This window comes from Nocardioides sp. LHD-245 (assembly GCF_030929495.1).
In the GTDB taxonomy this organism is placed as follows: domain Bacteria; phylum Actinomycetota; class Actinomycetes; order Propionibacteriales; family Nocardioidaceae; genus Nocardioides.
Window position 1 is genome coordinate 54,512 of record NZ_JAVFWN010000015.1, and the last position, 56,174, is coordinate 110,685.

General features: G+C 72.7%; 55 protein-coding genes (3 of these 55 only partly in view). 28 read left to right on the forward strand and 27 right to left on the reverse strand.

All coding sequences use genetic code 11. From position 1 onward, the window contains the following. Positions 1–10 carry the end of a DUF4184 family protein gene (locus tag RB608_RS21240; RefSeq protein ID WP_308090056.1) on the forward strand. The gene continues 743 nt to the left of window position 1, outside the view, so the window shows 10 of its 753 coding nt (coding positions 744–753); the start codon falls outside the window, past its left edge; the stop codon is at positions 8–10. On the opposite strand, the gene RB608_RS21245 is transcribed toward RB608_RS21240, so the two are convergent. Next, positions 1–461, reverse strand: partial view of a thioesterase family protein gene (locus RB608_RS21245; protein ID WP_308090057.1) — the 5' portion only. The gene continues 13 nt to the left of window position 1, outside the view; the window shows 461 of its 474 coding nt (coding positions 1–461); its start codon is at positions 459–461; its stop codon lies off the left edge, out of view. The genes RB608_RS21240 and RB608_RS21245 overlap by 23 nt on opposite strands. A 120-nt stretch (positions 462–581) precedes the next feature. On the opposite strand from RB608_RS21245, the gene RB608_RS21250 reads away from it, so the two are divergent. The 7 genes from RB608_RS21250 (at position 582) to RB608_RS21280 (ending at position 8,717) form a co-directional block, all read left to right on the forward strand. Further along, entirely contained in the window at positions 582–671 is a 90-nt protein-coding gene (locus RB608_RS21250) for a potassium-transporting ATPase subunit F (RefSeq protein WP_308090058.1), read from the forward strand. Next, positions 671–2,329: a potassium-transporting ATPase subunit KdpA gene (kdpA, locus tag RB608_RS21255; RefSeq protein WP_308090059.1), complete on the forward strand. Its 1,659-nt coding sequence runs from the start codon at positions 671–673 to the stop codon at positions 2,327–2,329. The genes RB608_RS21250 and kdpA overlap by 1 nt, the downstream gene beginning before the upstream one ends. 86 nt (positions 2,330–2,415) lie before the next feature. Continuing rightward, complete coding sequence (gene kdpB / locus RB608_RS21260) at positions 2,416–4,434, forward strand: potassium-transporting ATPase subunit KdpB (RefSeq protein ID WP_308090180.1); 2,019 nt, start codon at positions 2,416–2,418, stop codon at positions 4,432–4,434. A gap of 15 nt (positions 4,435–4,449) precedes the next feature. Further along, a complete protein-coding gene (gene kdpC / locus RB608_RS21265) occupies positions 4,450–5,037 on the forward strand; it encodes a potassium-transporting ATPase subunit KdpC (protein WP_308090060.1) in 588 nt (195 codons plus the stop codon). A 43-nt stretch (positions 5,038–5,080) separates the two neighbouring features. Continuing rightward, on the forward strand, positions 5,081–7,639 hold the full coding sequence (locus tag RB608_RS21270) for a DUF4118 domain-containing protein (protein WP_308090061.1): 2,559 nt from the start codon (positions 5,081–5,083) through the stop codon (positions 7,637–7,639). Then, positions 7,636–8,319 (forward strand): response regulator transcription factor, encoded by a 684-nt coding sequence (locus tag RB608_RS21275; protein ID WP_308090062.1) that lies wholly within the window; start codon positions 7,636–7,638, stop codon positions 8,317–8,319. Before RB608_RS21270 ends, RB608_RS21275 begins: the two co-directional genes overlap by 4 nt. Positions 8,320–8,381: 62 nt before the next feature. Continuing rightward, positions 8,382–8,717 carry a 4a-hydroxytetrahydrobiopterin dehydratase gene (locus RB608_RS21280; RefSeq protein WP_308090063.1) on the forward strand — a complete coding sequence of 112 codons (336 nt, stop codon included), beginning with the start codon at positions 8,382–8,384 and terminating at the stop codon, positions 8,715–8,717. An 83-nt stretch (positions 8,718–8,800) separates the two neighbouring features. On the opposite strand, the gene RB608_RS21285 is transcribed toward RB608_RS21280, so the two are convergent. The 5 genes from RB608_RS21285 to RB608_RS21305 all read right to left on the reverse strand — a co-directional run bounded on the left by RB608_RS21285 (position 8,801) and on the right by RB608_RS21305 (position 13,615). Then, positions 8,801–9,736, reverse strand: a complete 936-nt coding sequence (locus RB608_RS21285; protein WP_308090064.1) for a hypothetical protein — start codon at positions 9,734–9,736, stop codon at positions 8,801–8,803. Between the two features lie 79 nt (positions 9,737–9,815). Further along, the gene (locus RB608_RS21290) at positions 9,816–10,127 is read right to left on the reverse strand and encodes a hypothetical protein (protein WP_308090065.1); all 312 of its coding nucleotides are present in this window, start codon (positions 10,125–10,127) and stop codon (positions 9,816–9,818) included. Beyond that, a complete protein-coding gene (locus RB608_RS21295; RefSeq protein ID WP_308090066.1) occupies positions 10,124–10,453 on the reverse strand; it encodes an AbrB/MazE/SpoVT family DNA-binding domain-containing protein in 330 nt (109 codons plus the stop codon). The genes RB608_RS21290 and RB608_RS21295 overlap by 4 nt, the downstream gene beginning before the upstream one ends. Before the next feature lie 64 nt (positions 10,454–10,517). Then, positions 10,518–12,902 (reverse strand): excinuclease ABC subunit UvrA, encoded by a 2,385-nt coding sequence (locus RB608_RS21300; RefSeq protein ID WP_308090067.1) that lies wholly within the window; start codon positions 12,900–12,902, stop codon positions 10,518–10,520. 71 nt (positions 12,903–12,973) lie between these two features. Beyond that, entirely contained in the window at positions 12,974–13,615 is a 642-nt protein-coding gene (locus tag RB608_RS21305) for a hypothetical protein (RefSeq protein WP_308090068.1), read from the reverse strand. 148 nt (positions 13,616–13,763) lie between these two features. On the opposite strand from RB608_RS21305, the gene RB608_RS21310 reads away from it, so the two are divergent. Then, on the forward strand, positions 13,764–14,372 hold the full coding sequence (locus RB608_RS21310) for a hypothetical protein (RefSeq protein WP_308090069.1): 609 nt from the start codon (positions 13,764–13,766) through the stop codon (positions 14,370–14,372). A 115-nt stretch (positions 14,373–14,487) separates the two neighbouring features. Here the strand turns inward: RB608_RS21310 and RB608_RS21315 are convergent, their stop codons facing one another. Continuing rightward, positions 14,488–15,441, reverse strand: a complete 954-nt coding sequence (locus tag RB608_RS21315; protein WP_308090070.1) for an oxygenase MpaB family protein — start codon at positions 15,439–15,441, stop codon at positions 14,488–14,490. A gap of 83 nt (positions 15,442–15,524) precedes the next feature. Here RB608_RS21315 and RB608_RS21320 point away from each other — a divergent pair, with 83 nt between their 5' ends. Further along, positions 15,525–16,169 carry a TetR/AcrR family transcriptional regulator gene (locus tag RB608_RS21320; protein WP_308090071.1) on the forward strand — a complete coding sequence of 215 codons (645 nt, stop codon included), beginning with the start codon at positions 15,525–15,527 and terminating at the stop codon, positions 16,167–16,169. On the opposite strand, the gene RB608_RS21325 is transcribed toward RB608_RS21320, so the two are convergent. Genes RB608_RS21325 through RB608_RS21335 form a run of 3 tightly spaced genes read right to left on the reverse strand, consistent with a single transcriptional unit; the run spans position 16,159 to position 18,349 of the window. Next, complete coding sequence (locus RB608_RS21325) at positions 16,159–17,232, reverse strand: LLM class flavin-dependent oxidoreductase (RefSeq protein ID WP_308090072.1); 1,074 nt, start codon at positions 17,230–17,232, stop codon at positions 16,159–16,161. The genes RB608_RS21320 and RB608_RS21325 overlap by 11 nt on opposite strands. Continuing rightward, positions 17,225–17,578 (reverse strand): thioredoxin, encoded by a 354-nt coding sequence (gene trxA, locus RB608_RS21330; protein WP_308090073.1) that lies wholly within the window; start codon positions 17,576–17,578, stop codon positions 17,225–17,227. Before trxA ends, RB608_RS21325 begins: the two co-directional genes overlap by 8 nt. Positions 17,579–17,584: 6 nt before the next feature. Further along, positions 17,585–18,349, reverse strand: coding sequence for a GH25 family lysozyme (locus RB608_RS21335; RefSeq protein WP_308090074.1), 765 nt, complete (start codon positions 18,347–18,349; stop codon positions 17,585–17,587). 140 nt (positions 18,350–18,489) lie between these two features. On the opposite strand from RB608_RS21335, the gene RB608_RS21340 reads away from it, so the two are divergent. From RB608_RS21340 to RB608_RS21350, 3 genes are all read left to right on the forward strand, one after another. Further along, a complete protein-coding gene (locus RB608_RS21340) occupies positions 18,490–19,047 on the forward strand; it encodes an NYN domain-containing protein (protein WP_308090075.1) in 558 nt (185 codons plus the stop codon). 296 nt (positions 19,048–19,343) lie between these two features. Beyond that, positions 19,344–20,327, forward strand: coding sequence for an NAD-dependent epimerase/dehydratase family protein (locus RB608_RS21345; protein WP_308090076.1), 984 nt, complete (start codon positions 19,344–19,346; stop codon positions 20,325–20,327). 10 nt (positions 20,328–20,337) lie between these two features. Next, complete coding sequence (locus RB608_RS21350) at positions 20,338–21,219, forward strand: exodeoxyribonuclease III (protein WP_308090077.1); 882 nt, start codon at positions 20,338–20,340, stop codon at positions 21,217–21,219. On the opposite strand, the gene RB608_RS21355 is transcribed toward RB608_RS21350, so the two are convergent. Beyond that, the gene (locus RB608_RS21355) at positions 21,212–22,456 is read right to left on the reverse strand and encodes an MFS transporter (RefSeq protein ID WP_308090078.1); all 1,245 of its coding nucleotides are present in this window, start codon (positions 22,454–22,456) and stop codon (positions 21,212–21,214) included. The genes RB608_RS21350 and RB608_RS21355 overlap by 8 nt on opposite strands. Before the next feature lie 45 nt (positions 22,457–22,501). Then, positions 22,502–23,611, reverse strand: coding sequence for a hypothetical protein (locus RB608_RS21360; RefSeq protein ID WP_308090079.1), 1,110 nt, complete (start codon positions 23,609–23,611; stop codon positions 22,502–22,504). A gap of 444 nt (positions 23,612–24,055) precedes the next feature. On the opposite strand from RB608_RS21360, the gene RB608_RS21365 reads away from it, so the two are divergent. The 3 genes from RB608_RS21365 to RB608_RS21375 all read left to right on the forward strand — a co-directional run bounded on the left by RB608_RS21365 (position 24,056) and on the right by RB608_RS21375 (position 27,077). Continuing rightward, positions 24,056–25,000: a hypothetical protein gene (locus tag RB608_RS21365; RefSeq protein WP_308090080.1), complete on the forward strand. Its 945-nt coding sequence runs from the start codon at positions 24,056–24,058 to the stop codon at positions 24,998–25,000. A 78-nt stretch (positions 25,001–25,078) separates the two neighbouring features. After that, on the forward strand, positions 25,079–26,347 hold the full coding sequence (locus RB608_RS21370) for a HAMP domain-containing sensor histidine kinase (protein WP_308090081.1): 1,269 nt from the start codon (positions 25,079–25,081) through the stop codon (positions 26,345–26,347). Positions 26,348–26,393: 46 nt separating this feature from the next. Further along, on the forward strand, positions 26,394–27,077 hold the full coding sequence (locus RB608_RS21375; RefSeq protein ID WP_308090082.1) for a response regulator transcription factor: 684 nt from the start codon (positions 26,394–26,396) through the stop codon (positions 27,075–27,077). A gap of 91 nt (positions 27,078–27,168) precedes the next feature. Here RB608_RS21375 and RB608_RS21380 read toward each other — a convergent pair whose 3' ends face one another. Beyond that, entirely contained in the window at positions 27,169–29,685 is a 2,517-nt protein-coding gene (locus RB608_RS21380; protein ID WP_308090083.1) for a glycosyl hydrolase family 65 protein, read from the reverse strand. A 128-nt stretch (positions 29,686–29,813) separates the two neighbouring features. Continuing rightward, a complete protein-coding gene (locus RB608_RS21385) occupies positions 29,814–30,557 on the reverse strand; it encodes an HAD-IA family hydrolase (protein ID WP_308090084.1) in 744 nt (247 codons plus the stop codon). Between the two features lie 97 nt (positions 30,558–30,654). Between RB608_RS21385 and RB608_RS21390 the strand changes: the two genes are divergently transcribed. Together RB608_RS21390 and RB608_RS21395 are read left to right on the forward strand one after the other, a co-directional pair. Next, positions 30,655–32,001, forward strand: coding sequence for a cytochrome P450 (locus tag RB608_RS21390; RefSeq protein ID WP_308090085.1), 1,347 nt, complete (start codon positions 30,655–30,657; stop codon positions 31,999–32,001). 197 nt (positions 32,002–32,198) lie between these two features. Beyond that, a complete protein-coding gene (locus RB608_RS21395; RefSeq protein WP_308090086.1) occupies positions 32,199–33,602 on the forward strand; it encodes an FAD-dependent oxidoreductase in 1,404 nt (467 codons plus the stop codon). 76 nt (positions 33,603–33,678) lie between these two features. On the opposite strand, the gene RB608_RS21400 is transcribed toward RB608_RS21395, so the two are convergent. Both RB608_RS21400 and RB608_RS21405 read right to left on the reverse strand, forming a co-directional pair. Continuing rightward, positions 33,679–34,470: an ABC transporter permease gene (locus RB608_RS21400; protein WP_257423006.1), complete on the reverse strand. Its 792-nt coding sequence runs from the start codon at positions 34,468–34,470 to the stop codon at positions 33,679–33,681. Positions 34,471–34,475: 5 nt separating this feature from the next. Next, positions 34,476–35,447: an ATP-binding cassette domain-containing protein gene (locus RB608_RS21405; protein WP_308090087.1), complete on the reverse strand. Its 972-nt coding sequence runs from the start codon at positions 35,445–35,447 to the stop codon at positions 34,476–34,478. A 150-nt stretch (positions 35,448–35,597) separates the two neighbouring features. Here RB608_RS21405 and RB608_RS21410 point away from each other — a divergent pair, with 150 nt between their 5' ends. The 5 genes from RB608_RS21410 to RB608_RS21430 all read left to right on the forward strand — a co-directional run bounded on the left by RB608_RS21410 (position 35,598) and on the right by RB608_RS21430 (position 41,276). Further along, on the forward strand, positions 35,598–36,542 hold the full coding sequence (locus tag RB608_RS21410; RefSeq protein WP_308090088.1) for a CAP domain-containing protein: 945 nt from the start codon (positions 35,598–35,600) through the stop codon (positions 36,540–36,542). Between the two features lie 266 nt (positions 36,543–36,808). After that, complete coding sequence (locus tag RB608_RS21415) at positions 36,809–37,342, forward strand: DNA starvation/stationary phase protection protein (protein WP_308090089.1); 534 nt, start codon at positions 36,809–36,811, stop codon at positions 37,340–37,342. A 136-nt stretch (positions 37,343–37,478) separates the two neighbouring features. Beyond that, complete coding sequence (locus RB608_RS21420) at positions 37,479–38,681, forward strand: cytochrome P450 (protein ID WP_308090090.1); 1,203 nt, start codon at positions 37,479–37,481, stop codon at positions 38,679–38,681. Continuing rightward, the gene (locus RB608_RS21425) at positions 38,678–39,229 is read left to right on the forward strand and encodes a TetR/AcrR family transcriptional regulator (protein WP_308090091.1); all 552 of its coding nucleotides are present in this window, start codon (positions 38,678–38,680) and stop codon (positions 39,227–39,229) included. Before RB608_RS21420 ends, RB608_RS21425 begins: the two co-directional genes overlap by 4 nt. Positions 39,230–39,314: 85 nt before the next feature. Beyond that, a complete protein-coding gene (locus RB608_RS21430) occupies positions 39,315–41,276 on the forward strand; it encodes an AarF/UbiB family protein (protein WP_308090092.1) in 1,962 nt (653 codons plus the stop codon). Between the two features lie 18 nt (positions 41,277–41,294). Here the strand turns inward: RB608_RS21430 and RB608_RS21435 are convergent, their stop codons facing one another. Next, positions 41,295–41,936 (reverse strand): LysE family translocator, encoded by a 642-nt coding sequence (locus RB608_RS21435; protein ID WP_308090093.1) that lies wholly within the window; start codon positions 41,934–41,936, stop codon positions 41,295–41,297. A 112-nt stretch (positions 41,937–42,048) separates the two neighbouring features. Here RB608_RS21435 and RB608_RS21440 point away from each other — a divergent pair, with 112 nt between their 5' ends. Both RB608_RS21440 and RB608_RS21445 read left to right on the forward strand, forming a co-directional pair. Then, positions 42,049–42,276 (forward strand): ribbon-helix-helix protein, CopG family, encoded by a 228-nt coding sequence (locus tag RB608_RS21440; RefSeq protein ID WP_308090094.1) that lies wholly within the window; start codon positions 42,049–42,051, stop codon positions 42,274–42,276. Then, positions 42,273–42,683, forward strand: coding sequence for a PIN domain nuclease (locus tag RB608_RS21445; RefSeq protein WP_308090095.1), 411 nt, complete (start codon positions 42,273–42,275; stop codon positions 42,681–42,683). Before RB608_RS21440 ends, RB608_RS21445 begins: the two co-directional genes overlap by 4 nt. On the opposite strand, the gene RB608_RS21450 is transcribed toward RB608_RS21445, so the two are convergent. From RB608_RS21450 to RB608_RS21480, 7 genes are all read right to left on the reverse strand, one after another. Next, on the reverse strand, positions 42,673–45,012 hold the full coding sequence (locus RB608_RS21450) for an arylsulfatase (RefSeq protein WP_308090096.1): 2,340 nt from the start codon (positions 45,010–45,012) through the stop codon (positions 42,673–42,675). The two genes, RB608_RS21445 and RB608_RS21450, sit on opposite strands and share 11 nt — an antisense overlap. Positions 45,013–45,089: 77 nt before the next feature. After that, entirely contained in the window at positions 45,090–46,058 is a 969-nt protein-coding gene (locus tag RB608_RS21455) for a formylglycine-generating enzyme family protein (RefSeq protein WP_392391032.1), read from the reverse strand. Between the two features lie 65 nt (positions 46,059–46,123). Next, positions 46,124–47,794 carry an ABC transporter ATP-binding protein gene (locus tag RB608_RS21460; protein WP_308090097.1) on the reverse strand — a complete coding sequence of 557 codons (1,671 nt, stop codon included), beginning with the start codon at positions 47,792–47,794 and terminating at the stop codon, positions 46,124–46,126. Beyond that, positions 47,787–48,686 (reverse strand): ABC transporter permease, encoded by a 900-nt coding sequence (locus RB608_RS21465; RefSeq protein ID WP_308090098.1) that lies wholly within the window; start codon positions 48,684–48,686, stop codon positions 47,787–47,789. The genes RB608_RS21460 and RB608_RS21465 overlap by 8 nt, the downstream gene beginning before the upstream one ends. Further along, positions 48,686–49,657, reverse strand: a complete 972-nt coding sequence (locus RB608_RS21470) for an ABC transporter permease (protein WP_308090099.1) — start codon at positions 49,655–49,657, stop codon at positions 48,686–48,688. The genes RB608_RS21465 and RB608_RS21470 overlap by 1 nt, the downstream gene beginning before the upstream one ends. 7 nt (positions 49,658–49,664) lie before the next feature. Then, positions 49,665–51,290, reverse strand: a complete 1,626-nt coding sequence (locus RB608_RS21475) for an ABC transporter substrate-binding protein (protein WP_308090100.1) — start codon at positions 51,288–51,290, stop codon at positions 49,665–49,667. A 47-nt stretch (positions 51,291–51,337) separates the two neighbouring features. Continuing rightward, positions 51,338–52,495: a helix-turn-helix domain-containing protein gene (locus RB608_RS21480; protein ID WP_308090101.1), complete on the reverse strand. Its 1,158-nt coding sequence runs from the start codon at positions 52,493–52,495 to the stop codon at positions 51,338–51,340. A 216-nt stretch (positions 52,496–52,711) separates the two neighbouring features. Between RB608_RS21480 and RB608_RS21485 the strand changes: the two genes are divergently transcribed. Next, the gene (locus RB608_RS21485; protein WP_308090102.1) at positions 52,712–53,665 is read left to right on the forward strand and encodes a TauD/TfdA family dioxygenase; all 954 of its coding nucleotides are present in this window, start codon (positions 52,712–52,714) and stop codon (positions 53,663–53,665) included. A 37-nt stretch (positions 53,666–53,702) separates the two neighbouring features. Continuing rightward, positions 53,703–54,203 (forward strand): DUF664 domain-containing protein, encoded by a 501-nt coding sequence (locus RB608_RS21490; RefSeq protein ID WP_308090103.1) that lies wholly within the window; start codon positions 53,703–53,705, stop codon positions 54,201–54,203. On the opposite strand, the gene RB608_RS21495 is transcribed toward RB608_RS21490, so the two are convergent. Then, positions 54,196–54,615, reverse strand: coding sequence for a MarR family transcriptional regulator (locus tag RB608_RS21495; protein WP_308090104.1), 420 nt, complete (start codon positions 54,613–54,615; stop codon positions 54,196–54,198). The genes RB608_RS21490 and RB608_RS21495 overlap by 8 nt on opposite strands. Before the next feature lie 75 nt (positions 54,616–54,690). Here RB608_RS21495 and RB608_RS21500 point away from each other — a divergent pair, with 75 nt between their 5' ends. After that, the gene (locus tag RB608_RS21500) at positions 54,691–55,101 is read left to right on the forward strand and encodes a MarR family transcriptional regulator (RefSeq protein ID WP_308090105.1); all 411 of its coding nucleotides are present in this window, start codon (positions 54,691–54,693) and stop codon (positions 55,099–55,101) included. Positions 55,102–55,110: 9 nt separating this feature from the next. Here the strand turns inward: RB608_RS21500 and RB608_RS21505 are convergent, their stop codons facing one another. Beyond that, the gene (locus tag RB608_RS21505; protein ID WP_308090106.1) at positions 55,111–56,139 is read right to left on the reverse strand and encodes a nitronate monooxygenase; all 1,029 of its coding nucleotides are present in this window, start codon (positions 56,137–56,139) and stop codon (positions 55,111–55,113) included. 14 nt (positions 56,140–56,153) lie between these two features. After that, positions 56,154–56,174: the 3' end of an MFS transporter gene (locus RB608_RS21510; RefSeq protein ID WP_308090107.1), read on the reverse strand. It continues 1,263 nt past the right edge of the window; only the last 21 of its 1,284 coding nucleotides appear in the window; its start codon lies beyond the right edge, outside the window; the stop codon is at positions 56,154–56,156.

Here is a 56,174-nt window from a genome sequence, read left to right on the forward strand (position 1 = left end):
CGCTCCCTGAGCGTGACCGGCGGGCCGGCGTACGACGCGAGGGTGGCGCGCACCGCGTCGGAGACGGGCCATGCGGCGCCGGTCGCGGTGTCCCAGAACACGGTGGAGGTCTCGGCCACGATGGCCGGTGCGTGGTCGGGCGCGACCCGCAGCTCGAGGGAGACCGAGAACGAGGACCGTCCGATGTGGCTGACCCAGGTCCGCACCAGGAAGGGCTGGAAGGCCACGAAGCGCATCTCGGCGTGATAGTCGACCCGCTGCGCGCCGACCAGCTCGGTCACGCCGGACGGGAGGTCGCGGAGCAGGCCGCGACGCTCGTCGCCGGCGCTCAGCCGCGCGTGCCGGAAGAACAGCAGCCGGGCCTCGTCGAGCACGCGGAGCGCCTCGACGCTGTCGACGTGGCCGCCGAGGTTGATGTCGCGCATCCGCGCCTGGATCTCGCAGTCGAAGACCTCACTCACGGCCGCATCCTCCCAGCCGCGCCCGGAGGTGTCGCCGGAGCCTGGCAAATGCGCGTCAAGCCGCGTCAAGAACGCGTCAACACGGCGGATCCCCACGGTCGGGAGCACTTTGCTGGAGGCATGAACATGGAAGCCGGCCTCCTGATCGCAGGGGTGATCGCCGTCGCGATCTACCTGCTCGTGGCCTTGATCCTCCCGGAGCGTTTCTAGTGTCCGACACCGCCGGCGGCCTGCTGTCGATCGCCGCCCTCATCGCCCTGCTCGCGATCGTGTACGTGCCCCTGGGCGACTACATGGCGCGGGTCTTCACCAGCGGCAGACACCTGCGCGTCGAGCGTGGGGTCTACCGCCTGACCGGCGTCAACCCCGATGCCGAGCAGAGCCCCAAGGCCTATGCCCTCAGCGTCGTGGGGTTCTCGTTGGTCAGCATCGCGCTGCTGATGGGCATCTTGACCGCCCAGGCCCAGCTGCCGATGAGCCGAGATCTCGGTGGCATGCCGTTCTGGATGTCCTTCAACACGGCGATCTCGTTCGTCACCAACACCAACTGGCAGTCGTACGCCGGGGAGTCGACCCTGGGCTTCACGGCCCAGATGGCCGGTCTGGCGGTGCAGAACTTCCTGTCCGCGGCGGTCGGCATCGCCGTCGCGGTGGCGCTCATCCGCGGGTTCGCGCGGACGCGCAGCGGGGCGCTGGGCAACTTCTGGGTCGACCTGACCCGCGGCACCCTGCGGATCCTGCTGCCGATCGCCTTCGTGGGTGCGGTCCTCCTGCTCCTCGGCGGCGTCATCCAGAACTTCCACGACAGCACCATGACCACACTGTCGGGTCAGAGCCAGATCCTCCCGGGCGGGCCCGTGGCCAGTCAGGAGGTCATCAAGAACCTGGGCAACAACGGCGGCGGCTTCTTCAACGCGAACGCCGCCCATCCCTTCGAGAACCCGAGCGGCTTCACGAACCTCCTCGAGGTCTTCCTGATCCTGGTGCTGCCGATCTCGTTGACCCGCACCCTCGGGACGATGGTGGGCAACCGCCGGCAGGGACTGGCCGTCCTCGGCGCGATGGGCGCGCTCATGACCGTCGCCGTCACCCTGGCGACCTGGGCCGAGGTCGGCGCGCAGTCGCCCACCGCGCAGGCGGCCGGCGCCGCGATGGAGGGCAAGGAGACCCGCTTCGGTGAGTGGGCGTCGGCCTTGTTCGCGGTCGCGACCACCGGCACGTCCACCGGCGCGGTCAACTCCGCCCACGACTCGATGACGCCGGTCGGCGGCGGCACGGTGCTGCTGAACATGATGCTCGGCGAGATCGCCCCGGGCGGTGTCGGCGCGGGGATCTACGGCATCTTGATCATGGCGATCCTCGCCGTGTTCATCTGCGGCCTGATGGTCGGCCGCACGCCCGAGCTGCTCGGCAAGAAGATCAGCGCCCGGCAGATGACCTATGTCGCCCTCTACACGCTGACCACGCCGGCGCTGGTGCTGGTCGGCACCGGCGTCGCGATCTCCCGCGGGTCGACCGCCGACGCGGTGGGCAATCCGGGGGGCCACGGCTTCAGCGAGGTCCTCTACGCCTACACCTCGGCGGCCAACAACAACGGCAGCGCCTTCGGCGGCATCACGGTGACATCGGACTTCTTCCAGATCACGCTCGGGCTCGCGATGCTGCTCGGCCGGCTGATCCCCATCGTGTTCGTCCTGCTCCTGGCCGGCTCGCTGGCCGAGCAGGGCAAGGTCCCGGTCACGGCCGGCACCCTGCCCACCCACCAACCGCTCTTCGTCGGGATGCTGGTCGGGGTCATCGTGATCATGACCGGCCTCACCTATTTCCCGGCGCTCGCCCTCGGACCGATCGCGGAGGCCCTCGCATGACAACCGACCAGACGACCACCCCTGTCGACGGACCCGAGCTGGCCGGGCACCCCACCCCGGACCCGGTACGACGGCCGGCCGCGGGCATGAGCCTGCGGGTGCTGCTCGGCCAGGCGCTGCAGCAGCTCCCCGAGGCCCTGCGCAAGCTCGACCCGCGGCACCTGTGGCGCTCGCCGGTGATGTTCCTGGTCTGGCTCGGCTCGGTCGGCACCACCGTCGCCGCGCTGGCCGACCCGAGCCTGTTCGCGATCTCCCTCGCGGTCTGGCTGTGGCTGACCGTGCTCTTCGGCAACCTCGCCGAAGCCGTGGCCGAGGGCCGCGGCAAGGCGCAGGCGGCGTCGCTGCGGGCCACGCGCTCCGGCACCGTCGCCCGGCTGCTGGACGCGTCCGGTGCCGAGAGCCGGGTCCCGGGGACCCAGCTGCAGGTCGGCGACCGGGTCGTCGTGGAGGCGGGCGAGGTGATCCCGGGCGACGGCGACATCGTCGAGGGCATCGCGTCGGTGGACGAGTCCGCGATCACGGGGGAGTCCGCGCCGGTCATCCGGGAGGCCGGCGGCGACCGCAGCGCCGTGACCGGCGGCACCCGAGTGCTCTCGGACCGCATCGTCGTGCGGATCACGGCCGCGGCCGGCGAGACCTTCCTGGACAAGATGATCGCGCTGGTCGAGGGCACCTCGCGCCGCAAGACGCCGAACGAGGTCGCGCTGTCGATCCTGCTGGCCAGCCTGAGCCTGGTCTTCCTCGCCGCCGTCGCGACCCTCGCCCCGATGGCCGAGTACGCCGGGGCGCCGCAGGACCTGGTGGTCCTCGTCGCCCTGCTGGTCTGCCTGATCCCGACGACCATCGGGGCGCTCCTCTCGGCGATCGGCATCGCCGGCATGGACCGCCTGGTCCGGGTGAACGTCCTGGCCATGTCCGGCCGCGCGGTGGAGGCCGCCGGTGATGTCAGCACGCTGCTGCTCGACAAGACCGGCACGATCACCTACGGCAACCGTCAGGCGGCCCGGTTCGTCCCCGCCGCCGGGGTCAGCGAGGAGCGGTTGCGCGACGTGGCGCGGCTGTCGAGCCTCGCCGACCAGACGCCGGAAGGTCGCTCCATCGTCGAGCTCGCCCTCACGCAGGGGGCCGACGACCGGGACCTCCCCGCGGGCGCCACGTTCGTCGAGTTCACCGCGCAGACCCGGATGTCCGGCGTCGACCTCGCCGACGGGACGCAGGTCCGCAAGGGCGCCGGCTCCGCCGTCGCCACCTGGCTGGGCACGAACCCCTCGGCCGACGTGACCGACGTCGTCGACGAGATCGCCCGCTCCGGCGGCACGCCGCTCGTCATCGGCTGCATCGACGCCGGCGCGACGCAGGGCCACGTGCTCGGTGTCGTCCACCTCAAGGACGTCGTCAAGCAGGGCATGACCGAGCGGTTCGCCGAGTTGCGCGCGATGGGCATCCGGACCGTGATGATCACGGGCGACAACGCACTGACCGCCCGGGCGATCGCGGAGGAGGCGGGTGTGGACGACTTCCTCGCCGAGGCCACCCCCGAGGACAAGCTGGCCTACATCCGCAAGGAGCAGGAGGGCGGCCGCCTGGTCGCGATGACCGGCGACGGCACCAACGACGCCCCCGCGCTGGCCGCCGCCGATGTCGGCGTCGCGATGAACAGCGGTACGGCGGCCGCGAAGGAGGCCGGCAACATGGTCGACCTCGACTCGGACCCCACGAAGCTCATCGACGTCGTCGAGATCGGCAAGCAGCTCCTCATCACCCGCGGCGCGCTGACGACCTTCTCGATCGCCAACGACGTGGCGAAGTACTTCGCGATCATCCCGGCGATGTTCGTGGCGGCCTACCCGTCGCTCGACCGGCTCAACGTGATGGGCCTGGCCACGCCGGAGTCGGCGATCCTGTCGGCGGTCATCTTCAACGCGCTCATCATCGTGGCGCTGATCCCGCTCGCGCTGCGGGGCGTCCGGTTCAAGGCTGCGTCGGCGACCTCGATCCTGCGGCGCAACATCTACATCTTCGGACTCGGCGGCATCGTCGTCCCGTTCGTCGGCATCAAGCTCATCGACCTGCTCGTCTCCACCGTCCCCGGCCTGGGCCGCTAGAAGGACCTGATCACCATGGTTTCCTCCACCTTGTCCGACCTGGCCCGCCAGTCCCTGGCTGCCCTCCGACTCCTCGTCGTGTTCACCGTGATCCTCGGCGTCGGCTATCCCGTGGCCGTCTGGGCCGTGGGCCGCACGCTCGGCGACCGGGCCGACGGTCAGCCCGTCCGCGTCGACGGACAGGTCGTCGGGTCCGCGCTCATCGGGCAGAGCTTCACGGGCCCGGAGTGGTTCCACGCCCGTCCCTCCGCCAACGACTACGACCCGCTCGCGTCGGCGCCGAGCAACCTGGGGCCGCTGAGCCGCGACCTCGACGCGGCGATCGCGGAGCGTCGTACGGCGGTCGCCGCGGCCGAGGGTGTCGCCGGGTCCGCCGTCCCCGCCGATGCCGTGACCGGCTCCGGCTCCGGGCTCGACCCGCACATCTCGCCCGCCTACGCCGAGCTCCAGGCGGCGCGCGTGGCCGCGGCGAACGGGCTGTCCCTCGCCGAGGTGCACCGGCTGATCCAGGACCACACGCAGGGCCGGTTCCTCGGGTTCCACGGCGAGCCCGGCGTCAACGTCCTGACGCTCAACGTGGCGATCCGCGAGGCGTCGGCGTGACGCCCCGCCCCAATCGTCGCCACGACAGGTAGAGACTGGGCCCATGGAGACGGCCGACGCCCGCGGGCGGCTGCGGGTCTATCTCGGCGCCGCGCCCGGGGTCGGGAAGACCTACGCGATGCTCGACGAGGGCCATCGGCGGCGCGACCGCGGCACCGACGTGGTGGTCGGGTACGTCGAGACCCACGGTCGCCGGAAGACGATCGGCTCCCTCGGCGACCTGGAGGTGGTGCCGCGCGCCCGCGTCGCGTACCGCGGCACGGTCCAGGAGGAGATGGACCTCGACGCGATCCTCCAGCGACGCCCCAGCGTCGTGCTCGTCGACGAGCTGGCGCACACCAACGTGCCGGGTGGCCGGCACGAGAAGCGCTGGCAGGACGTCGAGGCGCTGCGCGACGCGGGGATCGAGGTGATCACCACCGTCAACATCCAGCACCTCGAGTCGCTCAACGACGTCACCGAGTCGATCACCGGAGTGCGACAGCGCGAGACCGTGCCCGACGCGGTGGTCCGCGCCGCCGACCAGATCGAGCTCGTGGACATGAGCCCGCAGTCGCTGCGTCGGCGGATGGCGCACGGCAACATCTACGCGCCCGAGAAGGTCGACGCCGCCCTCGCCAACTACTTCCGCGAGGGCAACCTCACCGCCCTGCGGGAGGTGGCCCTGCTCTGGCTGGCCGACCGTGTCGACGAGGGCCTGGAGCGCTACCGCGAGCAGCACGACATCAAGGGCACCTGGGCCACGCGGGAGCGCGTCGTCGCCGCTGTGACCGGTGGCCCGGAGTCGGCGACCCTGATGCGCCGGGCGGCGCGGATCGCCTCGCGCCGGGCCGGCGGTGAGTGGCAGGCCCTCTACGTCACCCGGCACGACGGCCTCAGTGGCGTCGCCCCCGACCGGCTCGCCGCCCTGCGCGCCAAGGCCGAGGACCTCGGCGGCAGCTTCCACACGATCGTCGGCGACGATGCCGCCGAGGCGATCCTCGAGTTCGCCCGGGCCGAGAACGCCAACCAGGTCATCATCGGGGCCAGCCGCCGGAGCCGGCTCTCGACCCTGGCCCGGCCCGGCATCGGGGAACGGGTCATCGCCGCGTCCGGGGACATCGACATCCACATCGTGACCCACGACTACGCCCGCCGGCGCGGTCTCGCCCCTCGGCAGCCCGACAGTGTGCTCGGCGTACGACGCCGGATCGCGGGCTTCGTCTTCGCGCTGGTCGCGCCGTTGGTCGTCAGCGCCGTCCTCAAGCTCACCGACCGGTTCCACGGCCTGCCCTCGGAAGCGATGGTGCTGATGGTGGTGGTGGTGGCCACCGCGCTGGTCGGCGGCCTGATCCCCGCGATCATCGCCGCGCTGAGCAGCGGGCTGCTCCTCAATCTGCTGTTCACCCCGCCGCTCTACGAGCTGACCATCGCCGAGCCGGGCAATGCGCTCGCCATCGTCCTGTTCGTGGTGGTCGGCATCGCCGTCGCCACGGTGGTCGACCATTCGGCGCGCCGCGCCGCGGAGGCGCGGAAGGCGCGTGCCGAGGCGGACGCGCTCACCGTCCTGGCCCACAGCCTGCTCAACTCCGGTGACGACCTGGCCGGCCTGCTGGGCTCGGCCTGCGAGGTGTTCAGCGCGTCCGGCGGCGCCGTCCTGCGGCGCGGCGAGCGCGGCGGTCACGAGGTGGTGGCCTGCGTGGGCGAGGCGCCGACGGGCATCGAGGCCACCGACATCTCGACCGCGATCGACGACGACACGGTCCTGGTCCTGCGCGGCGGCAACCACAGCGCCTCCGAGCGCGCTCTGCTCAACGCGTACGCCGCCTACGCCAAGGTGATCGCGGAGCGCCGACGTGCCGGCCGGGCCGAGGTCGAGCGGCTGCGCCTGGCCGAGGCGGACCGGACCCGGACCGCGCTGCTGGCCGCCGTGTCCCACGACCTGCGCTCGCCGCTTGCCGCCGTGAAGGCGTCGGTGTCCAGCCTGCGCAGCGATGCGGTGACCTTCTCCGAGGAGGACGAGGCGGAGCTGCTGGAGACCATCGAGACCGCCGCCGACCGGCTCGACGCGCTGGTGACCAACCTGCTCGACATGAGCCGGATCCACACCGGCGCGGTCCACGCCCAGCTCACCGAGGTCAGCCTCGGCCGGGCCGTGACCTACGCGATCGCGCCGCTGGCCGGCAACGAGCGGATCACGGTCGACGTGCCGCGGGATCTCACCGTCCTCGCCGACGCCGGCCTGCTCGACCGGGTCGTGGCCAATATCGCCGAGAACGCGCTCAAGTACACGCCGCTCGGGGCCGACATCCGCATCGACGGCACTGCCATCGACGGCACCATCGACGCCACCGCCGACAGCGGCGCGGGCGCGCGGGCGATCCTGCGCATCAGCGACAACGGGCCCGGCGTGCCCGACCACCACCAGGACCGGCTCTTCGCGCCCTTCCAGCGGCTCGGCGACGTCCCCTGGAAGGACGGCGTCGGCCTCGGCCTGGCCGTCGCGCGCGGCCTCACCGAGGCGATGGGCGGCACCATCGCGACCGAGGACACCCCGGCCGGTGGGCTGACCTTCGTGCTGGAGTTCCCCCGCCCGCCCGCACCCGAGGAGGAGCGTCGATGACCTTCGTCCTCGCCGTCGACGACGACCCGGCGATCCTGCGCACCCTCTCCATCAACCTGCGAGCCCGCGAGTACGACGTCGAGACGGCCGCCGACGGCCGCTCGGCGCTGCAGATCGTCGACGAGCGGATGCCCGACGTCATCCTGCTCGACCTGGGGCTGCCCGACATCGACGGCATCAGCGTGCTGCGGCGGCTCCGGGCGTTCACCCAGGTGCCCGTGATCGTGGTGTCTGCGCGCAGCGAGCCCGACGACAAGGTCGAGGCGCTCGATCTGGGCGCGGACGACTTCATCACCAAGCCGTTCTCGATCGAGGAGCTGCTGGCCCGGGTCCGCGTCACGACGCGCCGGGCGAGTGTCGCCGAGCCGGCCCTCGTGGTGACGTCCGGTGACGTCCGGCTGGACGTCACCGAGTCCCGGGCCGTGCGCTCCGGGGAGGAGGTCCACCTGACGCCGATCGAGTGGAGGATCGTCGAGACGCTCGCCCGCCGGCGGGGACGCCTGGTGCGCCAGTCCGAGCTGCTGCACGCGGTGTGGGGGCCGGGCTACGAGCGGCAGACCAACTACCTGCGCGTCCACCTCGCCAGCATCCGGCGCAAGATCGAGGACAACCCGTCCGCGCCCCGGATCTTCGTGACGGAGCCCGGCATCGGCTACCGCCTGCTGCCCGAAGGCGGTTGAGCCGCCGCCACGACCGCGCCCACGACCGCGCCCACGACGCGGCACGGCGTACGGTCGGAGCCATGGCACGCAGCTACGAGCAGATCAGTGCGGAGCGGTTCGGGGCGGCCGAGGGGGTCGACGACTGGCGGGTCCTGGGCTGGCACGCCTTCGCGGTCTTCCGCACCGGCACCTTCGCGACCGGGCTCGCCCTGGTCAACGCGATCGGCGACCTCGCCGAGGCCGCCGACCACCACCCGGACCTGAAGCTCGGCTACCCGGCCCTGGCGGTGCGGCTCGCGACCCACGACACGGAGTCCCTCACCACCGCGGACCTCGACCTCGCGCAGCGGATCTCCGCCGCCGCCCGCGACCTGGGCGTGGCCGGCGACCCGGAGGCTGTCGTCGCCTGGGAGTGACGTGCTCGTTGCGTGGCCCTGCCCGCGAGTTGGGTGTTGCCGCACCTTCATGGGCTTCGCGGCGCAGAAGGTCAGAGCACGCGTCAGGCGATCCTCTTCCACGCCGAGTAGTTGCCGGCGAGGTCGACGACCCTGACGAAGCGCGGCGCCTTCTTGAGGACAAAGGCCTTGCGGTCGAACTTCCTGAGGCCACGCGGATGGGCCTTCTTCGTCGCGAACTGCACCTGCGCGACGCCCGACACCTTGTCGGTCGCGCGGACTCTGACCTTGTATCTGCGTGCAGCCAGCCGTTGGGCCACCGGGCCCCTGCTGCTCGTGGAGGTCGCCGCCTTGACGACCGGCGAGGTCAGGTCCAGCACGATGTCATCGGTGAACGTCTGCTCGCTGTAGGTAGTCCCCGAGAAGCTGGGGTCGACGCGAACGAACCGGACGTACACCGTCTTCGGTAGCTTCTCGTCACCGGAGCCCACGAGAGTCCACGGGACCGTGGCAGCGAGCTCAGGCGACTGGAAGTTCGCGAACCCGCCGTCGTTGTCGATGATCATCCCGTCGCGGTAGTACGCCGGCCAGACCACCTTCAGCGTCACGTGGCGCGAGTTCGTGTACTGCGCGCCGGCATTGATGGAGATGCCGGGCGGTCCGGGCGGTGGAAGCACGAGTGTGAAGCTCTGCGTCGGGCTCGACATCCCGGCGCTCCCATCGGACTCGATGTTGGCGATCCGGATCGTGTGCGGTCCCGAACCCGGCACGTTGACCGGCGCACCCGACACACTCACGTCGAAGGTCCTTGCTGCGCTCGTTCCCTCGTCGATGAAGATGCGCACGGAGCTGACCCCGTCGGCCCTCGTGAACTGGACGTTGAACGACTGGTCCCGGATGACCTGTCCCGGCGTCGGGCTGATGATGGTCGGCGCCGAGGCGACGGGATCGGCCGAGGCGGACGGGAGGACGCCCGCCGAGAAGCCGAGGAGTAGGACGACGAGAGCGAGACTGACGCGGAGTCGAACGGCGTACTTCACCGGTGAAGACTAGGCCTGGCGGCGCCGACCATGCAGCCGGATCGCGGTGACCGGTCCCGGGCGGCTTTGCCGGAGGGACTCAGGGCTCCTTGAAGACGCCGTGGTCCCCGACTCGTCGCCACCTGCATCTCAGCTCGTCATCGACGGTGACGAGCTCGAAGGTCGCCCGGCCGTCAGGGCTGGCGAACGACCAGGTCATCTCGAGCACGCCGTCGGCACCGCGAACCGACTTCACCCGCAGCGACCCCGGCCACGGGGTCGTCGGGTCGGCAGCATAGGCATCGCAGGCCGGCGCGAACTTCTCGCGAACGACCTTCTTGAACTCCCCGAGCCACTCGCGCTTGAGCCGACGCACGTCGCTGTCGAACGCCGGCGTGGTCTCGAACTTCACTCGTCGCCGGATCCCTCGGCGCCGGAGATGTCGTCGACGTGGGTCAGGAAGTCGTCCACGTCCTCGTGGACGGCGACCTGGCCGGCCGCGACGAGGTCGTCGACCTCGTGCTCGCGCTCCTGCCAGCGCTGAGTCCAGAACCACGCCTGGTCAGCTGGCACGGGAAGTGCCGCGCGCAGCTCCAGGACGCCGTCCTCGCGTTCGGTGACCTCCAGCTGTGCCCCCGGCTCGTCGAGGTGCAGGCGCTGACGTACGTCGGCCGGGAGCGCGACGAGGCCCCGGCGCTGCAGGCTGACGTAGCCGTGGAAGCGGGGCGTTGTGTCCATGCTTCGATGGTCGCACACGGCCGATACACGGCCAAGCCGTAATGCTGCATTACAGCCGCGGGGTTCAGGCCCCGACGTACGCCGCCAGGTACTCGCCGGTCAGCGTCGACCGCTTCGCGACCAGGTCGGCCGGCGTGCCCTCGAAGACGACCGTGCCGCCGTCGTGGCCGGCGCCGGGACCGAGGTCGATGATCCAGTCGGCGTGGGCCATCACGGCCTGGTGGTGCTCGATGACGACGACGGACTTGCCGGCGTCGACCAGTCGGTCGAGCAGCCGGAGTAGGTTGTCGACGTCGGCGAGGTGGAGGCCGGTGGTCGGCTCGTCGAGGACGTAGACGCCTCCCTTCTCGCCCATCCGCATGGCGAGCTTGAGCCGTTGCCGCTCGCCACCGGAGAGGGTGTTGAGGGGCTGGCCGAGCTTGAGGTAGCCGAGGCCGACGTCCTCCATCCGCTGCAGGATGGCAGCGGCGGCAGGGGTCTTGGCGTCACCCTCGGCGAAGTAGGCGTGGGCCTGCGCGACCGGCAGGTCGAGCACCTCGGCGATGTTGAGCTCGCCGAGGCGGAGCTCGAGCACCGAGGCCTGGAACCGCTTGCCGCCGCACTCGTCGCACACCGTGGCGACGGTGTCCATGAACCCGAGCTCGGTGTAGATCATCCCGTTGCCGTTGCAGCTCTCGCAGGCGCCCTCGGAGTTGGCGCTGAAGAGCGCGGGCTTGACGCCGTTGGCCTTGGCGAAGGCCTTGCGGATCGGCTCGAGCAGACCGGTGTACGTCGCCGGGTTGCTCCGCCGGGAGCCCTTGATCGCGCCCTGGTCGATGACCACGACCTCGTCGCGGCCGGCGATCGAGCCGTGGATCAGGGAGCTCTTGCCGGAGCCGGCGACGCCGGTCACGACGCAGAGCACGCCGAGCGGAACGTCGACGTCGACGTCGCGCAGGTTGTGGGTGGAGGCACCGCGGATCTCGATCGCGCCGCTCGCCTCCCGGACGGTCTCCTTGACGGCCGCCCGGTAGCTGAGGTGGCGGCCGGTGAGGGTGTCGGACGCCCGCAGGCCGGCGAGATCGCCCTCGAAGCAGATCGTGCCGCCGCCCGTGCCGGCGCCCGGACCGAGGTCGACGATGTGGTCGGCGATCGCGATCGTCTCCGGCTTGTGCTCGACGACGAGGACCGTGTTGCCCTTGTCGCGCAGCTCGAGGAGCAGGTTGTTCATCCGCTGGATGTCGTGGGGGTGCAGGCCGATGGTGGGCTCGTCGAAGACGTAGGTGACATCGGTCAGCGCCGAGCCGAGGTGCCGGATCATCTTGGTGCGCTGCGCCTCGCCGCCGGACAGCGTGCCGGCGGGCCGGTCGAGGGAGAGATAGCCGAGGCCGATCTCCACGAACGAGTCGAACAGGTGGAGCAGGTTGGCCAGCAGCGGCGCGACGCCGGGGTCGTCGATGCCGCGCACCCACTCCGCGGCGTCGGTGATCTGGAGCGCGCACACGTCGGCGATGCTCTTGCCGTTGATCTTCGACCCGCGGGCGGCCTCGTTGAGCCGGGTGCCGTCGCAGGCAGGGCACGGCGCGAACACCGCCGCCCGCTCGACGAACGCCTTGATGTGGGGCTGCAGGGAGTCGACGTCCTTGCTGAACATCGACTTGCGGATCTTGGGGATCAGGCCCTCGTAGGTGATGTTGATCTTGTCGACCTTCACCTTGCGCGGCTCGGCGTACAGGAGGTCCTCGCGCTCGGCCTTGGTGTACTTCGCGACCGGCTTCTCGGGCGGCAGCACCTCCTTGTAGGGCGCGACCATCCAGCCGTCGGCGGTGTAGCCCGGCACCAGGATCGCGCCCTCGACCAGCGACTTGCTCTCGTCGATGATCGCGCCCATGTCGAGGTCGGACACGGTGCCGCGGCCCTCGCACTCGGCGCACATGCCGCCGAGGTAGACGGCGTTCTTGACGACCTTCTTCTCGACCTTGCCGCCGGCCTTCTCGGTCTGCATCACGCCGCCGGCCCGGCGGGTGGGCACGTTGAACGCGAATGCTGTCGGCGGGCCGATGAACGGATCGCCGATCCGGCTGAACAGCACCCGCAGCATCGCGTTGGCGTCGGTCGCCGTGCCGACCGTCGAGCGCACGTTGGCGCCCATCCGCTCCTGGTCGACGAGGATCGCGGTGGTGATCCCCTCCAGGTGGTCGACCTCGGGGCGGGCCAGCGACGGCATGAAGCCCTGCACGAAGGTGCTGTAGGTCTCGTTGATCATCCGCTGCGACTCGGCGGCGATCGTCCCGAACACCAGCGAGCTCTTCCCGGACCCGGACACGCCGGTGAACACGCTGAGGCGGCGCTTGGGGATGTCGACGTCGACACCTCGGAGGTTGTTGACGTGGGCGCCCTGCACCCGGATGGTGTCGTGGCTGTCGGCGGTGTGGCTGTCGCTGGTGCGAGGGGCGGCAGGCTTCGGCATGCGCCCATCATGACGGATCGGACCGACACCGCGAGGGGGCCGGGGCGGGTCCGGGACGGGCCTCCGGCGGGTCAGCGGGAGATCTGGTGCTCCAGCTGCGGCGCGGTGGCGCGCAGCTGCCCCCGCGTCCAGAGGTGATGGATCACCAGCGCCGCCACGACCGAGCCGAGCACGCCGAGCCCAAGGTCGCCGAGGGTGTCCTCGTAGGCGAACACCCGCTCCGAGTGCCCGCGGATGAACGCGACGTACTCCGCGAGCTCCCAGCCGATCGCGGCCGTCGCGCCGACCGCCAGGGCCCGCTCGACCACGCGGAGCCGGGTGGCGCTGTGGTGCAGGGTCAGCAGGATGACCGCCGCCGCGATCAGGCCGGTGTTGACGAAGTGCATCAGGTCGTCGAACCAGGCGATCGTGTCGTAGAGGTCCATCCGGTTGCCGAGGATGTCGGTGAAGCAGGTCAGCGTGATCATCAGGTCGGGCAGCCACGGGAAGGACGCCCGCTCCTTCCACACCAGCAGCCACACGACCGGGATGGTGAACGACGCCAACGGGTAGCCGATGGCCCGGGCCTCGGCCGCCTTGTCGCGCAGGCCGCCGCTGTCGGGATCGAGCACGGCGAGCAGCAGGAGCAGCACCAGCAGACCCTTGGCGCAGATGTCGACCGAGCGCACCACCACCGGGGTCGGGTAGCGCACCACCACGGCCGCGTCGGTCATCGGGGCTCCTTCGTCGACGAGCCGCGATTCTCGCATGACCTCGTCGGTTCGCCCGCGTTGAAGGAGGTGCCCGCCGTCGGACGGTGACGGGCGATGCGCGAGAATCGGCAGTCCTGGAGGGGGATCCAGGACATTCACGGGGGGTGCTGTGGTCGAGGCCACGCCGACGACGTACGAGCAGTTCGGGGTCAGCTGGATCCACCGGGTGCTCCACAAGGAGCGGATCCTGCGCACCGTCGACCAGGTGCTCGGCGACCAGATCGCGCTGGGACCGATCGGCGCGGGGCCGGGCCGGGCGTTCGCGAGCGTGAGCTTCGTCGGGACCTACCGACCCACGACGGGCGAGCTGGTGCCCGGGGAGCTGCTGACCTACGCGATCGATCTGCCGATCAGCGTGGTCTTCGACCTCGACCTGCCGCTCGACAGGCTGACCTTCAACGCGGAGGTCGTCGTACCACTGGTCCTCGAGATCCACACCGAGGCGCCGCTCCGCCTGCGGCTGGAGCTGACGACGCCCAGCGAGGACCAGATCGGGCTCGAGCTCAAGACCGACACCCGGCGCGGTGCGATGCTGCGGAAGGTCGCCGGCCTGGACGCCGAGCTGCGCCGGTTCCTGCTCAAGGTGCTGGACACCGAGCTGACCAAGGCGTACGTCCGGAAGGCCACGCACCTCGACATGGAGGAGCTGATCGACGAGGCCTGGCCCGCCTTCACCGAGCAGTTCCTGCCGCGGGGACCCGAGGACCGCCGGGGCTGACCGAGGCGCGGTGCGCCGGCCGCGCCGTGTGCACCGGCGGCGGACCCCGCTCGTGCGCAGCGACAGACTCGCGCGCCCGATGTGTGCTCCCGGACCAGCCGATCGGGCGGAGTGGTCAGCCGGGTGGCGCGAACGAGGTCAGCTGCGGCTTCTCGTAGAGCGCCCGCAGCCGCTCGTAGTGGAACCGGTTGAGCGCCAACGGGTCCAGCAGCAGCCAACGGGGCAGCCACCGGCGGGCCGAGCGGACGAGGAACAGGTAGAGGTCGAGCTCGCGCTGGCGGCGCCGGGTCCAGCGCACGCCGAGCAGCTCGCGCATCCGTGGGTGCGCCGCGCCCTCCGCGCAGACCTTCGCGGGCCGACCGAGCACCGGCGTGAGGACCCGCCAGAACGGGGCGACGGCCCGCTGGAGCCAGCGCGGCCCGACCAGGGTCGGCACGGGGAGCCGGTCGAAGGTGGCGTCGGCCCACCGCAGGAACTCGTTGTCGGCCAGCACGGTGGCCGCGACCTCGTCGTAGTACGCCGCCGCCTCGGCCGCCGTCGCCGGGATCCGGGCCTGCTCGCTGGGCAGGTCGAAGTCCGTGAGGTGCAGGATCGTGCGGTAGGCGACCTCGACCTGCTCGGGGGTGAGCTGCCGGCGGTAGGTCGTGACGTAGCCGGTGTGGAAGACGAGCAGACTCGTGGTCCCGACCCACTTCCACAGCGCCGGGTTCATCGCGCTGTAGCGCTCGCCGGCGAAGTGCCCCCGGCCCTGTCCGCGGACCTGGCCGTGCAGGTCCTTGAGCCGCTGCGCCGTGGCCCGCCGGTCGGCGTCGTCACCGAAGAGCAGCAGCGGGCCCCACAGGCCGCTGCGGATCCCGCGGTCGGTGAAGTTCTGCGCGAACCGGCCGGTGGCGTCGACCGCGGCGGCGACCTCGCGGTAGGCGACCTGGTCGAGGGCGAGCCGCCCGAACAGGGCGAACGCCGCCGGTGTGCCGAGCCAGGCGCGGACGTCGGCGGCCACCTCGTGGTGCGGCTGCGAGGGGTGCCACGGGGGCAGGTCGGCCAGCGGGTCGGCCAGCGGGTCGGACATGGCAGGAGCTCCTGTCGCGAACTGTCAACACGCGTTGACAGATCTATTCATCCATCGGTCAACACGCGTGTCAAGATGTCCAGGTGACAGATCGGGCGGACGGCGCGCGACGCTACGGCGGGCGCGCGGCCGAGGAGCGGGTCGCCGAGCGCCGGAGCCGGCTGCTGGCCGCGGGCCTGGAGTCGATGGGCACCCGCGGCGTCGCCGGTACGACGGTCCGGGGGGTCGCGGAGGAGTCCGGTCTCGCCGCCCGGTACTTCTACGAGAGCTTCGCGAGCATCGAGGAGCTCCAGCTCGCGGTGTTCGAGCAGATCGCCGGCGAGGCCGCGTCCCGGTCGGTCACGGCCCTGGCGGCAGCGCCGGCCGAGGTGCGCGCCCGGACCCGGGCGGTGCTCGTCGAGATGGTCGACCTCTTCCTCGAGGACCCGCGCAAGGGCCGGATCGCGCTGCTCGAGTCGATCACCTCGCCGGTGCTCGGTCCACGGGTGCTGGAGGAGTCGCGGCGCTTCGCGGGGATGCTCGCGGCGACCACGTCCTCGGGCGACCCCGCCGACTCGCCCGAGGGGCTGCCGGTGGAGCTGCGGCTGACCGCGCAGTTCCTCATCGGCGGCGTCGCGCACGCGCTCGGAGCCGCCCTGCAGGGCGACATCGTCGTCGAGCGCGACCGTCTCGTCGACGTCCTGGTGGACCTGTTCCTGACCGTGAACGGGGCCGGCGTCAGGCCCTGACCGGCTCGGCGGCGAGGAACTCGCGCACGCGGGGCGCGACCTGGGTGCCGTAGAGCTCGATGCTGCGCAACAGCTGCTCGTGCGGCATCGTGCCGTTGCTGTACTTCAGGTCGAAGCGCTGGATGCCCAGGGCCCGGACGGCGTCCGCGATCTTGCGCGCGACCGTCTCGGGGGCGCCCACGAACAGGGCTCCGTGATCGACCTCGGCGTCGTACTGCTCACGGGTGGCGGGTCCCCAGCCGCGCTCGGCACCGATCCGGTCCCGGTTGGCCTTGAAGTGCGGGAACAGCAGCTCGCGCGCCTCGTCGTCGGACTCGGCGACGAAGCCGGGGGAGTGCACGCCGATCGGGCGGGCCGGGATCTCGAACTCGTCGAGGGCGCGGCGGTAGAGGTCGGCGAACGGGGCGAAGCGCGCCGGCTCGCCGCCGATGATCGCGAGCATGAGCGGGAAGCCGTAGCGGGCCGCGCGGACCACGGACTCGGGCGAGCCGCCGACGCCGATCCAGGTCGGGATCGAGCCGCGCTCGGTCGTCGGGTAGACGCGGACGTCACGCAGCGGGGCCCGCAGCTCGCCGCGGTCCCAGGTCACCGACCCCTCGCCCTGGAGTGCTGCCCACAGGTCGAGCTTCTCGGTGAACAGGCGCTCGTAGTCGCCCAGGTCGAAGCCGAACAGCGGGAACGACTCGGTGAAGGAGCCGCGGCCCAGGGTGATCTCCGCCCGCCCGTTCGACAGCGCGTCGAGGGTCGCGAACCGCTCGTAGACGCGGACCGGGTCGTCGGAGCTGAGCACCGTGACCGCCGTACCGAGGCCGATCCGCTCGGTGCGCGCAGCGATGGCGGCCAGCACCACGTCGGGTGCGGAGACGGCGAAGTCGTCCCGGTGGTGCTCGCCGATGCTGAACACGTCGAGGTCCACCTCCTCGGCGAGCACGGCCTGCTCGACGATGCCGCGGATGACCTCGGGGTGACCCAGCCGCTCGCCCGTCGCCGGGTCGACGGTGACGTCGCCGAAGGTGTCGAGGCCGAGCTGCAGGTCGGTGGCGGGGGTGACCGGCTCACTCACCGCCGGTGGCCTTCGCGGCGTCCACGTCGAAGTCGCGGACCGCGGCGATGACCTGCGCCAGCGCCGGGGCGGGCAGGGCGCCGGCCTGGGAGAACACCAGCGCCCCCTTCTTGAACGCCATCAGGGTCGGGATCGAGGTGACCTTGGCGGCCGCGGCGAGCTGCTGCTCCTCCTCGGTGTTGACCGAGCCGAACACGAGGTCGGCGTGCTCCTGCGCGGCATCCTCGTAGATCGGGGCGAAGTTGCGGCACGGGCCGCACCACGACGCCCAGAAGTCGACGAACACGATCTCGTTGTCGAGGACCGTCTGCTCGAAGTTGCCGGCGGTGAGGTCGATGGTGGACATGTCTACTCAACGCTTCGCGACAGGGATTGTTCCCCGGTTGCGGTCGACGCCGCCGGAGACGCCGGGGACCGAGCCGCGGTCGTCGTACTGCCACACGGCCCAGGCGCGGCCCGGCGGACGGTCACCGAGGCGACGTACCCACTGGGGGTGGTCGGCCAGGTCGTCGGCGAACCCGAAGCGCTCCTCGAACTCGGGATAGAGGTAGACCAGTGTGGTCGTGCCCAGCCGCTCGTCGACCGTCGTGAGGAACTCCCGGATCTCCGCGAGCAGGGTCGGCGACGCCGGCGGATCGGCGCAGCTGCCCGCGACCTCGAGGTCGACGGCGGGTGGGAGGTCCGGGTCCCGGCCGGTGCCGAGGACGGAGAGGAAGTGCTCGGCCTGGGCGGTGCCGTCGCTGCAGAGCTGGAAGTAGTGGTAGCCGGCGACCGCCACGCCCGCGCGGACGGCGGCGGCCCGGTGCGCGGCGAAGCGCGGGTCGGTGAACCCGGTGCCCTCGGTCGCCTTGAGGTAGGCGAACCGGATCCCGGCCCCGGCCACCCGCGGCCAGTCGATCGGGCCCTGGTGGTGGGAGGCGTCGATGCCCTCCACGAGTGCCGGCTCGGGGGAGGGGACCGGGGTGGGTGTCGCGGCGGGCGTCGGGGTGGGCGTCGGGGTGATCGGCGCGGTGGGTGTCGCGGTGGGCGTGCTCGTCGGGGCGGAGATCGCCGGGGCGGGCGCGTCTGCGCCGCAGCCCGCGAGCGACAGCAGGGCCACGCAGGCGATGGTGGTCACCAGGCTCCTCACGCGGTCCAGCCAACCATCTGGTCGGTGACCTGCCGATCGCTGTGGATCGGATCAAGCGGGTTGATCCGATCCGCCGCAATCAGGTCCGGCCGTCCTCGGCCGTGCGGGGCGGCGGCTAGCCTCCTCCCATGGAGACCGCGCGGACCACCCACGTCCTGGTGGACGGGGAGAACATCGACGCGACGCTGGGTACGTCGATCCTCGGCCGGCGGCCACGCCCCGAGGAGCGTCCGCGGTGGGAGCGGCTGCTGCAGTTCGTCGAGCGGCAGTGGGGGCAGCAGACCAACGGCCTGTTCTTCCTCGCCGCCAACAGCGAGCTGCCGATGTCGTTCGTGCAGGCGCTGCTCGCGATCGGCTACCGCCCGATCCCGCTGTCGGGCGGCGCGAACCAGAAGGTCGTCGACATCGCCATCCAGCGCACGCTGGAGGAGCTGAAGAGCCGTGAGGCCGACGTCGTCCTGGTCAGCAACGACGGCGACTTCGTGGAGCAGGTCGAGAACGTCCTCGACGGCCGCCGGGTCGGCCTGGTCGGGTTCACCGAGTTCCGCAACAGCGCCTTCGCGCAGCTGACCACCCGGGGCCTGGAGTTCTTCGACCTGGAGTACGACGTCAACGCGTTCAACGAGCGACTGCCGCGCGTCCGGATCATCCCGATCGACGAGTTCGACCCCACGGCGTTCCTCTGATTGGGCCGAGCGGGTCGGATATCGGGCTCGCCGCACGGGCCTCGCTGCGCTCGGGCCGCGGGCTTCCCCCGATGCGCTGCGCGCGTCCGACACGCTGCCGGCCGCGCCGTCGAGCCCGGTGACACCAGCCCTGGCCTGGCGGCAAGACGGGGCCCGGCCTGGCGACAAGACGGGGCCCGGCCTGGCGACAAGACGGGGCCCGGCCTGGCGGCAAGACGGGGCCCGGCCTGGCGACAAGACGGGGCCCGGCCTGGCGACAAGACGGGCTTGCTGGGGCCGTCGGGCATAGTGTCCGGATGAGGCTCCTGGTTCTCGGCGGCACCCAGTTCCTCTCCCGCGCGGTGGCGGCCGAGGCCGCGCAGCGCGGGCACGACGTGGTGTGCGCCAACCGCGGCCGGTCCGGCACGGCCCCGCCGGGGGTGACGACGGTGCGCTGGGACCGGGCGGAGCCGCCGCCCCCGGAGCTGACCGACGGGCCGCCGTACGACGCCGTGGTCGACGTGTCGCGCCTGCCGTCCCACGTGCGGCGTGCTCTCGCCGCACTCCACGACGCCCACGGTCCCGGCGCGCACTGGGTCTTCGTCTCCACCATCTCGGTCTACGCCGACGACGCCGACCCGGCCGGTCCGGGGACGGGCCGGCTCAAGGCCGCGATCGACGAGGACCGCGACCCGATGGCCGACGTCGAGAGCTACGGCGGGATGAAGGTCGCCTGCGAGCGGCTCGTCCTCGACGCCGTGCCGGGGGCCGCCGTGGTGCGGCCGGGCCTGATCGTGGGGCCCGGCGACCCGAGTGGCCGGTTCGCCTACTGGGCACGCCGCTCGGCCACCACCGGCGACGTGCTCGCGCCCGGGCGCCCCGAGGACCTGGTGCAGGTGATCGACGTCCGGGACCTCGCCACCTGGATCGTGACCCTCGCCGAGGAGCGCGCCGGTGGCACGTACGACGCTGTCGGGCCCGCGATGCCGATGGGCGAGCTGCTCGCGGCCGGCCTGCCCGACGCGCGGCTGGTGTGGGTCGACCAGGACTTCCTCGAGGCCGAGGGCGTCGAGCCGTGGTCGGGGCCCGACAGCATCCCGGTCTGGCTGCCGCGCCCGGCGTACGACGGCATGCTGGCCCACGACGCCGGACCGGCTCTCGCCGCGGGACTCGCGCCGCGCCCGGTCGGCGCGACCACCCGTGACACCCGTGCGTGGCTCGACGCCGACCCGGCGGCGCGGATCACCGGCATCACCATCGAGCGGGAGGCCGACCTCCTGGCCCGTTGGCGGGATCGCTAACCTCCGGCGGGTGTCCCGCCCGTTCCGCATCGCCACCGCCAACATCAACGGCATCCGCGCCGCCCACCGCCGCGGCTTCGGCGACTGGCTGGCGACCCGCGGCTGCGACGTCGTGACGCTGCAGGAGGTCCGGTGCCCGGTCGACGCGTTGCCGGAGGGGGCGTTCGGCGACTACGAGGTGGCGTACGACGCCGGTGAGATCGCCGGGCGCAACGGGGTCGCGGTGCTGACCCGCGAGCCGGCCGCCGCCGTGCGCACCTGGTCGGTGCCGATCCCCGGCCGGCCGCTGCAGCGGGAGCTGCGCCGCCACGCGACTGAGGGGCGCTACGTCGAGGTCGACCTGGCCGGCGTACCCCTGACGGTGGCCAGCCTCTACCTCCCCAAGGGCGGCCTCCCCGCCCACCTGCAAGACCCCCGACGAATGCGTGAGGCGCCTGACGGCGGGGCGAAGTACGAGCGCAAGATGGCCTTCATGGCCGGCTTCGCCCGCCACCTCGCGGCCTCGCGCAAGGCCGCGGCCGCGCAGGGCCGGGAGTTCCTGCTGACCGGCGACCTCAACATCGCGCACACCCGGGCCGATGTCGCCAACTGGCGGCGCAGCAACCAGGTCGAGGGCTTCCTGCCCGAGGAGCGGGCCTGGTTCGACGCCCAGCTCACGCCCCGCACCCTGGTCGACGTCGTCCGGCGGCTGCACCCCGACGCCGAGGGGCCGTACTCCTGGTGGAGCTGGCTCGGCCAGGCCTACGCCAAGGACGCCGGATGGCGGATCGACTACCACCTCGCGACCCCCGCGCTGGCCCGGGCCGCGCTGGCGGCGGTGGTCGACCGGGAGTACGCCGGCACCCGGCTCAGCGACCACGCGCCGGTCGTGGTCGACTACGCGTTCAGCTGACCTGACGCTCGCCGGGGACCGGCACGACGCCCACGGCGAGCAGGGGGAGGGCCGCGGCGAGGGCGTAGGTCGCGCCGTACCCCCAGGCCGTGATGGTCAGCCCCGCGACCGGCGGGACGGCCACCGCGGCGACGTGCTGGGCGGTGTTCTGCAGCCCGAGGGCGCGCCCGGACCAGAACGGCCCGGCCCGCTCGGCGACCGCGGTGAAGGCGAGACCGTTGTCGGCGACGGTCACGGCGGACGCCGCGACCAGCAGGACCACGGCGACCACCGTCACGGCCGTGGAGCGGGGGGCGCCCGTGGCCGCGAGGCCGAGCAGCGCCATGGTGCTGGCGGCGAGGAGGGCGACCGTGCGCATCGGCCGCATCCGGCTGCCGGCCAGGTCGGAGGCCCAACCCACGCCGATCCGGGCGGCCGCGCCGGCCACCTGGGTGCCGGCGACGACGAGGCCGGCCAGGCCCGGCGGCCAGCCGAGGTCGTCGACCAGCCAGGTCAGCCCGAAGGTCCACACCAGGAACTGCGGGACCACCAGGAGCACCGAGGCGGCGTGGATCCGGGCGAGGTAGCGATCGGCCCGGTACGGGTTGGCGGCGGTCCGGCCCTCGAGGGCCGGCGGTCGGGGTGGGTCGAGGACGACGAGCGCGACCACGACGGCGACCGCGACCGTCGCGCCCGTGGGCACCCACAGCGCCGGTCCGATGCCGTGGTGGTGGGCGATGACCGCGACCGTGCCGGCGGCGATGCCGACCCCCAGCGGCTGTCCGGTCTGCCGGATCCCCATCGCGATCCCCCGCCGTTCCGGGGGGAACCAGCCGACGACCACCCGGCCGGACGCCGAGTTCGTGGCCGCGGCGCCGATGCCCGCGAAGCCCAGCGCCGCCGCCATCGGCCACGGTTCCGCGAGCACGGCCGCCGCGGTACCCCCGCTCGCCGTCACCAGCAGGCCGGCCAGCAGCGCGAACCGCTCGCCGCGCCGGTCGACCACGAGACCCCACAGCACGAGGGTGAGCATCATCCCCGCCATCGCCGCGGCGGCCACGAGCCCGGCCTCGGCGAGGCTCATGCCGTACCCGCCCTCGCCCCGCGGCCGGTGCAGCTGCGGGATCAGGAAGCTCGGCGCCGTCACCATCGCCGAGGTCGCCGCCTGCGCGCCGGTGCCGGCCGCCAGCATCGCCCAGCGGTGCGCGGCCGAGACCGTCCGCTCCTCGGAGGAGGGTGATGCGACGGTGGGACTCACCTCACCAGCCAATCATGCTGTCCGACTAGTGAGACTCCGATCTCGTTAGTTGAGACGGTGATCGCGACGGTGACCGCCGCGCTGACCGCCGCGGAGGAGCGTCAGCCCACCGGCCAGCAGCAGGACGCCGAACAGGGCCGCCAACCCGGTGCCGGCGTTCAGTCCGGTCGCGGGAAGGGCGGCGGACGCCGGTGCGACGGGTGCGGCGGGCTGGTGGACGGCGGCCGGGGCGGGTTGGTGGACGACCGGCGTCGCCGGCGTACCCGGAGCGACCGGCGTGGTCGGGGTGGTCGGGGTGGTCGGGGTGGTCGGGGTGACGGGAGCGCCGGGCTCCGGGCCGGGAGCACAGGTGGCCGGGGCCGCCGGCGCGAGCTCGTAGGTCCACCGGGTGGTGCCGACCAGCGCGTAGCCGGGCAGCGCGGTCGCGGTCACCACGGTGGTGCCGTCCGAGCCGGGCGCGGTCGTGTAGCTGACGCCCTCGACGGTGGGCAGCACGACGTGCGCCGCGGTGGTGCAGGTCGGACCGGACACCGTGGGCTCGGCCGGCACCGCGCAGCGCTCGATCGCGCCGAGATCGCCGGTGAACACGGCCGGCGCGCCCGGGGCGATCACATATCCGCTCGCGGCCGTGGCGACGACCGTCCACGGGCCGCTCCTCCCGTCGCCCTCGGTGAGGGCGTAGCTGACACCTTCGGTGTCGGCGAGCACGAGCGAGCCGGTCGTGTCGCAGCCGCGGACGGGCGTGACCCCCGGCGCGACGGGCGTCACCGGGGTGACGGTCGGCGCGCAGGCCGGGAAGCCGGGGACGCGGCCGGAGCCGCTCGCCTCGTACCCGTTCTGCCACCGCATCGCGACGGTGAGGGTCAGCGGGTCGGAGGTCGTGACGGTCTCGGTGAAGCTCTTGGTCTCGTCGTCCGCGAAGCCGGTGCCGACCGGTACGACGTCCCGCGAGGAGCTGGTCACCGTGGCCCGGTTGTCCGCCGATCCGGCGTTCCAGTTGCGCACCCGCCAGGTCACGACGTAGGTGCCCGGTCGGTCGCCGCAGGCTGCCGTGCCGTCGACGTCCGCGTGGTGCGCCGAGGCGGGGCTCGCCAGCATGACCGTGCCGGCCAGGAGCGCGGCCGCTGTCAGGAGGCTGGTCGTCAGTCGTCTCATGTCGTGGTTCCTCACTGGGGCGTGGATGGGGAGGGCCGCCCCCGCAGGGGTGCGGGCACGGCGCCGCACCCGGGAGCAGAACGCGTCGCGGGTCGCCGTGGGCGACCAGAGGGTGGCCCCGGGTGACGTGACACCGCCGGGCGGTGACCGAGATGGGTCACGTCGACGGCCCCCCGACCCCGCTGGTTCGTCCGGCGGGGCGTCGCGTCATCCGAGGCCGATGCCAGCCTAGGCAGGTCGGCGGCTCGGAGATCCGTCGAGCGCCGGCTATCCCCCAGGTTGGGGAGGGCGCCGCCTCTGGCGGGCTCAAGGCGCACCATCGGCGTCGTCGGCGTCCCGAATTATGGGGAGAACGACGCATCGCCCACCGGAGAGGCCGTCGGATCGAGGACGCTGGCGGTACTGCGCACAGCAGCCTTGGCAGCATCCAGGAAGGTCACGCCGATGACAACAGCCACCTACGGGCACGGCGCGCCCGAGTTCGGTCCCGCGCTCACCGCCGAGGAGGCCCGCGGCGTCACGGACGAGCTCACGACGCTGATCGGCGATGCGCTCGGCCGGCCGGTGCGGGTCGTCGGCACCGCCGTGCCGCTGGCGGGCGGCCCGATCTTCCGCGCGTACGACGGCAGCGGAGCCGCTGTTGCGAGCGCGCGGTGGGCGCTCGACCCGGTCACCGCGCGGCGCCTCCTCGACGAGGCGGCGGTCCTCGCCCAGGTCGCGGAGGCGGCCGAGCAGGGCTCACCGCTCGTCGCGCCCCGGTTGATCGCGCTCACCACCCGGCACGGGTGGCCGCTCCTGGTGCAGGAGGCGGGCCCGCCGGCGTACCCGACCCGGCCGCCGACCCCGGAGGCCCTGCGCACGGCGGAGCGGGCGGTGGCCCGGATGGTCACGACCGCCGACCTCGACCGCTCGTACGCGACCCAGCTCCGCACCGTCCTCGAGGGACTGGAGCGGTCGTCGCTCACCGAGCGCCTGACGGCGACCTTCGAGCTGCTCGCCGAGCGGCACGACCTGGACGCCCTGGCCCGCGGCGCCTGGCACGGCAACTGGTCGCCGGCCACGACCGCCTCCAGCGCCGTGGGCGGCAGCCGGGTGCTCGCGTGGGGCTGGGAGCGGTTCGGGGTGAACCGGCCGCTCGGCTTCGACAGCCTGCACTTCCGGCTCGCGCAGCTGCGCCGCGACGGCCGCTCCAGCGGCGCCGGGGCTGCGCTGGTGCGGGAGGCGCCACGGCTGCTGGCGGACTGGCCGATCGGCGCCGAGGACCGGGACTGCGTGGCCCGGCTGCTCCTGCTGGAGCTCGCCGCCCGGGAGATCGAGGAGGTCGGGACCCGGCACGCTCCGGTGTCGTGGGCGGCCGACTGGCTGGCACCCACGCTCTCGATCGCCTGACCCCGGATCCGCTGTTCCGGCTCCCCGGCCGGCGTACCGCTGCCACGATGGTTGCGGCCGTCGGGACGGGGGTACGCCATGGGGGTGGACACCGCCCTGTCGCGCACCCTCCAGCTGATCGCCGAGGGCGTGCGGGAGTTCGCGGGCTTCGACCTCGCCGCGGTGAGCCTGGTCGGCGACGGCCTGCTCCACACGGTCGCGGTCGTGGGCGACGACGAGGCGATCGCTCGTCTCGTCGACCTGCGGGCGCCGGTGGAGCTGGTCGAGCGCGAGCTGGAGCCGGCCGAGGCCTGGGGCGATCTGCGGTTCCTGCCGGCCGGGCGGTCCGGCGGCCACCTCGACGGTCACGACTGGGTGCCCGACCTGGTCGCGCTCGACGTCCCCGACGCGTGGCACCCCGACGACCTGCTGTGCGGGCTGCTCCGCGACGACGACGGCCTGCTGCGCGGCCTGCTGTCCGTCGACCTGCCGCGCAGCGGCCGGCGGCCCGACGCCGCGCAGCGCGAGACGCTGCAGATGTACGTCCGGCTGGCGGAACGGGCGCTGGTCACCGCCCTGGAGCGCGGCGACCTGGAGGTGCGGGTCGAGCGCGAGCACGCGGTCGCGGAGTACCGCCGCTCGATCATCGACGTGCTGTCCCACGAGCTGCGGGGCACGGCCGCGGCCATCGGCAACACGGTCGAGGTGCTGCGCCGTCGTACCGGTATCGATCCGGCGACACGGTCCGCGCTGGACGCCGTCGACGGGGGCGCGAACCGGATCACCTCGGTCGTCGACGACATGTCCGCCCTGGCGAAGCTCGGCCGTCCGGGGGTGGCGCTGCGGGTCGCTCCCACCGATCTGGGCCCGATCGTCCGCGACGTGATCGCCTTCCACGAGGCGGCCGCCCGCCTCCGGGAGGTGACCGTGACCCTGGAGGTGAGCGGCGACCTGGTCGTCCGGGGCGATCCGGAGGACCTCGACCGGATGGTGACCAACCTGCTCTCCAACGCCGTCAAGTACACCGATCCCGGGGGTGAGGTGCACGTCCGGGTCGCCGGACCGACCGGGCCCGACGATCCGTCCGGCCCACCGGTCGTCGTCCTCGAGGTGGCCGACACCGGCATCGGCATCGCCGCGGCCGACAGCGACCATGTCTTCGAGGAGTTCTTCCGCTCCCGCGACGGAGCGGTACGACGACGGCCGGGTGTCGGCCTCGGGCTGGCCATCGTCGAGCGGATCGTCGCCCTGCACGACGGCTCGGTGCGCGTCGCGTCCACGCTCGGCGAGGGCTCCACCTTCACCGTCAAGCTGCCCGCTCGCGACCTATCCGCTGATTCCGGGGCCGCGGGCCGGGAGGCCGGTTGATAATCGGAGGCGTGGGAACCTGCTCCGTTCCGCCCGGCGGGCGTCGATGACCAGGGCGGCGCGCGGTGGGGCGCGGATCGTCCTCGTGGAGGACCACGTGCTCTTCGCCGAGTCGCTGGAGCTCGCGCTCGACCTGGAGGGCCACGACGCGTCCAGCGTCTCGCCCAACTCCTTCACCTCCGCCGAGGCGCTGCTCAGCCGGGTCCTGCGGCTGCGGCCGGGCGTCGTACTGCTCGACCTCGACCTCGGCGCGCTGGGCGACGGTCGGCTGCTGATCGCGCCCCTCGTCGAGTCCGGTGCCCAGGTGGTGGTCGTCACCGCCGCCACGGACCGGGCGCGCTGGGGCGAGTGCCTCGCCCTGGGCGCCCGGCGAGTGCTGCCCAAGTCCGGCTCGCTGAACGAGATCCTCGCGACGATCCGCCGCATCGACCAGGGGCTGCCGGTGCTCGCCGCCGACGAGCGAGCCGCGTTGATCGCGCTGGCGCGCCAGCAGAGCCGCGAGCGCGCCGACGCCCGCGAGCGGTTGGAGCGGCTCACCCCGCGGGAGGGCGAGGTGCTCGGCCGGCTGATGCGGGGCGAGACGGTCCGCGAGATCGCCACTCGCTTCGTCGTCTCCGAGGCCACTGTCCGGACCCAGGTCAAGTCGATCCTGGCCAAGCTCGCGGTGTCCTCGCAGATCGCGGCCGTGGGCCTGGCCAACCGGGCGGACTGGCAGCCGCCGTCTGCATGAATCCCCGGCTGACCGGGGACTCATGCACATAGTGGGGGTTGCAAACCCCAACAAGTGCATGAATCCCCGGCTGACCGGGGATTCATGCAGATCAGTACCCGCTCGGCACGATCGCGGAGATGACCGTGCCGTCGGCCCGCTGGATCCCGGCCGGGTACGGCGGCTCGCCGTCCAGTCGCGGACCCTGGTGCTCGAGCGGCACGACGACCGGTGCGCCCGGCGCGACCTTGACCAGCTCGCCGCGGACCGAGAACGTGACGGGCCCGGCGCCGTGCTCGACGTACAGCTCCAGCTCGGCGGGGCGGACGGTGACCCGGACCCGGGTGCCGTGCAGGGTCACCCGGTAGACCAGCGACGACCACTCGTCGGGCAGCCGCGGGTCGAGCTGCCACTGCTGGTCGCCGACGCCGGAGCCGCGATCGCGGAACCCGCCGAAGCCGCCGACCAGCGCGCTCCAGACGCCGCCGGTGGAGGCGACGTGGACGCCGTCGGCGGTGTTGTTGTGGCGGTCGGCGAGGTCGACGAAGAGGGCTGCGTGGAAGTACCGCAGGGCGAGCTCGTGGTAGCCGACCTCCGCCGCGACGATCGACTGGACGACGGCGGACAGGGTGGAGTCGCCGGTGGTGATCGGGTCGTAGTACTCGAAGTCCGCCTGCTTCTGCGCCGGCGTGAAGTCCTCGCCGTGGAGGTAGAGCGCGAGCACGACGTCGGCCTGCTTGAGCACCTGGAAGCGGTAGATCACCAGCGGGTGGTAGTGCAGCAGCAGCGGCCGGTTGTCGAGCGGGGTGTTCTCCAGGTCCCACATCTCCCGCTCGAGGAAGTGCCGGTCCTGCGGGTGGATGCCGAGGAAGGAGTCGAAGGGGACGTACATGCCGTCGGCGCACGCGGCCCACTCGTCGGGCTCGTCCGACGTGAGTCCGGTACGCCGGACCAGGGCCTGGTACGCCGGCGGGCTGTCGCGCTGCAGCTCCCAGACGGCGCGGGCGGCGCGGCGCAGGTTGAACCGCGCGAGCACGTTCGTGTACAGGTTGTCGTTGACGACGGTCGTGTACTCGTCGGGCCCGGTGACCCCGTGGATGTGGAAGGTGCGGCGGGTCTCGTCGCGCCAGAACCCGAGGTCGGCCCACATCCGCGCGGTCTCGACGAAGATGTCGACCGCCTCGCGGGCGAGGAACTCGTCGTCGCCGGTGGCGCCGACGTACTGGCTCAGGGCGTACGCGATGTCCGCGTCGATGTGGTACTGCGCGGTCCCGGCCGCGTAGTAGGCCGAGGCCTCCTGTCCGCTGATCGTGCGCCACGGGAAGAGGGCGCCCTTCTGGGACAGTTCGCGGGCCCGCGCCCGGGCGCTGTCGAGCAGGTTGTAGCGGAACCGCAGGGCGTTGCGTGCCGCCCACGGCATCGTGTACGTCAGGAACGGCATCACGTAGATCTCGGTGTCCCAGAAGTAGTGGCCGCCGTACCCGGACCCGCTGACGCCCTTGGCCGCGATGCCCTGGCCCTCGGCCCGCGCCGAGGCCTGCAGGACGGAGAAGAGGTTCCACCGGATCGCCTGCTGCAGCGCGGGCTGGCCGGCGACCTCGACGTCCGCGCGTGCCCAGAAGGCGTCCAGCCAGGCCCGCTGCCCGGCGTACTGGTGCTCGACGCCCTCCTCGTGGGTGCGGGCCAGGGTCCGCTCGCAGCGGTCGATCAGCTCCCGCGGCGGCACCGTGTCGGCGGTGTGGAAGGAGACCAGCTTGGTGAGCCGCACCGGTACGCCGGGCTCGGCGGCGATCCGGTAGATCACCTTGGCGAGGTCGTCCTCCGCGTGGACGTCCGTCGAGTACGGCGCCGCCGACTCCAGCACGTGGTCGGCCACCACGCCCAGCGTCATCCCGCTCTGCGCCGTGCGGTAGCCGAGCTTGAGCCGGCCGGTCGCACGGTCCGCCTCGTGGATGCGCGGCTCCAGCACCCTGCGGTCGAAGTCCTCGGCCCGGCGCGGATCGGCCGTGCCGCCGCCGCTCTGGTCCAGGGGGCTGGCCTCGCGCTGCTCGTCCTGCCGGTTGACCAGCTGCGAGGAGATCGCCAGCGACGCGCGCTGGTCGAGGAGGGTCACCTCGAAGGTGAGCACCGCCAGGTGACGCTGCTCCAAGGGCACCATCCGGGTGCTCCGGACCCGCACCCGCTTGCCGCCGGGGGTGCGCCAGAGCAGGTCGCGGCTGAGCACGCCGGTCCGGAAGTCCAGGGCCCGCTCGTACTCCAGCAGGTCGGCGACCGACACCTGCAACGGCTCGTCGTCGACGTAGAGCCGGATCACCTTCGGGTCCGGCACGTTGACGATCGTCTGCCCGATCCGGGCGAAGCCGTACGCCTCCTCGGCGTGGGAGATCGGCCAGGTCTCGTGGAAGCCGTTGATGAAGGTGCCGTCGAGATGGGCGTCGCGGCTCTCGGAGTAGTTGCCGCGCAGCCCGAGGTAGCCGTTGCCGACGGTGAACAGCGACTCGGTCTTGCCGAGGTCGGACGCGTCGAAGCGGGTCTCGACCAGCCGCCACTCGTCGACGGGGAACCGGGTCCGGTCGAGCGGGTCCTCGACCGGCGGTGCCTTGTGGGACGGGCCCTCGGGTGCGTTCATCGGCTCTCCTTGTCGGGCGGGCTCAGGCGGGTGCTCGGGCGGGTGCTCAGGCCGGGTGCTCAGGCCGGGTGCTCGGGCCGGGCTCCGGTCGGGCTCCGGTCGGGCTCCGGTCGTGGTCGGGGAGGCGGTCAGGGCAGCAGGTCGGCGAGATCAGGTACGACGACGTCGGCTCCCGCCGCGCGCAGCGCGTCCGCGCCCGCGCCGCGGTCGACGCCGATGACCAGTCCGAAGCCGCCCGCGTGACCGGCGGCGACCCCGTTGATGGCGTCCTCGAGGACGACCGACCGGGCGTCGGTGGCTCCGAGCACCTGCGCCGCGTGGGAGAAGGTGTCGGGTGCCGGCTTGCCGGGCAGGCCGAGCTCGGCGGCCAGCCCGCCGTGCATCACGAAGGCGAAGCGGTCGCTCAGGCCGGCCGCCACCAGCACCGCCGGAGCGTTGCGCGACGACGACACCACCGCCATCGGCACGCCGCGGCGGTGCAGCTCGTCGAGGAGCCGGACCGAGCCCGGATAGGGCGTGACGCCTTCGACGGCGAGGATCTGGTTGAACGCCTCGTTCTTGCGGTTGCCCAGGCCGCACACGGTCTCCGCGCTCGGCGGGTCGTCCGGCGTACCCTCCGGCAGCGTGATCCCACGGGACCCGACGAACGACCGGACGCCGTCGTAGCGCGGCTTCCCGTCGACGTAGGTGAAGTAGTCCTGCTCGGTGTACGGCGGATATGCGACGTGGTCGGCCGCGGCGCGCGCCGTCAGGAAGGCCGTGAACATCGTCTCCCAGGCGTGCATGTGCACCTCGGCCGTCGGCGTGACCACCCCGTCGAGGTCGAACAGCACCGCGTCCCAGGCCTTCCAGTCCACTTGTGTCGGAGGCACCTCCCCAGGCTAACGGCGCGGACCTCAGGGTTGGGTCAGGGACGCGATCCGGGTCACACCGGATTCGCCAAGGCGTCTCGTCTGATGAAATGCACCCATGCGCATCCCTCTCTTCGACTCGCTGCTCCGGCCTGTCCTGGACCCCGTGCTCGGTCCGGCGAAGCAGCGGATCGGCATCTGGCTGCTCAACCGGACCATGCGCAACGGGATCGACCTGCGCAAGCTGCGCTTCCTGCCCGACGCCTTCACGCTCCCGCTGCGCCGCCGGGGACTCGACCCGGTGCCCGAGCTCGCGAAGGTGCAGGCCGAGGAGCCGGTGAAGAAGCTCGCCGACCTGTTCGGCAAGGGCGTCTGGCTGGTCAGCGGGTACGACGCGGCGCGCGACGTGCTCGCCGGCGGCGCGGACGTGTGGTCCAACGACCTCGGCCAGTTCGTGTCCCAGGAGGGCCGCTCCGACGAGGAGCAGATCGGCGGTCTCGGCATGACCGACCCGCCGCTGCACACCACGCTGCGGCGCTATCTCACGCCCGAGTTCACGATGCGGCGGCTCGCCCGTCTCCAGCCCGGCATCGAGGCGATCGTCAAACAGCGCCTGGACGCGATGGAGGCGGCCGGCCGGGGTGGGCGTCCGGTCGACATGGTGGAGGAGTTCGCCTTCGCCGTACCGTTCGACGTGATCTGCGACCTGCTCGGCCTGCCGGTCGACGACCGGGCCCGGTTCCTCGAGCTCGGCGTCGCGCGCTTCGACCTCACCGAGGGTGGCGCGGGCGCCTTCGGCGCCGCCGCCCACACCCGCGAGTTCCTCATCAACGCCGTGCGCGAGCAGCGTGCGAACCCCGGCGACGGCCTGATCGGCGCGCTGCTGAAGGAGCACGGCGACGAGCTCGACGACGTCACGCTCGGCGGCATCGCCGACGGCGTCTTCCTCGGGGGCTACGAGACCTCCGCGTCGATGCTGGCGCTGGGTGCCTACTTGATCGCCACCACGCCGAAGGCCGGCGAGATGCTGCGCTCCGAGGACGCCGAGCAGGTCAACCGGGTCGTGGAGGAGCTGCTGCGCCACCTGTGCGTCGTCCAGCTCGCCTTCCTCCGCTTCGCCAAGCAGGACGTCGAGATCGGCGGCATCCTGATCAAGGAGGGTGACGCCGTCGGGGTCTCGCTCCTCGCCGCCAACCGCGACCCGCTCCTGGCGGCCGGCCTCGACGAGTTCGACCCGGGGCGTGAGCCCACCCGGCACCTCGCCTTCGGCTGGGGCATGCACCGGTGCGTCGGCGCCGAGCTGGCCCGGATGGAGCTGCGGACCGCGCTGCGGCTGCTCGCCGAGCGCTTCCCCGACCTGGCCATGGCCAGCGACATCTCCGAGCTGGAGTTCCGCAAGCTGTCGGCCGTCTACGGCGTCGAGTCGCTCCCGGTCTACACCGGCGCCGACCGGGTCCCCGCGTGACCGACCCGGCGCAGATTGAACTGGACTGCCCGTCGACCCGGCGCAGATTGAACTGGACTGCCCGTCGACCCGGCGCAGATTGAATGCGATGAGTTCAATCTGCGCCGGGTGGGCGGACCTGAGGACTCAATCCGGGCCGGGTCGGCGGCTGTGGGGCATTCAGATGCGCCGGGTCGGCGGGACGTAGGGTCGCCGGGGTGAGGATCGTGGTGGTCGGCGCGGACGCCGCCGGGATGAGCGCCGCCCACACGGCGCTGCGGGCGGCGGCGAGGGCGGGTCGCGAGATCGGGGTCACGGTCGTCGAGGCGACCGGCCACACGTCGTACTCGGCGTGCGGGATCCCGTACTGGATCGCGGGGGACGTGCCGCAGGGCGAGGACCTGGTCGCCCGGTCCGCGCAGGAGCATCGCGCGGCCGGCATCGACCTGCGGCTCGGTTCGCGGGCGGTGGCACTCGACAGCGAGCGGCGCCGGGTACGGGTCGAGGGGCCCGCCGGCACCGACGAGCTGGAGTACGACGAGCTGGTGCTCGCCACCGGCGCCGCGCCGATCGTGCCCGACTGGGCCCGGGCGGCCGACGGCGGCCTGGTGGAGGGCGTCCACCCCGTCAAGAACCTCGACGACGGCGCGGTCTGGACCGAGCTCCTGACCGGCGCCGCGGAGGTCGGCGCGGCCGACCGCCCGACCCGGGCGGTCGTCGTCGGGGGCGGCTACATCGGCCTCGAGATGGCCGAGGCCCTGATCCGGCGCGGCCTGTCCACGACCCTGGTCACCCGGAGCCGGGTGATGAGCAGCCTGGACGCCGACCTGGGCGCCGAGATCGAGGACGGCATGGTCGCGGGCGGCGTCGCGCTGCGCACCGGCCGGACGATCGACCGGCTGGAGACGACAGCCGGGCCGAGTGGTGTGCGGGTGAGCGGCGTCGTCACCGACACCGGGGAGCGGCTCGCGGCCGACGTCGTCGTCCTCGCGATCGGGGTCGAGCCCGCGACGTCGCTCGGCGCCGCGGCGGGGCTGTCACTGGGCGACGACGGGGGCTACCTGCCCGATCCCGGTGGTCGCGTCGCGCCGGGGATCTGGGCCGCCGGCGACTGCTGCGAGGTCACGCACCGGCTCACCGGACGCCGTACCTTCCTGCCCCTGGGCACCCACGCCAACAAGCTGGGCCGGGTGGTCGGCGACAACCTGCTCGGCGGCGACCGGTGCTTCGGTGGGGCTCTCGGGACCGCCATCACCCGCTTCGTCGCGGGCGGTGTGCATCTGGAGATCGCCCGCACGGGCCTCTCCAGCGTCACGGCCGCGGACGCCGGGTACGACGTCGTCGCCCTCGTCACCAGCGGTACGACGGCCAGCGGCTACATGCCCGAGGCCGAGCCGATCCACACGAAGGTGATCGCCGACCGGGCGACCCGCCGTCTCCTCGGCGTGCAGATCGTCGGCGGGCCGGGCTCGGCGAAGCGGATCGACGCCGCGGCCGCCGCGCTGTGGGGCGGCCTCGACGTCGACGACCTGGCCGGCATGGACCTGGCCTACGCCCCGCCGTTCGCGACGGTGTGGGACGCCCTGCAGATCGCGGCCCGGCGGCTGGCCGACCGGCTCTGACCGCCGCGCCGTCGTACCGGACAAAACCGTCCCGAGATCGGCCGATCCACGACGGTTTCGTCCGGTACGACGGGGACTACTTGCTGGTCGTGAGGCGGTACTGACGCACGGACAGCGGCGCGAACACCGCGATGATCAGCACCACCCAGATCAGCGTGTAGGCGACCGGGTTCTGCATCGACCAGGCGTCCGAGCCAGGCCCCACTCCGGTGTTGCCGAACAGGTCGCGGCTGGCCTGGGTGACCGCCGAGACCGGATTCCACTCGACGAACGGCTTGAGCACCTTGTTGAACGACTCGGTGGGCACGAACGCGTTGGAGATGAAGGTCAGCGGCATGATCACGATGAACGACGCGTTGTTGATCACCTCGACGCTGGGGACCATCAGGCCGACCCACGCCATCACCCAGCTGATGGCGTAGCCGAACACCAGCAGCAGCGCGAACCCGGCCAGTGCCTTGAGGGCGCCCTCGTTGATCCGCCAGCCGACGATCAGGCCGGTCAGCGCCATGATGATGAGCGAGAGCACGTTGTAGACCACGTCGGAGGCGGTCCGGCCGACGAGCACCGCGGAGTTGGACATCGGCAGCGACCGGAACCGGTCGATGATGCCCTTCTGCATGTCCTCGGCGAGGCCGGCGCCGGTGAAGGTCGCGCCGAACACGATGGTCTGGCCGAAGATGCCGGCGATCAGCCACTCGCGGTAGTTGACCCCGGGCGTCTCGATCGCGCCGCCGAAGACGTAGGCGAAGAGCAACACGAACATGATCGGGCTGACCAGGACGAACACCAGGATCTCCGGCACCCGGATGATCTTGATCAGGTTGCGCTGGGCGACCACCCAGCCGTCGTTGAGGGCCTGGGCCATGGTGCTCACTGCTGCGCCTCCGCGCTCTCGTCGGTGCTGTCGTGTCCGGTCAGGCTGAGGAAGACGTCGTCGAGGGTCGGGCGGCGCAGGCCGACGTCGAGGACCTTCACCGCGTCGCGCTCGAAGCCCTGGAGCACGCGCAGCAGGTCACCCGCGGCGTCCTCGCCGACCGCGGCGGCGAGCTCGCGGCCGCCGCCGTTGACCTTCACCTCGCCCACCGCGACCTCGTTGAGGATCCGGCTCGCCGTCTCGGCGTCGACGGTGCTGGTGAGCACCACCTCGATCCGCTGGCCACCGGTCTGCGCCTTGAGCTCGTCGGCGGTGCCGTGGGCGATCTCGCGGCCGTGGTCGATGACGACGATGTCGTCGGCCAGGACGTCGGCCTCCTCGAGGTACTGCGTGGTCAGCAGCAGCGTCGCGCCCTCGCCCACCAGCTCGCGGATGACGTCCCACATCAGTTGACGGCTGCGCGGGTCGAGTCCGGTCGTCGGCTCGTCGAGCACGATGACGGGCGGCGCGGCGACCAGCGCGCCGGCCAGGTCGAGGCGCCGGCGCTGGCCGCCGGAGTAGGTCTTGGTCGGTCGGCTCGCGAACTCGGTCAGGTCGAAGCGCTCGAGCAGCTCCTGTGCCCGGGCTCGGGCGCGGGCCCGGCCGAGGTGGTAGAGCCGGCCGATCATGACCAGGTTCTCGTACGCCGTGAGGTGCTCGTCGACCGCGGCGTACTGCCCCGACAGGCCGATCTTCGACTTGGCCGCCGCCGGGTCGGCCAGCACGTCGATGCCGGCGACGGTGGCCGTGCCGGCGTCGGGCTTCAACAGCGTGGTCAGGCAGCGCACCGCCGTGGTCTTCCCGGCGCCGTTGGGCCCGAGCAGGGCCAGCACCTTGCCCTCCGGCACGGCCAGGTCGAGCCCGGCGAGGGCCTCGACCTCCTTGTAGCGCTTGACCAGTCCGGTCGCGCGAATCATCGGTTCGCTCATCGCAGCCCCTGCGTCTCCTCGTGTCGATCGTCTTCCCGCTTCGCACACTAGGGACCGCCACCGACACCGGAACTCATCGCCGGCTGCGCCGTTGGACCGACGGCTGGGGGGCCGAGCCGAGCAGAACCGTCGATCCCGAGGGTGGTCCCCGTGTCCCGAACGAGCTTCCTGGGGGCCGGTCTCGCCGCGCTCCTGGCCGTCGCCGTCCCGTTCGTCCCCGCCGCCGCCGCGCCGGCGCGCGCGGCGACCTGCGCGAACAGCGCGGTCCCGTTCGGTCCGGGCGCCGATCTCGCCGGGGTCCGCGCGGCAGTCACCTGCCTGGTCAACGCCGACCGGGCGACCTGGGGCCTGCCGGCGCTGAGCGCGTCGCCGTCGCTCGACGAGGCGGCCCGGCTGCACGGCGCGTGGATGGCGACCACCCAGGTGATCGACCACGTCGAGTCGGGGCCGGGTGCCCTGCCGCAGCCCTGGGACCGGGCCACGGCCGCCGGCTACGCCTACGCGTTCGTCGGGGAGAACCTGGCCGCGGGCCAGCCGACGCCGCACGACGTCGTCCAGGGCTGGCTGCGCAGCGTCGGGCACTGCGTGAACCTGCGCTCGCCGGAGCCGCTGGACCTCGGCCTGTACGTCACCACCGACCCGATCGTCCACCAGGGCGCCGGCATCAGCCCGGTGTGGACGCTCGTCCTGGGACGGCAGGCCGGAGTCGGCGTACCGTCGGCCGACACGGCCGCGCGGGCCGCCTGCACGTCCGGGGGTCCGTCGGCCACGCCGCCGCAGGCCGGGGGCGCGGCCGACCCGTCGTACGGCGGGAGTACGACGGGCACGGCGTCCCGGGTCAAGGTCACGGCGGTCGGTGGGAAGCGGCGGGCGACCTTCACGATCAGGGCCCGGGCGGGGAAGCGGGCCGCACGGGGGAAGGTGGTGATCGCCGTCGACGGCCGGATCCTCGAGAAGGTGCGGCTCTCGCGCCGGGGGACGGTCACGGTGACGCTGCGCAAGCAGCCGAAGGGCGCGCGGACCTACACGGTCGTCTACCTCGGCAACAAGCGGACGCGGGCGTCGCAGCGCAGCGTCGACGTACGGGTCCGCTAGTGGTCATCTCCGTTGATTCATCAGGGGTCTACGCACCCACAGCACGCACCTCGCTACGTTGGCGACGCTCGGAAGACGACCCGGTATGCCATCGCGCCGCCGCCTTGCGAAGCACCCACCGTGAGCACGAATACCCCCGACGTATCAACGGAGATGACCACTAGTCAGGTCCGCCTCAGGTAGGCAAGGCTTCCTTCTCTGGAATCGTTCCAGAAAGCGTGGCAGGCTGGTGGTCACCGACAGTCCAGCGAAAGGGAGCATCATCCATGGCGACCACCGCGACCCGCCACCGCACGGCCCAGCACGTCTCGCACCCCGCCTTCCGCGCCGACGCGACGTTCGCCGGCCACCTCCAGCAGGTCCTCGTCGACCTCAACGACCTGGCCCTCCAGGGCAAGCAGGCGCACTGGAACATCGTGGGGCCCAACTTCCGCGACCTCCACCTCCAGCTCGACGAGATCGTCGACGCCGCCCGCACGTTCACCGACGACGTGGCCGAGCGGATGCGCGCGGTCTACGTCGTCCCGGACGGCACCTCCGCCCGCACCGCCGCCCAGTCCAGCCTGCCCGCCTTCCCCGGCGGCGAGGTGGAGACCGGGGCCGCCATCGACGCGATCGTCGCCTCGATCTACGCCGTCACCGGCACTGCCCGCCGGGTCCACGACGACGTCGACGCAGCCGACCCCACCACCGCGGACCTGCTCCACACGATCATCGAGCGCCTCGAGCAGCTCGCCTGGCTGACCGGCGCCGAGCGCCGTACGCCGGGCGCCTCGGTGCCGGAGGCGATCCTCGCCTGAGGCGCGGTCCTGGTGCGCCGCGCAACTACCCGATTCGTCGCGATCGGGGCTCGCGGACAGCGCATTCGGTAGTTGCGCCGTCATCACGCCAGCCCGGACGCTAGACAGATCGGTCGATATGTCTCATTCTTGGGGCATGTCGACCGAACTGTTCCAGGGTTACCAGCCTGGCGGCGGGGCCGCCTGGCGCGACCCGTGGGCGTCGTACGCCTGGCTGCGCGACCACGACCCGGTCCACCACGTGGTGCCCGACAGGCGGGCCGACCGCGACCACTACGTGCTGTCCCGGCATGCCGACGTGCTGGCCGCCGCGGTCGACGTCGCGACCTACTCCAGTGCGCACGGCCTCACCGTCGAGTACGACGAGCTGGAGCGGATCGGTCTCGTCGACAACCCGCCGTTCGTGATGACCGACCCGCCCGTCCACACCACCTTCCGCAAGCTGGTGGCCCGCGGGTTCACGCCCCGCCAGGTGCGCGAGCTGGAGCCGGTGGTTCGGGCGTACGCCGCCGAGCGGCTCGACGCGCTCCGCGCCGCCGGCGGCGGCGACGTGGTGGCCGAGCTGTTCAAGCCGCTGCCCAGCCTGGTCGTCGGTCACTACCTCGGCGTCCCGGCCGCCGACCAGCCGCGCTTCGACGACTGGAGCGGCGCGATCGTCGCGGCCAACGTGGCCGGTGAGGGCGAGGCCGCGGCGGCGGGCGCGGCGGACGCGACGCTGGAGCTGATGGGCTACTTCTCCGAGCTCGTCGAGCGTCGGCGCCACGAGCCCGGCGAGGACACCGTCTCCCAGCTGGTCCGGGCGGACGTCGAGCTGCTCGAGATCCTCGCGTTCGTCTTCACCATGGTGGCCGGCGGCAACGACACCTCGACCGGCGCGCTCGGCGGCGCGGTCCAGCTCCTCGCCGCGCGTCCCGACCAGCGGGCGCTGCTCGCGGGCGACCCGGGCCTGGTGCCCGATGCCGTCGAGGAGTTCCTCCGGCTCACCTCGCCGGTCCAGGGCCTCGCGCGCACCACCACCCGCGACGTCGAGCTGCATGGCACGACGATCCCCGCGGGTCGCAAGGTCCTCCTGCTCTACGGCGCCGGCAACCGCGACCCGCGCAAGTACGGCCCCGACGCCGACGCGCTCGACGTGCGCCGTCGGCCGAGCCAGATCCTCAGCTTCAGCCAGGGCCACCACCACTGTCTGGGTGCGGCCGCCGCGCGGCTGCAGATCACCGTCGCGCTGGAGGAGCTGCTGGCACGGATCCCCGACTTCGCCGTCGACGAGGACGCCGTCACCTGGGCGCCGGGGCCCTACGTCCGCCGTCCGCTCTCGGTCCCGCTGGTCGTGGCGTGAACCGGTCCGCGACGCCCTGGGTCGACCGCCGGGCACCCGCCGTCGAGCGGATCCTCGACGCGGCCGGCGCGCTCTTCGCCGAGCAGGGCGTGGACGGGGTCGCGATGGGCGAGATCGCCGCCGGGGCCGGCTGCTCGCGAGCCACGCTCTACCGCTACTTCCCCGACCGACCGGCGCTGCAGCTGGCGTTCGTGCAGCGCGAGGCGATCCGGGTCGGTGCCCTGGTCGTCGCCGATCTCGCCGATCTCCCCGACGCGACGGGCGATCTGGTCACCGAGGCCGTGCTCTCGGCGCTGCGTCACGTCCGCGCGGCGCCGCCGCTCGCCGCCTGGTTCCGGGAGACCGACGCGGGCCGCACGGCCGACCTCGCGCAGGGCTCCGAGGTGATCGAGGCCCTCGGACTCACCATGACCGACGACCCGGACGCCGCCCGCTGGCTGGTCCGCGTGATCGTCTCGCTGCTGACCGTCCCCGGCGGCGACGCCGCCGAGGAGCGCCGGCTGGTCGAGCGCTTCGTCGCCCCCGTGATCGCCCTGACCGTCCCCTGACCGTCCCCTGACCGGTCCCTGAACAAGCCCTGATCGCGGCCCGATCGACCGGGTGACCGGGTCCTCGTCCCCTACGGTGGAGCCCGTGGGAGCGGTGGTCTGGGTCTACACGGTCGTCACGAGCCTCGTCCTGGCCGCCGGCCTCGCCGCAGTGATCCGCCGGATCCTCGGCGCCCGCGTCGGCTGGCTGCGCACGCTGCTCGTCGGCTGGACCGCACTGCTCGTCGGCATCCCGGTCACGGGCAAGCTGGCCGTCGCCGCCGGCGTCGGCACCGAGAGCGGCGAGCTGACGACGTCCGAGGGGACGGCTGCCGCCTTCCTCCTCGTCAGCTGCCTGTGGGTCTTCGCGGCCGCCCTGGCGGTCGTCATGCTGCTCGAGGCGCTCCTCCCCTCGGGCAGCGTCCCGGGCCCCCGCGAGGCCGTGGGCCGGTTCCGCGCCTGGTTGCGCCGGACCCGGCGCTATCTCCAGATCGGCCGCGCCGCCACGGGCTCCGGGCTCGGCGCCGTGCTGCGCGGCGGCCCGGGCTCGGCCTCCTTCGGTCCCGCGCTCGCCTCGGTGTTCAACAGGTCGGGCGTCACCTTCGTCAAGCTCGGCCAGATCCTCGCGACCCGCGACGACTTGCTCCCCGCGGAGACCACCCGCGCGCTCGCGACCCTGCAGTCCGACGCCGACCCGGAGCCGTACGACGCCGTCGCGGCCACCATCGAGGCCGACCTCGGCGGGCGGCCCGATGCCCTCTTCGCCACGTTCGACACCGTCCCCCTCGCCGCGGCCTCGGTGGCGCAGGTCCACACCGCGACCACCCACGACGGCCGCGACGTCGTGGTGAAGGTGCAGCGCAGCAAGGCGCGCCGCCAGGTCGAGGTCGACACCGACATCCTGGTCCGGCTGGCCCGCACGGCCGAGCAGCGCTGGCCCTGGGCGCGGGACATGGCCGTGTCCCGGCTGGCGACGGGCCTGGCCCAGTCGCTGCGCGAGGAGCTGGACTACCGGATCGAGGCCGGCAACACCGCCTCCGGCGCGGCCGCGCTGCGGGAGCGGACCGACATCGTGGTGCCGGCGGTGGACACCGCGCTGAGCACGCGCCGGGTGCTGGTGATGGACCGGCTCCACGGCGTACCCCTGTCCGCCGGGGCGGACGCGGTCGCCCGGCTCGACCCGGCCCGGCGCGTCGAGCTCGCCGACACCCTCATCGGCGCGCTGCTCGACACGGTCTTCGTGGCGGGTGTCTTCCACGCCGACCTGCACCCCGGCAACATCCTGGTGCTCGACGACGGGCGGCTCGGCCTGCTCGACTTCGGCGCCGTCGGGATCCTCGACAGCGAGACCCGGCAGCTGCTGGCCCTGCTGCTGTTCGCGATCCTCAGCGACGACGCGGTGTCCGCGGTCGACGCGCTGACCCTGGCGTTCGACGTACCCGACCAGCTCGACGTCCCGCTGCTGCGTCGCGACCTGGGCCGTGAGATCGCCGCGCTCCAGCTGCGGACCAGCATCGGCGGCGACACCTTCGCCCGGATCTTCGCGGTGCTCCGGCGCCACGGCATCGGCGTGCCGGGCGACGTCGCCGCCGCCTTCCGCACGCTGACCTCGGTCGACGCCGCCGTCACCCTGCTCGACCCCGGCAGCAGCCTGCTCCAGTCGGCCCGCGCCCAGCTGCCGTCCCTGCTCCGGCGGCTCGCCGAGCCGAAGCGGGTGGCTGCTCAGGCGGCCAGCCAGGCCGGTGTCCTGGCGGCCATCGCCCGCCGGCTGCCCGAGCGGGTCGAGCACCTCACCAGCGCTCTCGGCGACGGCACCTTCACCGTCCGCACGCGAGCGTTCGGCGACCCCGAGGACCGGGCGTGGCTGCGCGATCAGGTCAACAACGGCCTCGCGGCGGCCTTCGGCATCACCGCCTGCATCCTGGCCGTCGTCCTGGGCCGGATCGACGGCGGACCGCAGCTCACCGACCAGCTCTCGCTCTTCGGCCTGCTCGGGCTCGCGCTCGGGTTCTGCGGCGTGACGCTCGCGCTGCGCGTGGTGGTGCGGCTGTTCCAACGCCGCGAGTAGCGGCTCGCGGTGCCGGGGTCAGGTCTTGCTCTCGGCCAGCAGCAGGGTGCCGCCGAGCCCGATCATCATCGACCCGCCGGTCGCCCGGATCGCCGAGAGGCGCCGGGGCGAGCGCGCGAACCACTCACGGGCCGACCCGGCGGCCACCGCCCACGCGCCGTCGCAGACGAACGCGATGAGCGTGAACACCAGCCCGAGGACCATCATCTGCAGGGGCACGTGGCCCGCGCGGAAGTCGACGAACTGCGGCAGCGCCGCGACGAAGAACACGATCGTCTTCGGGTTGGTCGCGCCGACGATGACGCCCTGCCGCAGCACGGTCCGCGACGACACCCGCCGCGCCCCGGTGTCGACGGGGTCGTCCAGTCCACTGCGGCGGTGCCGGATCGCCTGGACGCCGAGATAGGCGAGGTACGCGGCGCCGAGCACCTTGATCACGGTGAACAGGGCGATCGACCGGGCCACCACCGAGCCGACACCGAAGGCCACCGCGGCGATCGGGACCAGGGAGCCCAGCTCGTTGCCGAGCACGCTCCACAGGCCGCCGCGGCGACCGACGGACAGCGACTGGCCGATCACGAAGAGCACGCTGGGCCCGGGGATCGCGATCAGGATCAGCGAGGTCAGCGCGAAGGCGAGGAGGACGTGCGGCTCGGGCATCTGGTGATCGTAGTCCTGGCAGGCGCGGAAGGCATCGACGATTTCGTGGTGCCACTGCGGGACGCCGGCGAGTGATGGTGTCCTGATATCGTCTGATATCAGGAGGTGTCACATGACCGACGTGCTCATTCGGAACGTGTCCGACGACGACCTGCGCCGGATCGACGAGAAGGCACGCCGTCTCGGTCTCTCGCGTGTCGACTACCTCCGTCGGATGGTCATCCAGGAGGCGGCCCGCGGCGGGGAGGCGGACGAGGCGACGGTCGAGGTGTTCGCCCGGGTCGCCGACCTCGCCGGTGATCTCGCCGACGACGAGGTCATGCGGGACGCCTGGTCGTGACGCACTGGCTGGTCGACAAGTCCGCGCTGGTCCGCCTGGCCCGGGCCGTCGATGCCGAGGAGTGGCTCGAACGGTGTCGACGAGGGCTGGTCCGGGTCACCTCTCCCACGCTGCTCGAGACCGGCTTCTCGGCGCGAACCGCCGAGGACTGGGAGGCAGTGATCGGCCGGCCGCCCATCTCGTGGTTCCCGGTCGAGTACCTCACGCCGACGATGGAGCGACGAGCACTCGAGGTGCAGGGCATTCTGGCCAAGCGCGGCCAGCACCGGGCGCCGTCGGTGCCCGACCTGCTGATCGCCGCGGCCGCGGAGATCTCGGGGCTCGTCGTCCTCCACGTCGACAAGGACTTCGAGCTGATCGCCGAGGTGACGGGTCAGCAGGTCGAGCGCCTCGACATCACTGGCTGACCAGCGCCGTCTCCACCTGTTGCTCGATCGACGGCGCCAGCGCGTCGTCGCCGGTGACGATCTCGACCCGCTCGATCCGGCCGGTGAAGCGGTAGCCGTCGCGGGTGCCGTAGTCGTCGGTGACCGGCGTGCCGCGGTCGATCCCGACGTCCAGGGTCTGGTCCATCGAGAACATGCCGGGCAGGGAGCGCTCCAGGCGGCCGTGGCCGACCTCCGCCCCGTCCAGCACGAGGGTGAGGTCGGCGCCCTTGCCGAGCCCGCCGCCGTCGTACCCGAACCGGAGCTCGGCGACGTGCTCGCCCTCGGTGAGCGCCACGGTCGAGCGCAGATGGGTCCAGTCGAGGGCCGCGTAGCTGTAGGTCCAGGTGAGCACGCCGTCCTTGACGTAGAGCGACCAGCCGCCGAAGTAGCCGCCCTGCGCGACGATCACGCCGCGTGTGCTCGGACCGCCCGAGAAGACCGCCCGGGCCAGGTGGGAGGCGTTGCGGACGATCGGTACGGCGTCGTCGCGGAGCCGTCCCGACGTCGGCCCGAGCACGATCGAGGCCGGGGGAGCGGGCCGGCTCCCGGCGGAGCGCGCGAACACCAGCTTGTCGTCCATCGGCAGCACCTGGTTGCGCCGGGCCTCCGCGAGGAAGAGCTCCTGCAGGGCGGCCAGCCGCTCCGGCTCGGCCGCGGCCAGGTCACGGGCCTGGGTCCAGTCGGTCGTGGTGTCGTACAGCTCCCAGCGGTCGTCCTCGAAGCGCGGCGTCTCCGCGAACCGCGGGTGCCACGGGGCCTTGTGGGCCGCGACCGCGGTCCAGCCCTCGTGGTAGATCCCACGGTTGCCGAACATCTCGAAGTACTGCGTGGTGTGGCGCTCCGCGGCCCGTGGCTGGTCGAAGGAGTAGGCGAACGAGACCCCGTCGAGGGGGGCCTGCTCGACCCCGTCGATGGTCTCCGGCACCGGTACGCCGGCGACGTCGAGCAGCGTCGGCAGCACGTCGTTGACGTGGTGCCACTGGTGTCGCACCTCGCCGCGAGCCCGGATCCCGGCGGGCCAGTGCACGACCAGCCCGTTGCGGGTGCCGCCGTAGTGGGAGGCGACCTGCTTGGTCCACTGGTACGGCGTGTCCATGGCGACCGCCCAGCCCGCGGGATAGTGCGCGTAGGTGTCCGGCCCGCCGAGCTCGCCCGGCCGCTCCGCGATGAACCGCGCGATCCGCTCCGGGTCCTCCTCGATGCCGTTGAAGTGCAGGCCCTCGTTGAGGGTGCCCGCGTCGCCGCCCTCGGCGGAGGCGCCGTTGTCGCCGAGGATGTAGAGCACGATCGTGTTGTCGAGCTCGCCCCGCGCGCGCAGCGCCGCGATCACCCGCCCCACCTGGGCGTCGGTGTGCTCCGCGAAGGCGGCGTACAGCTCCATCAGCCGCTGTCCGGTCTCGCGCTCCGGCTCGGAGATCTCGTCCCAGTGGGGGACGCCTGGCGTCCAGGGCGCCAGCTCCGCGTCCTCGGGTACGACGCCCAGCTGCCTCTGCCGCTCCAGGGTCAGCTCGCGCTGGCGGTCCCAGCCGTGCGCGAACTCCCCGCGGTAGCGGTCCCGCCACGACTCCGGCACCTGGAAGGGCGCGTGGGTGGCGCCGAACGCGAGATAGCAGAGCCACGGCTTGTCCGGCGCGTGCCGGCGCACGTCGCCGGTCCACGCGATCGCCCGGTCGGCGAGGTCCTCCGACAGGTGGTAGCCCTCGGCCGCCGTGCGGGGCGGGTCGACGAACGTGGTGCCGTCGACGAGGGTCGGCTCGAACTGGCTGGCCTCGCCGCCGAGGAAGCCGTAGAAGCTGTCGAACCCCTCGCCCGTGGGCCAGCGGTCGAAGGGACCGGCCGCGGTCTGCTCCCACGGCGGGGTCTGGTGCCACTTGCCGAAGGCACCGGTGCTGTAGCCGTTGCCGCGCAGGATCTGCGCGAGGGTGCCCGCGCTGCGGGGTCGTTGGCCGTCGTACCCGGGGGCGCCGGTCGAGATCTCCATGACCGTGCCGACCCCGACCGCGTGGTGATTGCGGCCGGTCATCAGCGCCGCGCGGGTGGGGGAGCAGAGGGCCGTCGTGTGGAAGCGGGTGTAGCGCAGGCCGTCCTCGGCGAGCTCCTCGGCGACCGGCGTGCGGCACGGGCCGCCGAAGACCGAGGGCGCGCCGAAGCCCATGTCGTCGAGCAGGACGACCAGCACGTTCGGTGCGCCCTCGGGGGCGCGCAGGCGCTCGCGCAGCGGCAGCGGCGCGACCTGGTCGCGGGCGTCCAGCTCGGCGTCGAAGGGTGCCCGGTCGCGGTGGAAGGGCAGGTGGGTGCGGTCGGTCATCGGGTCTTCCGTTCAGGGCGTGGGGCGTGAGGGCGTCAGGGAGTCGGGGCGTGAGGGAGATCAGGGAGTCAGGGAGATCAGGAGGCGAGGGAGTTGCCGCATCGGAAGCCGACATTGGCCGAGGCGGAGTCGGGCGTGTTGCCGCTGCGGGCGGCGACGCGGTAGCGGTTGCAGTAGGAGTCGTGGCACAGGTACGAGCCGCCACGCAGCACGCGGTGGGTGCCGTGGTCGGGTCCGCGCGGGTCGGTGGCCGGACGGTCGGTGGGGAAGGTCGCGTAGTACGCCGGGTCGAACCGGTCGGCGCACCACTCCCAGACGTTGCCGACACTCTGGTACAGCCCGTACCCGTTGGGGCGATAGGACTTCACGGGTGCCGTGGTGAGGTGGCCGTCGTCCAGCGTGTTGCGTGCGGGGAAGTCGCCCTGCCAGACGTTCAGGCGCCAGGCGCCGCCGTCGTGCAGCTCGTCCCCCCACGGGAACCGGCGCCCGGCGAGACCGCCGCGGGCGGCGTACTCCCACTCGGCCTCGGTCAGCAGCCGCTTGCCCGCCCACCGGCAGTAGGCCTGGGCGTCGTGCCAGGTCACGTGCACCACGGGGTGGTGCGGCAGGTCGCCGATCGAGGAGCGCGGTCCCGCGGGGTGCCGCCAGTCCGCGCCCTTGACCGCGACCCACCACGGCGTCGTGTCGAGGTGGTGCAGCACGTCGCCGCGCGCCGCCTCGACCGCGAGGTGGAAGACCGCGGAGACGCCGAGCCGCTCGGCCTCGGTGACGTACCCGGACGTCTTGACGAAGCGCGCGAAGGCGGCGTTCGTCACCGCCGTCTCGTCGGCGAGGTACGGCGCCAGGGTGACCTCGTGCACCGGTCCCTCGCCGTCGCCCGGATCCCCGTCCCCGAAGGGATCGCCCATGGCGAAGGTGCCGCCGGGGATGGGGCGTTGGCCGCGGGTGTCGCGGTGGGGCGGCGCTTCATCACGTGATGTAGGCGAAGGGTCACTTGTGTGGTGGAGCCCCGCTACAGAAGCGGCACTTCGCCTACTTAACGTGATGAAACCGCGGCCCTCGCCCCCGCCCCCGCCCCCGCCACCCACCGAGCCCGCGCAGCAGGCCCCGCTCACGACGCCAGCTCGCGGATCCGCCGGCCACGGCGGGCCGGGTCGGGCACGGGGACGGCGTCGAGCAGCCGGCGGGTGTAGTCCGCCTCGGGCCGGGAGAAGACGGTGCCGACGGGCCCGACCTCGACCAGCTCGCCCGCGCGCAGCACGGCGACCCGGTCGGCGACCTGGTGCACGACCGCGAGGTCGTGACTGATGAACAGGCAGGCGAACCCGAGCCGCTCCTGCAGGTCGCGGAACAGCTCCAGTACCCGCGCCTGCACGGACACGTCCAGCGCGCTGGTCGGCTCGTCGGCGACCAGCAGCGCCGGCTCCAGCGCCAGGGCGCGGGCCAGCGCGATCCGTTGCCGCTGGCCGCCGGAGAGCTCGCGCGGTCGTCGCGTGGTGTACGACGCCGGGAGCTGGACGGCCTCGAGCAGCTCGGCCACGCGGGCGTCACGTTCGGAGGGTGTGCCGACCCGGTGGATGTCGAGCGGTTCGCGGATGCTCGCGCCGACGGGGTAGCGCGGGTCGAGCGAGGCCTCGGGGTCCTGGTGCACGAACGCCAGGCCGCGGCGCAGGTGGCGACGCTGCGAGCGGGGCGCGGCGAGCACGTCCTCGCCACCCAGCAGCACCTGGCCCCCGGCGAGTGGCACCAGGCCCGCGGCCAGCCGGCCGAGGGTGGTCTTGCCCGAGCCGGACTCGCCGACCAGGCCGACCACCTCGCCGGGTGCCACCTGCAGGGACACGTCAGTGACGGCGGGGAAAGCACGGCCGCGACGGCGGGAGCCGTAGTGGACGTGGACGCCCCGGAACTCGACGGCCGGCACCGCCGCCGGTGCGGTGACCGTCGCCGGTGCGGGGGCGGCCGCCGAGGGCTCGACGACGCTGTCGAGCTGGGGCAGCCGCAGCACCGAGGCGAGCAGCGTCCTCGTGTACGGCTCGCGCGGATCCGCGAACAGTGCGCGGGTCTCGCCCTCCTCGACCACGTTGCCCGCCTGGAGGACGACGACCCGGTCGGCGATCTCCGCGACCACGCCCATGTTGTGGGTGATCAGGACGATCGCGGTGCCGGTGCGCTCGCGGATCCGGTCGAGCAGGCGCAGGATCTCGGCCTGCACGGTCACGTCGAGCGCCGTCGTGGGTTCGTCGGCGAGCAGCACGTCCGGCTCGTTGGCGAGCGCGAGGGCCAACACCACCCGTTGCTTCTGACCACCCGACAGCTGGTGGGGGTACGCCGCCAGCCGGCGCTCCGGCTCGGGGATCTCGACGGCGCGCAGCAGCTCGACCGCCCGCGCGGCGGCGGCCTTACGGTTGCGGGTGCCGTGCGCCCGCAGCGCCTCGCGCAGCTGCCAGCCGATGGTCCGGACGGGGTTGAGCGCGGTCTGCGGCTCCTGGAAGACCATCGCGATCCGGGCGCCGCGGATCCGGTTCAGGTCCGCCTCGGGCAGGCCGAGGATCTCCTCGCCGTCGTACCGGATCGAGCCGGTGGCCCGCGCCCCCGGCGGCAGCAGGCCGAGGACGGCGCGCGCGGTCATCGACTTGCCGGAGCCCGACTCGCCGACCAGGGCGAGGATCTCGCCCCGGCGCAGGGTCACCGACACGTCTTCCACGGCGGGGCGCGGCTGGGCGAAGGAGATGGCGAGGTGCTCGATGTCGAGCACTGCCTCGGTGGAGTGGAGGTCAAGCACGGCGGGCCTCACTGAGCGACTGGGAGATGAGCAGGAGACCGAGGACCAGCGCGACCACGACGGCCAGCGGGCCCACGGCGAAGAACGGGGCGTCGTGCAGCAGCCGGACGCCGTCCTTGATGAGCGAGCCGAGCGACGGGTTCGGCGGGCGGACGCCGAGGCCGAGGAAGCTCATCGCGCCCTCGATGAAGACCGCGACCGACATCGACACGGCGAGCTGGACGGTCAGCGGCTCCAGCGCGTTGGGCAGCACGTGCTTGCGCAGCACCCACAGCGGTCCCGCGCCGACGACCTGCGAGGCCTCGACGAACGGCATCTCACGGACGGTGCGTACGGCGGTGCGCACCAGCCGTCCGAAGACGGGGATCTCCAGAGTCACGATGACGACCCCGACGGTGAGCAGCCCGGGCCCGAGGAACGCGGTCAGCAGGATGCCGAGGATCAGCGCGGGGAAGGCGAGCAGCAGGTCGAAGGCGCGCTGCGCGATGACGTCGGTGACCGACCACCAGCTGGTGACCAGGCCGAGCAGCACGCCGAGGACCGCGCCGATGGGCACCGCCGCGAAGACGACGACCAAGTCGGCCCGGATGCCGTACAGCGTGCGGGAGAGGATGTCCCGGTTGAGCTCGTCGGTGCCGAGCCAGTGCGCGGACGTCGGGCCCAGCAGGTTGGCGCCCGGGACCTGTTCCGTCGGCCCGTACGGCGCGAGCAGCGGCCCGAGCACGCCGAGCAGCACCACCGCGCCGACGAGCACCACGCCCACCAGGCCGCGGCCGTGGCGCAGCGCGGGCAGCAGCCCCGAGCGCGGAGCCGGGGCGGGGTCGCCCGGCACCGGCCCGACCGGGACGGGGCTCAGGGGCTCCTCGAGGGAGACGTCGACGGATCCGGACATCACGAGGCTCCGTTCGTCGCGGTGGTCAGCCGCACGCGCGGGTCGAGCCACGCATGGATCAGGTCGCTGGCGAGCTGGGTCAGCACGAACACGACGACGGAGAGCAGCAGCAGGACCTGCACGACCGGGTAGTCGCGCGACGAGATGCCCTGCTCGATGAGCCGGCCCAGGCCGGGCCAGGCGAACACGGCCTCGACCAGGATCGCGCCGCCCAGCAGGGTGCCGAACTGGATGCCCAGCACCGTGATCGACGACGGCAGCGCGTTGCGCAGCGCCTGGGTGAGCACGATCCGGCGCCGGGGGATGCCGAGCGCCCGCGCGGTGGTGACGTAGGGCTGCCGCAGCTGGGTGCGCAGCGCCTCGGTCAGGAAGCGGGTCAGGGCCGCCCAGGCCGGGAGGGCGAGGGCCAGGCCCGGCAGCAGGAGGTACTGGAAGGCGATGTCCGGGTGGGCGAAGAACCCGCCCGGCGGCGTACCTCCGGCCGGCAGGACGGGGAAGCGCACCGCGAACACCAGCACCAGCACCAGCGCCGTCGCGAACGTCGGCACCGCCACCGCGGCCGTGTTGAGCGCGGACAGCAGCGAGTCGAGCCAGCGCTTGTCCCACACGACCGCGGCGGTGCTGGTCAGCAGGGCGCCGGCCGAGGCCAGCACGAGGGCGAACAGCGTCAGCACCACGGTGTTGAGCGCGCCATCGGCGATCAGGCTGCCCACGTCGCCCCCGAGTTTGTACGACGGCCCGAGGTCCAGCCGGGCGAGGTCGCCGAGCCAGTGCAGGTACTGGCTCCAGAACGGCTGGTCCAGTCCGAGCTCCGCGCGGATGGCCGCGCGGGACGCGGGGGTGGCGTCCGGCCCGGCGAGCACCGAGACCGGGTCGCCGGGCACCAGCCGGATCAGGGCGAAGATCCCGATCGACGCGAGCACCGTCACCAGCAGGGCCGAGCCCAGCCGGTGGAGGAGGTAGCGGGTCACGGCCGGCTCACTTCGTCAGGTAGGTGTCGTGGAACAGCGGCTCGCCCCGCTTGGTCTGCCCGAGGTCGTGGACCTGGGTGCTGCTGGCGTCCTGCGGCAGCGTGATCGCGATCTCCAGCAGGAACGAGCCCTTCAGCAGCGCCTCGTTGAGCGCGGTGTAGTCGGCCGGGTCCCCGTCGTCCGTCCCCTGAGCGGCGGGCTGCTTCCACACCTTGTCCGCGATCGCCTGGTAGTCGGCGTCGACGTACAGCGAGGCGTTGTGGTCGGCGTTGAACGGGTACGCCGACACGGCGAGCGTCGAGGGCGTGTAGTGCGCGTAGGCGTGGTTCAGGATCCACAGGCCCTCGAACTTCGCGCCGATCAGCTGCTGGATCACCTGTGCCTGCTCCTGCGGGTCCAGCTCGGCCTCGATGCCGACCTTCGCCAGGTCCGACTGGACGATCTGCGCGATGGCGCCGTACGCCGGGTTCTCCGACGGGTAGGTCAGCGGCAGGGTCGGGATCTGGACGCCGTCGGCCTTGGCCTCCTCGACCAGGGCCTTGGCCTTGTCGAGGTCGAAGTCGTAGGTCGCGTTCGCGTCCGCGTCGTATGCCGGCGAGTAGTCCGGCCACGGCAGGCTGATCGGGATGGCGGCGCCGCGGTAGACCTCGTCGACCACGCGCTTGCGGTCCAGGGCGTAGGCGATCGCCTGCCGGACCCGCACGTCGGACAGCGCCGGGTTCGTCACATTGGTGCCGACGTACACCTGGCCCTCGGCGCCGTTCCACTGGTTGACGCGGAACGCGTCCTCCTTGCCGAGGCTCTCGAAGTCGCGGTACGACGCGCCGAGGATCAGGTCCAGCTGGTGGGCGCGGAGCTGGGAGACCTGGGCCTGCGGGTCGGGGATGACGCTGACGTCGATGCCGTCGAGGGCCGGCCTCCCGCGCCAGTAGTCGTCGTTGCGCGTGAAGCTGATCTTCGCGCCGGGGCTCCAGCTCGCGAACTCGAACGGGCCGGTGCCGACGAACGCCTTGCCCTCACGCAGCTGGTCGATCGACTCGGAGTCGATGATCGGCAGCATGTCGAGCAGGTCGAAGACGTTGCTCAGCGGGTGCGCGAAGGTCAGCGTGATCGCGTGCTCGTCGGTGGTGTCGAAGCCGGTGATCGCCGCCGCGGTGCGCTGCAGCTGCACCGTCCAGACCGGGTCGGCCCAGGTCTTGATGCTGAACTCGACGTCCTTGCTGGTGAAGGGGCGGCCGGAGTGGAAGGTGACGTCGTCGCGCAGCTGCAGGGTCAGCCGGGTGCCGTCCTCCGACTGCTCCCACGACGTCGCCAGGGACGGCTGCGGCTCGAGCTCGTCGAGGGGGTAGTCGACGAGCGAGTCGTAGACGCTGCCGATCAGCACGTTGATGGCGTCGCCGGAGTTGGTGAAGATCCGCGCCGGGATGATGTCGTTGAGGGCGCCCACGCGCAGGGTGCCACCCTCCTGGCGCTCCCCGGAGCTGGCCTTCAGCTCGTCCACCGCGGAGGAGCACGCGGTGGCCGCGATCAGGGTGGTCGCCGCGACGAGCGCGGCGGCCAGGCGCCGGAGTGGTCGGGATCGCCGGAGCCGGCCGGGGTGTCGGCGGGGCTGGACGGGGACGGCAGGGGACACGGGTGTTCCTTTCGCAGGGCGGTGCGGGAGTTCCGGGAGGGAGGGGGTCAGGCGCCGGGTCGTCGACACGCGCCGCCCGCCTCGACACCGGTGAGCTCGACACAGGCGAGCGGGTCGTCGAGGACGGGACCGAGGGCGACGGTGCAGGCGCTGATCGCCTGGATGTCGCTGCCGAAGCGGGTGAAGGAGACCGGGACCGGGTGGTCGAGCGCCGTGTGCGCGTCGTAGGCGCCGACGATCACGTCGAGCAGGCGGGGGTCGCCGGTGAAGGCCTGGCCGACCAGCACGACCCGGTCGGGGGAGAGCATGTCGCGCACCGACCCGGCCGTCGCGCCGAGCAGGCGGGCCCGCTCCACGTCGGACCGGGCGCTGGACCGGGCGTCGGACCGGGAGTCGGATCGGGCGTCGGCGAGCGCGTCGACGGTGGCCGCGAGGCAGCCGGTGCGCCCGCACGGGCAGGCGACGTCCGTGCCGGTGGGGAAGTGGGTGAGGCTGGCGGCCCGGGTGACGTCGGTCTGGACGCCCCGGTCGACCGCGACCGACCAGCCGAAGGTGTCACGGGCGTAGAGGTAGAGCGTGAGGCCACCGGGGGCGCCGGTGCTCCCCGTGCGGCTGTGGTGGGCATGCCGCCGGTGCAGGAACTCGGCCGCGGCGACCGCCGAGATGTGGTCGCCGGTGCGGACCGGCAGCCCGGTCAGCTCGTGCAGCTCGGCCTCGCGCTCGGTCGGGACCAGCCCGAGCTCCCGCCACGGGGCGACCAGGCCGGCGGCGAGCGGGACCCGCCCCGGGTGCGAGCCGAGCAGTGCGGCGGCCTCGCGGCTGAGCTGCTCGAGGTCCGGCTCGGCGCCGAGCGGGCGACGTACCGTCTGCGCGGCGAGGACGCGGCCGGTGAGGTCGCCGAGGGCGACCGTCGCGATCCGCCGGCCGATGTGCACGCCGATGGTGACGTAGCGGTCGGGGTCGATCTCGACGGGGACGCCGGGGCGGCCGGTGGCGCCCGGCCGGGCGCGGTCGGGCCGCTCGCGGAGCAGGCCGCGCTCGACCAGCAGCGCGGTGGCGCGGCCGACGGTGGCGATGCTCAGCCCGGTCGCGGCGGCGACCTCGTCGCGCGAGGCCCGACCCGCGGCCCGGACCTGCTCGAGCACCTGGGTCGCGGTCGGGCTGAACCGGCCGCGGGACACGGTGATGATCGGCGAGCGGGTCACGCCGTACCTCCTCCGGGTCGCCTGGATCTGAATTGTCTATCAATCTACTCGACAAACTGTAGATCACGAGGGAGGTCATGGCGCAAACCCGTCCCGCGATCCGGGCGGGTTCGGATCACGGTGAGCGAAAGCCTTGTCCGGCGCGGGTTTCCTCCTCACCGTTGGGCCTCGTCCCGACATCCAGACGAATTCCCCAGTGACCCGGAGGACCCACCCATGACCATCAGCCTCGACCGCGAGACCGCTGCGCCCGCGACGGCTGCACCCACGACGACCACTGTGAGCAGGCTGGGCAGCCGGATCGGCGCCCGCATCGACGGCGTCCGCCTCGGTGGCGACCTGGCGCCGGAGACCGTCGCCGAGATCCGGGCCGCGCTCAACGAGCACAAGGTCGTCTTCTTCCGTGGCCAGGACCACCTCGACGACGACGGACAGATCGCCTTCGGCGAGCTGCTCGGCGCGCTCACCACCGCCCACCCGACCGTCAATACCGGCAGTGCCCGCGTGCTCGCCCTCAAGGCCACCAAGGGCATGGCCGCCAACTCCTGGCACACCGACGTCACCTTCGTCGACCGGGTGCCGGCGTTCTCGATCCTGCGCGGCGTGACCATCCCGGAGTACGGCGGCAGCACGGTCTGGGCCAACACGGTGGCGGCGTACGCGTCGCTCCCGCCGCAGCTCAAGTCGCTCGTCGACGACCTGTGGGCGGTGCACACCAACGACTACGACTACGCCAACCACTACACCGAGGAGGGCGAGGCCAACTCCCAGTTCAGCCGTGCCGAGTTCGCCTCGACCGTCTACCAGACCGAGCACCCCGTGGTCCGGATCCACCCGGAGACCGGGGAGCGCGCGCTCCTGCTAGGGCACTTCGTCAAGAACTTCGTCGGCTTCAACTCCAAGGAGTCGGCCGCCCTCTTCAACCTGCTCCAGGACCGGGTCACCAAGCTCGAGAACACCGTGCGCTGGGCGTGGCAGGCCGGCGATGTCGCGATCTGGGACAACCGCGCGACCCAGCACTACGCCGTCGCCGACTTCGACACCCAGCTGCGCGAGGTCCGCCGGATCACCGTGCAGGGTCCCGTCCCGGTGTCGATCGACGGCCGCGAGAGCCGCGTCGTCCAGGGCTCGGCCGACGTCTACAACCGGCTCGACGAGCTGATCAGCTGACCGACATCGGTCGGCGCCCCGGCGTAGCGTCGGCGGCATGACTCCTGCCGACCTGCTGACCGACGCCTTCTCCCGCGTCCTCGGCGTCGTCGAGACGGTCCTCGACGGCGCCGACGACGCGCTCCTCGTCCGGCGCCCCGCGCCCGACGCCAACCCGATCGCCTGGCTGGTCTGGCACCTGACCCGGGTGCAGGACGACCACGTCGCCGACGTCGCCGGGACCGGTCAGATCTGGACCGACGACGGGTACGCCGAGCGCTTCGCCCTCCCGCTCGCCCCGCGCGACATCGGCTACGGCCACAGCAGCGAGCAGGTCGGGCTGGTCCGCGCCTCCGCCGGCCTGCTGCTCGACTACTACCGTGCCACCCACGCCCGGACCCTGGCCTTCGTCGGCGCCGTGGAGCCCGGCGACCTCGACCGGGTCGTCGACACCCGCTGGGACCCGCCCGTCACCCTCGGTGTCCGGCTGGTCAGCGTGGTCGACGACTGCGCACAGCACGCCGGGCAGGCGGCGTACGTGCGGGGACTGCTCAGCTGAGCTTGGCGAGCAGGGCCAGGAGCGTGCGCCGCTCCGCTGCGGTCAGCGGTGCGAGCACGGCCTCCTGGACGTCGTCGAGGACCCGGTCGAGCTCCGTGAGCCGGCGCGCGCCGGCGCCGGTGAGGGTCACGACATTGCGCCGGCGGTCGGACGGGTCGGGGTCGCGGCGTGCCATCCGCCACGCGACGAGATCGTCGAGGACGGCGACGACGTCGCTCCGGTCGATCCCCGTCGCCCGGCCCAGGTCGGCCTGGCTGCACGGACCGTGCTCGTCGAGGGCGGCGAGCAGGCGGTAGTGATAGCCGCGCACGCCCGCCGCCGCGAACGCCTCGCCGAGCAGGCCCTGGGCGCGCGCATGGGCTCGGCCGAGCGCCCAGGTCGGCCGGCCGGCGACACGTTGCAGCGAGGTCACCTGCGCAGTCTACGGAACGTTGGTACGACCAATGATCGAGTATCGTTGGTCGTACCAACGAATCAAGGAGTGCTCATGACCGCCCCCTTCGGACCCCAGCTCATCGGCCAGACGGAGAAGTCGCTCTCCGCCCTGCTCCTTCGCGTCCTCGACGGGCGGCTGACCGAGCCCCAGTGGGTCGCGCTCCGGCTCGCCCAGGTGCTCGACGGCGAGCTCGAGGACGACGCCGCCCTTGCCGTGGCGGTGGCGGACCGCGCGCGGTTCGCCGATGCACCTGCCCTCATCGATGCGCTGGTGGCCGCCGGCCTGGTCGCCGCCGGCCGCCCGACGCCTCGCGGCAGGGAGCTCGTCGACGCCGTCCAGAACGAGATCGCCGCGACCACCGCCCCGATCTGGCAGGGCCTCGACGTGGCCGACGTCGCCGCTGCCGGCCGGGTCCTCGACGAGGTGCTGCGGCGGGCTCGTGCCGTGCTGGCCGGCGGCTGAGCGTCCGGCTCAGAGTCCCGCGACCAGCTCCCGCACGATCTCGCCCGCCGGCCGTGCCTGCGCGCCGCGCCAGCCCGTCCCGGCCCACAGGTGCAGCCGGTGCGGGTCGCCCCTACGGGCCGCGGTGCGGCGCAGGTCGCGGGTGAGGTGGTGCAGCTCCGGATAGCCGTACGGCGCCGCGTCGTGGTGCCGGTCGACGAACCCGTTGCGCAGTGCCCGGGCCGGCCGCCCGGTGAAGCAGTGGGTGACCACGGTGGTGGTGAACGCCGGGTCCGCGAGCGCGGCGCGGTGGGTGGCGCTGGTGCCCGCCTCGGCGGCACGGAGCAGCAGGGTGCCGACCGCGACGGCCTCGGCACCCGCTGCCAGCAGGTCGCGTATGGCGCTCGGCCCGTCGACCCCGCCGGCGGCGACGAGCGGCAGCCGGGTCACGGCTGCCACGGCCCGCACGACGTCCGCGGTGTCGGCCGCGGTCGCGACCCCGGCGATGGGGCGGTGGGGGTCGAAGGTGCCGCTGTGCCCGCCCGCCGCCGGCCCCTGGACGACCAGCCCGTCGACACCGGCCTCCTCGGCGGCGCGTGCCTCGTCGGGCGCGGTCACCGTCGCGAGCACCCGCGAGCCCGCCGTCCGCAGTGCCGCGATGTCGCCCCGGCCGGGCAGCCCGAAGGTCAGCGACACGACCGGCACCGGGTTCGCGACCAGCAGGTCGACCTTCGCCCGCCAGTCATCGTCGTCGTGCCGCGGCTCTGGTGCGAGGTCCGCACCCAACGCCTCGGCCTCCGCGCGGAGCTCGGTTGCGTACGCGCGGTAGGCCTCGGGGGCGATCGCCCCCGCCTGCGGCACGAACAGGTTGACCCCGAACGCCTGGCCAGTGGCGTGCGCGGCCGTGAGGTCGGCCGCGAACGCCTCCACCGGGAGATAGCCCGCCGGCAGGAAGGCGAACCCGCTTGCCTCACCCACCGCCGTAGCGAGGGCGAGGGTGGACGGGCCGCCGGCCATGGGCGCCGCGGCGAGGGGGAGGGCGGAGTCGAGCAGGGGCACCTCCCCAGCATCCCTCAGGTTCGGGTGGACGTGAT

Excerpts from the sequence above, each read along its gene's own strand:
- RB608_RS21415 (WP_308090089.1), top strand. The coding sequence starts at position 36,809 with ATGGCGACCACCGCGACCCGCCACCGCACGGCCCAGCACGTCTCGCAC.
- RB608_RS21280 (WP_308090063.1), top strand. The coding sequence starts at position 8,382 with ATGGCACGCAGCTACGAGCAGATCAGTGCGGAGCGGTTCGGGGCGGCC.
- RB608_RS21400 (WP_257423006.1), bottom strand. The coding sequence starts at position 34,470 with ATGGCCCAGGCCCTCAACGACGGCTGGGTGGTCGCCCAGCGCAACCTG.
- RB608_RS21490 (WP_308090103.1), top strand. The coding sequence starts at position 53,703 with ATGACTCCTGCCGACCTGCTGACCGACGCCTTCTCCCGCGTCCTCGGC.
- RB608_RS21370 (WP_308090081.1), top strand. The coding sequence starts at position 25,079 with ATGGGGGTGGACACCGCCCTGTCGCGCACCCTCCAGCTGATCGCCGAG.
- RB608_RS21380 (WP_308090083.1), bottom strand. The coding sequence starts at position 29,685 with ATGAACGCACCCGAGGGCCCGTCCCACAAGGCACCGCCGGTCGAGGAC.
- RB608_RS21485 (WP_308090102.1), top strand. The coding sequence starts at position 52,712 with ATGACCATCAGCCTCGACCGCGAGACCGCTGCGCCCGCGACGGCTGCA.
- RB608_RS21305 (WP_308090068.1), bottom strand. The coding sequence starts at position 13,615 with ATGACCGACGCGGCCGTGGTGGTGCGCTACCCGACCCCGGTGGTGGTG.
- RB608_RS21440 (WP_308090094.1), top strand. The coding sequence starts at position 42,049 with ATGACCGACGTGCTCATTCGGAACGTGTCCGACGACGACCTGCGCCGG.
- RB608_RS21270 (WP_308090061.1), top strand. The coding sequence starts at position 5,081 with ATGGAGACGGCCGACGCCCGCGGGCGGCTGCGGGTCTATCTCGGCGCC.
- RB608_RS21345 (WP_308090076.1), top strand. The coding sequence starts at position 19,344 with ATGAGGCTCCTGGTTCTCGGCGGCACCCAGTTCCTCTCCCGCGCGGTG.
- RB608_RS21390 (WP_308090085.1), top strand. The coding sequence starts at position 30,655 with ATGCGCATCCCTCTCTTCGACTCGCTGCTCCGGCCTGTCCTGGACCCC.
- RB608_RS21300 (WP_308090067.1), bottom strand. The coding sequence starts at position 12,902 with ATGCCGAAGCCTGCCGCCCCTCGCACCAGCGACAGCCACACCGCCGAC.
- RB608_RS21275 (WP_308090062.1), top strand. The coding sequence starts at position 7,636 with ATGACCTTCGTCCTCGCCGTCGACGACGACCCGGCGATCCTGCGCACC.
- RB608_RS21405 (WP_308090087.1), bottom strand. The coding sequence starts at position 35,447 with ATGAGCGAACCGATGATTCGCGCGACCGGACTGGTCAAGCGCTACAAG.
- RB608_RS21315 (WP_308090070.1), bottom strand. The coding sequence starts at position 15,441 with ATGTCCGACCCGCTGGCCGACCCGCTGGCCGACCTGCCCCCGTGGCAC.
- RB608_RS21420 (WP_308090090.1), top strand. The coding sequence starts at position 37,479 with ATGTCGACCGAACTGTTCCAGGGTTACCAGCCTGGCGGCGGGGCCGCC.
- RB608_RS21250 (WP_308090058.1), top strand. The coding sequence starts at position 582 with ATGAACATGGAAGCCGGCCTCCTGATCGCAGGGGTGATCGCCGTCGCG.
- RB608_RS21295 (WP_308090066.1), bottom strand. The coding sequence starts at position 10,453 with ATGGACACAACGCCCCGCTTCCACGGCTACGTCAGCCTGCAGCGCCGG.
- RB608_RS21365 (WP_308090080.1), top strand. The coding sequence starts at position 24,056 with ATGACAACAGCCACCTACGGGCACGGCGCGCCCGAGTTCGGTCCCGCG.
- RB608_RS21500 (WP_308090105.1), top strand. The coding sequence starts at position 54,691 with ATGACCGCCCCCTTCGGACCCCAGCTCATCGGCCAGACGGAGAAGTCG.
- RB608_RS21375 (WP_308090082.1), top strand. The coding sequence starts at position 26,394 with ATGACCAGGGCGGCGCGCGGTGGGGCGCGGATCGTCCTCGTGGAGGAC.
- RB608_RS21465 (WP_308090098.1), bottom strand. The coding sequence starts at position 48,686 with ATGTCCGGATCCGTCGACGTCTCCCTCGAGGAGCCCCTGAGCCCCGTC.
- RB608_RS21340 (WP_308090075.1), top strand. The coding sequence starts at position 18,490 with ATGGAGACCGCGCGGACCACCCACGTCCTGGTGGACGGGGAGAACATC.
- RB608_RS21360 (WP_308090079.1), bottom strand. The coding sequence starts at position 23,611 with ATGAGACGACTGACGACCAGCCTCCTGACAGCGGCCGCGCTCCTGGCC.
- trxA (WP_308090073.1), bottom strand. The coding sequence starts at position 17,578 with ATGTCCACCATCGACCTCACCGCCGGCAACTTCGAGCAGACGGTCCTC.
- kdpC (WP_308090060.1), top strand. The coding sequence starts at position 4,450 with ATGGTTTCCTCCACCTTGTCCGACCTGGCCCGCCAGTCCCTGGCTGCC.
- RB608_RS21435 (WP_308090093.1), bottom strand. The coding sequence starts at position 41,936 with ATGCCCGAGCCGCACGTCCTCCTCGCCTTCGCGCTGACCTCGCTGATC.
- RB608_RS21450 (WP_308090096.1), bottom strand. The coding sequence starts at position 45,012 with ATGACCGACCGCACCCACCTGCCCTTCCACCGCGACCGGGCACCCTTC.
- kdpB (WP_308090180.1), top strand. The coding sequence starts at position 2,416 with ATGAGCCTGCGGGTGCTGCTCGGCCAGGCGCTGCAGCAGCTCCCCGAG.